Origin of the sequence: Clostridium sp. DFI.1.208, assembly GCF_024463855.1 — a bacterium.
Lineage (GTDB): Bacteria > Bacillota_I > Bacilli_A > Erysipelotrichales > Erysipelotrichaceae > Clostridium_AQ.
Window position 1 is genome coordinate 115,344 of the sequence record NZ_JANGCA010000002.1, and the last position, 52,970, is coordinate 168,313.

The 52,970-nt window shown below is 42.3% G+C and carries 47 protein-coding genes and 4 tRNA genes (1 of these 51 only partly in view); 34 read left to right on the forward strand and 17 right to left on the reverse strand.

The genetic code is table 11. The features are described 5' to 3' along the window. From NE665_RS01995 to NE665_RS02010, 4 genes are all read left to right on the forward strand, one after another. A protein-coding gene (locus tag NE665_RS01995) for an alpha/beta hydrolase (protein WP_178760247.1) crosses the window boundary here: on the forward strand, positions 1-237 show its 3' end. The gene continues 579 nt to the left of window position 1, outside the view; only the last 237 of its 816 coding nucleotides appear in the window; the start codon falls outside the window, past its left edge; the stop codon is at positions 235-237. Positions 238-539: 302 nt separating this feature from the next. Further along, positions 540-1,067 (forward strand): GNAT family protein, encoded by a 528-nt coding sequence (locus NE665_RS02000; protein WP_178760248.1) that lies wholly within the window; start codon positions 540-542, stop codon positions 1,065-1,067. 133 nt (positions 1,068-1,200) lie between these two features. Beyond that, positions 1,201-3,387, forward strand: coding sequence for a sensor domain-containing phosphodiesterase (locus tag NE665_RS02005; RefSeq protein WP_117443179.1), 2,187 nt, complete (start codon positions 1,201-1,203; stop codon positions 3,385-3,387). A 133-nt stretch (positions 3,388-3,520) separates the two neighbouring features. After that, complete coding sequence (locus tag NE665_RS02010) at positions 3,521-4,738, forward strand: MFS transporter (protein WP_117443178.1); 1,218 nt, start codon at positions 3,521-3,523, stop codon at positions 4,736-4,738. 540 nt (positions 4,739-5,278) lie between these two features. Here the strand turns inward: NE665_RS02010 and NE665_RS02015 are convergent. Both NE665_RS02015 and NE665_RS02020 read right to left on the reverse strand, forming a co-directional pair. Continuing rightward, entirely contained in the window at positions 5,279-6,466 is a 1,188-nt protein-coding gene (locus NE665_RS02015; RefSeq protein WP_178760250.1) for a hypothetical protein, read from the reverse strand. 115 nt (positions 6,467-6,581) lie between these two features. Then, positions 6,582-8,483 (reverse strand): PTS sugar transporter subunit IIA, encoded by a 1,902-nt coding sequence (locus tag NE665_RS02020; protein WP_178760251.1) that lies wholly within the window; start codon positions 8,481-8,483, stop codon positions 6,582-6,584. Positions 8,484-8,647: 164 nt separating this feature from the next. Between NE665_RS02020 and NE665_RS02025 the strand changes: the two genes are divergently transcribed. The 4 genes from NE665_RS02025 to NE665_RS02040 are packed head-to-tail and all read left to right on the forward strand — an operon-like array spanning position 8,648 to position 12,115. Continuing rightward, positions 8,648-8,965: a PTS sugar transporter subunit IIB gene (locus tag NE665_RS02025; protein WP_178760252.1), complete on the forward strand. Its 318-nt coding sequence runs from the start codon at positions 8,648-8,650 to the stop codon at positions 8,963-8,965. 51 nt (positions 8,966-9,016) lie between these two features. After that, positions 9,017-10,276 (forward strand): PTS transporter subunit EIIC, encoded by a 1,260-nt coding sequence (locus NE665_RS02030; protein ID WP_178760253.1) that lies wholly within the window; start codon positions 9,017-9,019, stop codon positions 10,274-10,276. Positions 10,277-10,298: 22 nt separating this feature from the next. Beyond that, on the forward strand, positions 10,299-10,634 hold the full coding sequence (locus NE665_RS02035) for a PTS lactose/cellobiose transporter subunit IIA (RefSeq protein WP_178760254.1): 336 nt from the start codon (positions 10,299-10,301) through the stop codon (positions 10,632-10,634). Continuing rightward, positions 10,631-12,115: a family 1 glycosylhydrolase gene (locus NE665_RS02040; RefSeq protein WP_178760255.1), complete on the forward strand. Its 1,485-nt coding sequence runs from the start codon at positions 10,631-10,633 to the stop codon at positions 12,113-12,115. The genes NE665_RS02035 and NE665_RS02040 overlap by 4 nt, the downstream gene beginning before the upstream one ends. Positions 12,116-12,243: 128 nt before the next feature. Here the strand turns inward: NE665_RS02040 and NE665_RS02045 are convergent, their stop codons facing one another. The 4 genes from NE665_RS02045 to NE665_RS02060 form a co-directional block, all read right to left on the reverse strand. After that, entirely contained in the window at positions 12,244-13,689 is a 1,446-nt protein-coding gene (locus NE665_RS02045) for a glycoside hydrolase family 1 protein (RefSeq protein WP_178760256.1), read from the reverse strand. 95 nt (positions 13,690-13,784) lie between these two features. Continuing rightward, entirely contained in the window at positions 13,785-14,111 is a 327-nt protein-coding gene (locus NE665_RS02050) for a PTS lactose/cellobiose transporter subunit IIA (protein ID WP_178760257.1), read from the reverse strand. Between the two features lie 27 nt (positions 14,112-14,138). Continuing rightward, positions 14,139-15,377 carry a PTS transporter subunit EIIC gene (locus NE665_RS02055; protein WP_178760258.1) on the reverse strand — a complete coding sequence of 413 codons (1,239 nt, stop codon included), beginning with the start codon at positions 15,375-15,377 and terminating at the stop codon, positions 14,139-14,141. A 113-nt stretch (positions 15,378-15,490) separates the two neighbouring features. Next, positions 15,491-15,802: a PTS sugar transporter subunit IIB gene (locus NE665_RS02060; RefSeq protein ID WP_178760259.1), complete on the reverse strand. Its 312-nt coding sequence runs from the start codon at positions 15,800-15,802 to the stop codon at positions 15,491-15,493. A gap of 207 nt (positions 15,803-16,009) precedes the next feature. On the opposite strand from NE665_RS02060, the gene NE665_RS02065 reads away from it, so the two are divergent. Both NE665_RS02065 and NE665_RS02070 read left to right on the forward strand, forming a co-directional pair. After that, positions 16,010-17,950 (forward strand): PTS sugar transporter subunit IIA, encoded by a 1,941-nt coding sequence (locus tag NE665_RS02065; RefSeq protein ID WP_178760260.1) that lies wholly within the window; start codon positions 16,010-16,012, stop codon positions 17,948-17,950. A 383-nt stretch (positions 17,951-18,333) separates the two neighbouring features. Beyond that, positions 18,334-19,041, forward strand: coding sequence for a DUF5131 family protein (locus tag NE665_RS02070; protein WP_178760261.1), 708 nt, complete (start codon positions 18,334-18,336; stop codon positions 19,039-19,041). Positions 19,042-19,166: 125 nt separating this feature from the next. Here NE665_RS02070 and NE665_RS02075 read toward each other — a convergent pair whose 3' ends face one another. Beyond that, positions 19,167-20,060 carry an AraC family transcriptional regulator gene (locus NE665_RS02075; protein WP_233104528.1) on the reverse strand — a complete coding sequence of 298 codons (894 nt, stop codon included), beginning with the start codon at positions 20,058-20,060 and terminating at the stop codon, positions 19,167-19,169. A 428-nt stretch (positions 20,061-20,488) separates the two neighbouring features. Between NE665_RS02075 and NE665_RS02080 the strand changes: the two genes are divergently transcribed. The 3 genes from NE665_RS02080 (at position 20,489) to NE665_RS02090 (ending at position 22,547) form a co-directional block, all read left to right on the forward strand. Further along, entirely contained in the window at positions 20,489-21,667 is a 1,179-nt protein-coding gene (locus tag NE665_RS02080) for a galactokinase (protein ID WP_178760212.1), read from the forward strand. 496 nt (positions 21,668-22,163) lie between these two features. Further along, positions 22,164-22,249 (forward strand) — tRNA-Leu (locus tag NE665_RS02085). Between the two features lie 212 nt (positions 22,250-22,461). Then, a tRNA-Leu gene (locus NE665_RS02090) sits at positions 22,462-22,547 on the forward strand. Between the two features lie 223 nt (positions 22,548-22,770). Here NE665_RS02090 and NE665_RS02095 read toward each other — a convergent pair. Beyond that, positions 22,771-24,684, reverse strand: a complete 1,914-nt coding sequence (locus tag NE665_RS02095; RefSeq protein ID WP_178760211.1) for a PTS sugar transporter subunit IIA — start codon at positions 24,682-24,684, stop codon at positions 22,771-22,773. Between the two features lie 451 nt (positions 24,685-25,135). Here NE665_RS02095 and NE665_RS02100 point away from each other — a divergent pair, with 451 nt between their 5' ends. From NE665_RS02100 to NE665_RS02135, 8 genes are all read left to right on the forward strand, one after another. Beyond that, positions 25,136-25,486, forward strand: coding sequence for a PTS lactose/cellobiose transporter subunit IIA (locus NE665_RS02100; protein ID WP_117443172.1), 351 nt, complete (start codon positions 25,136-25,138; stop codon positions 25,484-25,486). Between the two features lie 6 nt (positions 25,487-25,492). Beyond that, positions 25,493-25,819, forward strand: a complete 327-nt coding sequence (locus NE665_RS02105; RefSeq protein WP_117443171.1) for a PTS sugar transporter subunit IIB — start codon at positions 25,493-25,495, stop codon at positions 25,817-25,819. Between the two features lie 89 nt (positions 25,820-25,908). Next, positions 25,909-27,138, forward strand: coding sequence for a PTS transporter subunit EIIC (locus NE665_RS02110; protein WP_117443170.1), 1,230 nt, complete (start codon positions 25,909-25,911; stop codon positions 27,136-27,138). 74 nt (positions 27,139-27,212) lie between these two features. Next, positions 27,213-28,679: a family 1 glycosylhydrolase gene (locus NE665_RS02115; RefSeq protein ID WP_117443248.1), complete on the forward strand. Its 1,467-nt coding sequence runs from the start codon at positions 27,213-27,215 to the stop codon at positions 28,677-28,679. Positions 28,680-29,260: 581 nt separating this feature from the next. Continuing rightward, the gene (locus NE665_RS02120; protein WP_117443169.1) at positions 29,261-30,364 is read left to right on the forward strand and encodes a helix-turn-helix transcriptional regulator; all 1,104 of its coding nucleotides are present in this window, start codon (positions 29,261-29,263) and stop codon (positions 30,362-30,364) included. Next, the gene (locus tag NE665_RS02125; RefSeq protein ID WP_117443168.1) at positions 30,364-30,564 is read left to right on the forward strand and encodes a PLD nuclease N-terminal domain-containing protein; all 201 of its coding nucleotides are present in this window, start codon (positions 30,364-30,366) and stop codon (positions 30,562-30,564) included. The genes NE665_RS02120 and NE665_RS02125 overlap by 1 nt, the downstream gene beginning before the upstream one ends. A 2-nt stretch (positions 30,565-30,566) precedes the next feature. Next, the gene (locus NE665_RS02130; protein ID WP_117443167.1) at positions 30,567-31,478 is read left to right on the forward strand and encodes an ABC transporter ATP-binding protein; all 912 of its coding nucleotides are present in this window, start codon (positions 30,567-30,569) and stop codon (positions 31,476-31,478) included. Next, complete coding sequence (locus NE665_RS02135; protein WP_117443166.1) at positions 31,475-32,239, forward strand: ABC transporter permease subunit; 765 nt, start codon at positions 31,475-31,477, stop codon at positions 32,237-32,239. The genes NE665_RS02130 and NE665_RS02135 overlap by 4 nt, the downstream gene beginning before the upstream one ends. Before the next feature lie 670 nt (positions 32,240-32,909). Here NE665_RS02135 and NE665_RS02140 read toward each other — a convergent pair. Genes NE665_RS02140 through NE665_RS02155 form a run of 4 tightly spaced genes read right to left on the reverse strand, consistent with a single transcriptional unit; the run spans position 32,910 to position 36,295 of the window. Then, the gene (locus NE665_RS02140) at positions 32,910-34,388 is read right to left on the reverse strand and encodes a family 1 glycosylhydrolase (RefSeq protein WP_117443165.1); all 1,479 of its coding nucleotides are present in this window, start codon (positions 34,386-34,388) and stop codon (positions 32,910-32,912) included. After that, entirely contained in the window at positions 34,385-34,738 is a 354-nt protein-coding gene (locus NE665_RS02145; RefSeq protein WP_117443164.1) for a PTS lactose/cellobiose transporter subunit IIA, read from the reverse strand. Before NE665_RS02145 ends, NE665_RS02140 begins: the two co-directional genes overlap by 4 nt. 11 nt (positions 34,739-34,749) lie before the next feature. Then, positions 34,750-35,979, reverse strand: coding sequence for a PTS transporter subunit EIIC (locus NE665_RS02150; RefSeq protein WP_178760210.1), 1,230 nt, complete (start codon positions 35,977-35,979; stop codon positions 34,750-34,752). Continuing rightward, positions 35,963-36,295, reverse strand: coding sequence for a PTS sugar transporter subunit IIB (locus NE665_RS02155; RefSeq protein ID WP_117443162.1), 333 nt, complete (start codon positions 36,293-36,295; stop codon positions 35,963-35,965). Before NE665_RS02155 ends, NE665_RS02150 begins: the two co-directional genes overlap by 17 nt. Before the next feature lie 148 nt (positions 36,296-36,443). On the opposite strand from NE665_RS02155, the gene NE665_RS02160 reads away from it, so the two are divergent. Beyond that, the gene (locus tag NE665_RS02160; RefSeq protein WP_117443161.1) at positions 36,444-38,327 is read left to right on the forward strand and encodes a PRD domain-containing protein; all 1,884 of its coding nucleotides are present in this window, start codon (positions 36,444-36,446) and stop codon (positions 38,325-38,327) included. 742 nt (positions 38,328-39,069) lie between these two features. Then, positions 39,070-39,858: a class I SAM-dependent methyltransferase gene (locus NE665_RS02165; RefSeq protein WP_117443160.1), complete on the forward strand. Its 789-nt coding sequence runs from the start codon at positions 39,070-39,072 to the stop codon at positions 39,856-39,858. A gap of 161 nt (positions 39,859-40,019) precedes the next feature. On the opposite strand, the gene NE665_RS02170 is transcribed toward NE665_RS02165, so the two are convergent. Beyond that, a tRNA-Leu gene (locus NE665_RS02170) sits at positions 40,020-40,105 on the reverse strand. 383 nt (positions 40,106-40,488) lie between these two features. On the opposite strand from NE665_RS02170, the gene NE665_RS02175 reads away from it, so the two are divergent. The 3 genes from NE665_RS02175 (at position 40,489) to NE665_RS02185 (ending at position 42,210) form a co-directional block, all read left to right on the forward strand. Beyond that, the gene (locus NE665_RS02175; protein WP_117443159.1) at positions 40,489-40,845 is read left to right on the forward strand and encodes a hypothetical protein; all 357 of its coding nucleotides are present in this window, start codon (positions 40,489-40,491) and stop codon (positions 40,843-40,845) included. Between the two features lie 294 nt (positions 40,846-41,139). Further along, a complete protein-coding gene (locus NE665_RS02180; protein WP_117443158.1) occupies positions 41,140-41,901 on the forward strand; it encodes an MBL fold metallo-hydrolase in 762 nt (253 codons plus the stop codon). A gap of 120 nt (positions 41,902-42,021) precedes the next feature. Continuing rightward, positions 42,022-42,210 carry a hypothetical protein gene (locus tag NE665_RS02185; protein WP_117443157.1) on the forward strand — a complete coding sequence of 63 codons (189 nt, stop codon included), beginning with the start codon at positions 42,022-42,024 and terminating at the stop codon, positions 42,208-42,210. 202 nt (positions 42,211-42,412) lie between these two features. Here the strand turns inward: NE665_RS02185 and NE665_RS02190 are convergent, their stop codons facing one another. The 3 genes from NE665_RS02190 to NE665_RS02200 all read right to left on the reverse strand — a co-directional run bounded on the left by NE665_RS02190 (position 42,413) and on the right by NE665_RS02200 (position 45,990). Beyond that, complete coding sequence (locus NE665_RS02190) at positions 42,413-43,429, reverse strand: aspartate-semialdehyde dehydrogenase (protein ID WP_117443156.1); 1,017 nt, start codon at positions 43,427-43,429, stop codon at positions 42,413-42,415. Between the two features lie 64 nt (positions 43,430-43,493). Continuing rightward, entirely contained in the window at positions 43,494-44,804 is a 1,311-nt protein-coding gene (locus tag NE665_RS02195) for an aspartate kinase (protein ID WP_117443155.1), read from the reverse strand. Between the two features lie 4 nt (positions 44,805-44,808). Continuing rightward, positions 44,809-45,990 (reverse strand): homoserine dehydrogenase, encoded by a 1,182-nt coding sequence (locus NE665_RS02200; protein WP_117443154.1) that lies wholly within the window; start codon positions 45,988-45,990, stop codon positions 44,809-44,811. A 117-nt stretch (positions 45,991-46,107) separates the two neighbouring features. On the opposite strand from NE665_RS02200, the gene thrC reads away from it, so the two are divergent. From thrC to NE665_RS02240, 8 genes are all read left to right on the forward strand, one after another. Next, positions 46,108-47,601, forward strand: coding sequence for a threonine synthase (gene thrC, locus NE665_RS02205; protein WP_117443153.1), 1,494 nt, complete (start codon positions 46,108-46,110; stop codon positions 47,599-47,601). Beyond that, on the forward strand, positions 47,594-48,475 hold the full coding sequence (thrB, locus tag NE665_RS02210; RefSeq protein WP_117443152.1) for a homoserine kinase: 882 nt from the start codon (positions 47,594-47,596) through the stop codon (positions 48,473-48,475). The genes thrC and thrB overlap by 8 nt, the downstream gene beginning before the upstream one ends. After that, positions 48,475-48,909, forward strand: a complete 435-nt coding sequence (locus NE665_RS02215) for an ACT domain-containing protein (protein WP_002607733.1) — start codon at positions 48,475-48,477, stop codon at positions 48,907-48,909. Before thrB ends, NE665_RS02215 begins: the two co-directional genes overlap by 1 nt. Before the next feature lie 200 nt (positions 48,910-49,109). After that, positions 49,110-49,832 carry a TIGR01906 family membrane protein gene (locus tag NE665_RS02220; protein ID WP_117443151.1) on the forward strand — a complete coding sequence of 241 codons (723 nt, stop codon included), beginning with the start codon at positions 49,110-49,112 and terminating at the stop codon, positions 49,830-49,832. Further along, positions 49,825-50,394: a Maf family protein gene (locus tag NE665_RS02225; protein ID WP_117443150.1), complete on the forward strand. Its 570-nt coding sequence runs from the start codon at positions 49,825-49,827 to the stop codon at positions 50,392-50,394. Before NE665_RS02220 ends, NE665_RS02225 begins: the two co-directional genes overlap by 8 nt. A gap of 76 nt (positions 50,395-50,470) precedes the next feature. After that, positions 50,471-50,544: transfer RNA gene (locus tag NE665_RS02230), tRNA-Thr, on the forward strand. A gap of 563 nt (positions 50,545-51,107) precedes the next feature. After that, entirely contained in the window at positions 51,108-51,542 is a 435-nt protein-coding gene (locus NE665_RS02235) for a thioredoxin fold domain-containing protein (RefSeq protein WP_117445083.1), read from the forward strand. Continuing rightward, complete coding sequence (locus NE665_RS02240) at positions 51,512-52,321, forward strand: AAC(3) family N-acetyltransferase (RefSeq protein ID WP_117445082.1); 810 nt, start codon at positions 51,512-51,514, stop codon at positions 52,319-52,321. Before NE665_RS02235 ends, NE665_RS02240 begins: the two co-directional genes overlap by 31 nt. Here the strand turns inward: NE665_RS02240 and NE665_RS02245 are convergent. Beyond that, complete coding sequence (locus NE665_RS02245; RefSeq protein WP_117445081.1) at positions 52,309-52,761, reverse strand: GAF domain-containing protein; 453 nt, start codon at positions 52,759-52,761, stop codon at positions 52,309-52,311. The genes NE665_RS02240 and NE665_RS02245 overlap by 13 nt on opposite strands. Positions 52,762-52,970: the final 209 nt, after the last annotated feature.

The following is a 52,970-nucleotide window of genomic DNA, read 5'->3' on the forward strand; positions in this document are numbered from 1 at the left end:
AGAACGTTTTTGTGGCATACCTACACCGATCCAACGGTTTCCGTACAAAATTCTCTGCTGTTTGTATCCGCGCTCATCCGGCAGGGCATCCTGTGTGAGTTTCATATGTATGATAAAGGGGCACATGGCTTATCCACCGCCGATCGACTGAGTCAGCGATCAGACGGGGAAAAGCTGCAGCCGGAATGTGCGGGATGGATGACCCTTCTGGAAACATGGATGAACGCGATCCTGTAAAGAATTTTTTAAAAAAGTACCGTTTATGGAAAAAACGGTATACAATATACATAGGATTACAAAAGCGGTATGCAGAAACGCCGGGATACATGGAAGTCAAAAATGCCGGCATCCGGCTTTACAATGAGCATGCGCTGTATGCGAAGCACTGTCCTTAGAAGCCGCAAATGTGCTAAGCAACCAAGTCATAGCTGTTTACATTGGTATATCTTTATGCGATCTGCTGGTTGCTGCATATATAGAGGCTTTGTGTATGCGCTGTTGGATGCTTGCAAAAAGCGTGTACGGCATGGAGGATGAATATGCTGCTTAAATATCGGAATTTAACTATACGGGATGCTGTAGTGCAGGATGCTGAGCAGCTTGCACAATGGTGGAATGATGGCAGGGTGATGGCACATGCAGGATTTCCAAATGGTACCGGAGAAACGGCACAGGAGATAGCGGAATCGATAAAGACCTGTGACACATCCCACAGCTTACTGATGATAGAAATAGACGATATTGCGATTGGGGAAATGAGTGTGCGATGGGAAGATGATGCAACGGCTGCCATAGGTATTAAACTATGCGATGCTTCCCGGCAGAACAAGGGAATCGGTAAAATTCTGTTGAGTATGCTGATATCATCGCTGTTTCATGAAGAAGGCTGTCATCGGATTATCCTGCATGTGAATCTTTCAAATAAAAGAGCACAGCATGTGTATGAGCAGCTTGGCTTTACCAGCGTGCAGGTGCATGAAAACTCCTGGACAGATCAATTAGGAAGACTGCAGTCCTCCGTTGATTATGTGCTGTATCAAAAGGACTTCATCGGCTACTGGGATTGAAGAAGCATGGCAGTGTAAAAGCCTTTCGCAGGATATCCCCTATAGCTACAGGAAGATGGACGGTAATGGCTTACCATATACGAATTGCTGCAAATAAAGCAAAGGCGAGTAGAGAAAAAAGGATGCTGATACGATGAATACAGAACTATGGAAGGAAGATACGGAAAACCGGCTCGGTGCTATGCGCATCGGCGTGTGTAAATATCTTCTCAATGAAGAATTTTCAACATTATGGGCAAATGATACGTTTTATGCGATGTGTGGATACAGTGAAGAGGAATATCACAGCGTCTTTCATGACAGTGCCACCCTATATTTTCAACAGGCCCCAAAGGAATTTGAAAAGCTGAAGGAAATCGTTGCGCATGCATATCGAAACAGAAGTCAGCAGTATGAATGCTTCTGTCGTCTGCCGGTAAAGGGAGGAAGCAGCCTGCGGATTCATATGACCGGAACCTTTGCGGAAGAGCAGATTGACGGCATACCGGTTGTTTATGCGGTTTATACCGATGTTGAGGATATGATGAAGATTCGTCAGAATCTGGAACAGGAGCATGAGCGTCTGAATCTGGCGTTACAGATGGAAATGAAAACCGTAGCCTGCATTCGTCTGATGTATATATCCAATGATATGCAGAGTTACATGGATCAGCTGCTGAAGGAAATCGGCGAATTCATGCATGCAGAGCGGGCTTATGTATTTGAGCTGCAGAACGGCTGTATGAACAATACCTATGAATGGTGCAGCGATGGTGTGGAATCCTCCATGGAATACTGTCAGAATATGGACCTTGATCTGCTCGCAATCTGGAAGGATTTCATTGAACAGGGGAAAAATGTTTCCATACCGGATGTGGAACGTATACAGAAAAGCTTTCCACAGACCTATGAGGTGCTGCACGTACAGAATATACACAGCATTGCGCTTTCCCCAATCGTTCAGAATAACAAAAGCATCGGATTTATTGGTGTTGACAACCCTGCGCCGGACTATATGCGTAATTTCTCTATGCTGGAAACCATTAGCTATTTTATGAGTGTGGCGATGGAGAAAAAGGATTTGAACGACCGCCTGCTGCATAACAGCTATTATGATGATTTAACCGGTGTATATAATCGGAATCGCTATCTTCAGGATTTGAATCAGCTCAACGGAAAGCAGATTCCCCTTGGGATTGTGTATATGGATATCAATGGTCTAAAGGATATCAATGATCATCTGGGTCACACCTATGGGGATAAGGTGCTGACAGAAGGAGCGTCCATACTGAAAAAGGTGTTTGATACCGGTGCAATCTATCGGATTGGCGGAGATGAATTCGTTGTGTTTGTTCAGGGAATGCAGGAACAGCAATTTCTGGAGCAGGTGGGAATTCTGAAGCAGGCAATTGTCGGCAGTGCGAATTGTAAGGGGGCAATCGGACATATATGGACGTCAACCTGTCAGGATCTCTCTGCAAAAATTACAGATGCAGATGAATACATGTATCAGGATAAAATGCAGTTCTATCGGAAAAATCCGAATTCCAACCGGTATCGCTGCTGTAACGACACCGTATTGCAGCTTGCGGACCGCGCTGTTTTGATGAAGGCATTGCAGGAGCAGCGCTTTGAGGTGTATTTGCAGCCAAAGGTAAATTTCAAAAAGGAGCTGATCGGAGGAGAGGCACTGATTCGTTATCATGATGAAGCTGGTACCTTGATTATGCCGAATGAATTTATTCCATCTCTGGAGGAAGCACGCACGATCCGCTATGTGGACTTCTTTGCTTTTGAACAGGTATGCAGACTGCTCAGCCGCTGGCAGGCGGAAGGCAGAAGGCTTACGCCGCTGAGTGTGAACTTTTCACGCTATACCTTGCGTATGGCAGACTTTCTGGGTGAATTGGAACGCATCTGGAAGAACTACAAGGTACCAAAGCAGTATCTGGAGATTGAAATCATAGAAAATGACGAGAGTCTGGACAATGAGTTTCTGATAATGATAATGGAACGTATCAAGCGGCAGGGATATTCTATATCCATCGATGATTTCGGTGCACGCTATTCCAATATGGCATTATTTATCAATGCACAGCTGGATACGCTGAAGCTGGACCGCAGTATGATGCAGGACTTGCAGAACAACCGCCGTTCCCAGATGCTGATATCCTCTCTGGTTCAAATCTGTCACAACCTGCGGATGCAGTTAATCGTGGAGGGTGTTGAAACAAAGGAGCAGTTTGACATCCTGAAGCAGCTGGACTGCGACGGGCTGCAGGGCTATCTGATTGACCGCCCGATTCCCATCTCTGCCTTTGAACAGAAATATATTAAATAAAAATAAGGGAAGCAGATGCATTCCTCTGGGAAAGACGGCATCTGCTTTTTATGAGCTTACGTAGTTTCTCAGTTGATTTTCCATGATATTCATAGTAAGATTTGACATGTTGTAGAAAGTGGGAACGATATATATGAACAATTTATCCATGAAATCATTTCTGTCAAAATATCATTTGCAGCTGTTTTTCTTCGCAGTTGCTCTGGAGAGTCTGGCTGCTAATTTTGCTCATCCGATTACGCCGACACTCATTCAAAATCTTCAGCTGCCGGATTATTCCTTTGGTATGCTGTATGCCGGGATGGCATTTACCAATTTTCTTTTTTCTCCCTTCTGGGCAAAGCAGGTTACCCGTATGGGAAGCCGCAAAGTTCTGGGTATCTGCTGTGTGGGCTATGGCATCGGTCAGCTGCTGTTCGCCATCATGAAAACACTGCCCACCATTATGCTTGCCCGTTTGCTATCGGGATTCTTTGTCGGTGGTATTATGGTCAGCTTTTTGACCTACATCATTCATACAAGCACCGTGGAAAGCAGGGGACGTTATCTGGCTTTATCCGCTACCTTCACAACCGTATTTGCGGCTTTCGGCTATTTGATTGGCGGATTTGTCGGCGTTGTTTCCATTCCTTTGACATTTGCTTTACAAAGCGGTGTTCTCATACTGTGCGGTGTACTGTTTGCGATATGTCTGCGTGAGGATAAGGCAGCGCAAAGCACATCCTTCCATATATGGAAGGAAGCGAATCCGTTTCAGGCGTTCCTTGATGCCCGCCGCTTTATGACACTGACATTCGCTATATTGTTTTTTGCGGTATTTTTGACCTCAACAGCAACCACAGCCTATGATCAGAATTTCAATTATTTTATCAAGGATCAGTTTCATTTCAATTCCTCGTATAATGGTATGCTGAAGGCGGTTGTCGGCTTTATATCACTGTTTGCCAATACTACAATTTGCGTGTGGATCATGAAGCGAACCAATGTGAAGAAATCTGTTATCTATGTGCTGGGAGGAGCCGGTGTCACGCTGCTTGCCATTACGATGCTGGAAGACATTCTGCCGTTTATCCTCATCAATATCATCTTTTTTGCGTTGAATGCCATTTATATACCCTTGCTGCAGGATTTATGTGCCTCGGCGTCCAGTGCAGAGCACAGCAGTATGGTCATGGGCTTTTATAATGCGATGAAAAGTCTTGGTATGATTGCAGGGGCATTGTTTGCCGGGTTTATGTATGCATCGGGGCCAAGATTATCCTTTCTGTATGCAGGTATTTTCTTTCTGATATCCATGCTGGCTGCTCTGTGGTATTACAGACGCTCCGTAAGTAAGCGTGAGAAGGGATAAAAAAACAGAAGAATCAGATAACGTGAAAGAAAAAGGCCAGTGTGGTCTTTTTTTGAAATATATGCGGGGGGCAAAAACAAAAGGAAGGTCCTGCATATCATAAGCCTTGGCTGCTCTCATTTACCAGCTATAGAGAAGGCCTGTGTGACAAGAGATAGTGTTTAAAGAGGATGAGGGGAAACAAGGCTATCGCTCATGCCGTATATATGGCAGCTTTGGATCAGAGATTTGCGTATGTCATGATGTGTATAGAATTTCAAATCAATTATATCGACTGATAGCGCAAGTGAATGGAGAAAATGAAAGGAGAATTCTGAATGTAGATACACAGGTGTTGCTTAGGAATGCGTATTATTAAATGCCAGCTTGTTGAAGGCCGTATAAAAGCAAGGATAGCACAGGCCAGAGCGCATGGTATTGCGGTGATTCGTCAATAATGTGGCATGAATGCGCTGATAACGGGAACATGGGGCTTTGAATTTTTCATAGAGGATAAGATGCTGAAATAGTGCTTGAATGCAGAAAAACAGAATGGTGAGGTCATTCTGTTTTTGTATTCATGGCTTGTCTTTCATATTCCTTTAGCTGTGTACACATGGTCGTAAGGATTTGCTGTGCATGCGCCAGCTGTAATGTGTCTCCTGTGACATGGCAGGCTAATGTACAGGTATCTTTCCAGGTAGAAGCAGCGATCTGAAAGGAGGGGTAACTACGTGGTCTGCCCAGAAGATACAGCTGTGTAATCGTGCAGTCATCAAAATAAATCGCTGCTGCATCAATTTTCCCCAGATTTGTATATGCGGTTTCCGGTGAATGAAAGCCTGCCTTCGCAGCAGCCTTGGTGACGGTAAGGGGCAGATGCTTCATGAGTGGATGAAGCAGCCGTATGGTATGCAGGTCGAGGCAGCGTGTCCTTTCCTCCTGCATCTGTTGGTGGATGTCCGCAAGCAGTTCCCTCCAGTCGCGATGATCCAGCCCATACAGGGTAACCTGAAAATCTCCAACGAAATTCGCGATTGTCCAGGCAGGTTTAAGCTGTAGAAACGAACGCAGATTCACCGGACAGGGAATCGTCATGGCATTCGCTGCTGTTATGCGGTGCAGTGTCTGGGCATAGGCACAAAGCAGAACATCATTTACTGTATATGACGGTGTGGAAATCCGCTTCAACAGCTCTAATGAAATGGATTCCTGCAGTGCACAGGTGTGCAGGGGATGTGGGGTGGAGGGAAGGGTGACGGGAATTGGTTTTCTTCTTTTGGCTTTCGTCTTTTTCTGTTTTATGACAGGCAGAGCTTCCGGTGCACGACAGTTTTGAAAGGAAACAGTCTCTTTTCGATAACAGGCGCAAAGCAGTCGAAGGATTTGCGTGGCTCCATCCCCGTCACACAGAATATGGCTGAATCCGATGCATAGAAGGTCCTGTTGTTCTTTATGTAGTATCTGTATGCAGAGCTGAGCATTCTGCTCGATGTCCCAGCTTGAAAAGTCAAAGCTGTTCACCTCCTGTATAATCGAAAACGCATCGTCCTTCGGTGTCCTCCAGCAGTTTTGCTTTTTATCGTAGCGTAACGCAAGCTCAGGAATCAGTGCTATACATTGGTTTACAGCATCCTGCAGTTTTTTCATGCAGATATGGGGCTGTAGTGTCAGCTTCAAAAACAAAACGGGCTGCTCGGGAAGCGTCAGTGCCTCCAAAAGGTCCAGCATGCCGGCAGAATATTTCATGACATCACTTCCTTTCCATTTTTCTTCATCATAACATCGTGATACGAAATGTCAAGGGAGGTAAAGCCTGCAGGTTAGGAAGAAAGGCTGAGCCGGATTGCGTATAGATTGTGCTTTATATCAGCTCGCTACTGTTGCATATGGTATTGCGGAAGTCGTGAAAACTATGACAGGCTATGATAGCCTTTCTATATTTTTCATCATTTAAAAGATGAATTAGTGACTCATAAACATCCTTGAAAATCAGGCGGTCTGCCTTATTTATGCCAATCAGAAAAACGATGTGAATATTTTGTGTACTCCATGCAATACCTTTTCTGGAGACGTATACGGAAATACAGGATCGTTCTGCATTCATCTTTATGGAATGGGGAATTGCAAAATTCTGAAAGCATGTTGGGCATGCATTTTCACGCTCGTGCAAAGCCTGTATGAATTCATCTTCGATAAATCCCTCTTCCTTCAACTCATCAAGTAGAAAGGAAAGAACGGCTTCTTTTGTTGAAGGAGCTTGTGAAGTATGGTAAAATCGCTCAAAGAAAAAATGATCAAAATATCTTTTAAGAAGGTTATATCGATGCCGTCGTTTGACGTCATCAATTTTAGATGCTATCGCCTTTTGATCGGGGATGCCGATAAAAGGTATCTGGATCACGACACAATCAGCATGCTTGTCATGAAGCGGGACGGTTGTAAAGATAATATCGAGCTGCTGATTCTTCAGCATGCTTTCGTCTGTGCAGGGGGCAAGAAGCAGAATGTCGTCATGAAACTTACGTTGCAGCTGATGATAGATTTTTGTCTGATAATCCATATAGGAGGGGCATACAAGTACGCATTTCAATTTTGGTATTGCAGCCTTTTGGCGTTCCATTTCTGCACCGATATGCAATGCGATATAAGTGATTTCTTCTTCACACAGCATTTCATTCATAGCGAAATGCTGTTGAATCTGTATTGCTGTATAAATGGCTATATCGTATATAAAGGGACAATTTTTTTTAATATCCTCGCATAACGGATTTTTGACAGAAATGTTTTTTTGAAGACGTACAGACAGCTTCTTTAAATGCAGAGCAAAGGGAAGGGTAAAACTGTCTGTGCAAAGCTGAATCGAATACTGCGCTTCCACTTTTCTACATATTTTTTTACTAAGCAGCATAAACGGGGCAGCTATGAAATTCTGCTGGTTTTCGTCTTTTATAAGAGAGGATGCAGAAATGAGAATTTCAATTTCTGCTCTTTCATGAGCATTGAGTAGAATATGAAATTCGCCCTCCAGATACCTGCATATGCGCTCTATGAGGGAACCGTCTGTTCTATTTTCAATTACTGGATGAAACTCGCAATGCAGATGATTTCCATCGATTATACGGTTGATATTGATCAGGATATGGAGCATTAGATTCATTAAGGAAAAGTCATCGATATAATAATTGTAGGAATCAAAAATGGTAAGGATGTGATGCATGATTTCCTCTGCCTCAAAGAAAGGAAAGTAATTGCGAAGCAATGACATACTCAGCATACTGTTGCCGGTTTCCTGAAAAATACAGTTTGAAATAAGATGGCGCTTATCTTTTTCACTGGCGTCTATTGTTACCGTATCCCCTTTTGTAAGAAATCTGATGTGAAAGTTTGCATAGGCTTTATTCATTTTCACAAGTGTCGTTTTCAGTGTAGATTCTCCTATAAACAGGGTTTCACAAAAATCCTCTATACGGATACACTCCTGATCAAGCAGAAGCTTTTTCAGAATAAAGGCTGATCGCTGGGAATAGGTTTGCGGTACTTCATTAGACACTGCCCCTATCCATTCCTTATATGCAGGATTTATCTGATAGCCTTTTGGCGTAGAGAGAATGAAGCTTTTCTTATAGGTGCCGTTGATTTCCTTTACATAGGATTTGACAGAGCGCTTTGAAATTTGCAACCTTTGCGCAAGCTGCGTGGAGGTGGTGAAAAGGCCTGCATTTCTTTGTAGGTATTCTAAAAGATCCTTATGTTTTTTCAACATGATTACTCACCTCTTTAACAACCCCCTCCCTTATCAAGATTCTAGCATCATTTGTTTTCTTTTACATATCTCATATTTCACCGCAGCGGTGCAAGACTTTGTTTGCTGAAAGAAACCGGCCATGATTAAATGTAGGTGTCAAATGATAAGAGGGAGGTGAAAAAATGAATCGTATTCGTATATTGCTATGCTGTGGTGCTGGGATGTCCAGCGGTTTGTTGGCACAGCGTACAAAGATCGCTGCACGGAAACAGAATATCGAAGCAGCTGTGCAGTCGGCAGCACGCAGTGGTTTGCTGGATATGGTGCATAAATATGATGTTATTTTACTAGCACCGCATTATCAGGGAGAGCTTGATAAAATAACAAGGATGTGTGAACCATACCATGTACCTGTCAGAGTGATACCTAAGGAGTATTTCGGCTCTCTGGATGGGGAAGGAACATTGGCATTTGCAATGGATGCTTTGCAAGAACAATAGCACAGTACCGCATTGGCTCCGGGGAAAAAAGCCAAAAAAGAGGTGAATACAATGAAGAATGAAATATCCAAAATGGATAAATTTTCAAACTGGCTCAATGAAAAGCTCACACCGATCGCTGAAAAGCTTTTAGCGAATCCATGGCTCTCTGCCCTGTCCAATGCATTTAATAAAGTATTGCCCTTTATATTTGCTACATCAATTGTATCCTGTTACAACATTATCAGAAATTTTCTTATCCCATCCTTACCGAATCTGGAATTTGTGGCAACCTTCAGTTTTTCCTTGATTAGCTTATTTCTTGCGTTTATCGTTCCATATCTGATTATGGAAAATAAGGAGCATGAGCGATTTAAGCTGGTCACCGGTTTGCTTTCCATCGCTGTTTTTTTGATGATGCTGAAGCCGGAATTTAAGGATTCTGTCATGCTGATCAGCTTTGATGAATTCGGTGCCGGGGGAATTATGTACAGCATGATTATCGGCGTTGCTGTTGCCTTCCTTTTTCATTTATGGGCAAGCCTTCACTGGCTGGAGGATAGTGAAAATCTACCTTCCTTTATTGCAGACTGGGTAAATGGGCTGATCCCAATATTCACGATTCTCGTTATCGCATATATGATTGCATACGGCTGTGATGTGAACCTGTCAGCCTCCATCACATGGATGCTTCGCCCTTTGTTTGGTTTTGGTCAGACCTATCTTGGGTTTATCGTTATCGTAGAGCTTCCGGCTGTTCTATATACCTTTGGTATTGCGACCCGTACAACCTCTGCCATTCGTAAGCCGATCATGCTTGCCGGTATCGCCGCAAATGCAGCACTTGTAGCAAAGGGAATGGCTCCGGACAATATTGTGACCTCCGAGGTTATATTCTCCTCCGGCTTATTATGTCTTGGGGGAACCGGCTGTACATTGCCTCTGGTTATCTTTATGTGCCGTTCAAAGTCGAAAAAGCTGCGCACCATGGGCAAAATTACACTGGGTCCCAGTATTTTCAATATCAATGAACCGCTTATATATGGGGTGCCTATCGTATTTAATCCCATACTGATGCTGCCAATATGGATCAATTCCTTTACCGGACCGACAATTCTCTGGTTTGCGATGAAAACGGGATTGCTGAATATACCGGCATCTGTCATTGATGTGGGACAGCTGCCCGTCCCTGTTTCCAGCTTCCTTACCTTTGCAGATTGGCGTGTATTGCTTTGGGCATTGCTGATTTTCATCGTGTATGCAATTACATGGTGGCCATTCTTCAAGGCATATGAAAGGAAATGTATGTTGCAGGAGGAAACAGAGGTATGAACATAAAGAGGGGGTCCCAAAGATGGATGAAACAGTTGTAAATATCGCAATGGAAATTATATTAAAGTCAGGAGATGCGCGTTCCTTTGTAGAGTCTGCTTTTTTAGAAGCAGGAAAACAGGAGTATGAGCAGGCGAGAATATATTTGCAGCAGGCAGAGCGGAAATTAAATGAGGCACATGTCGCACAGACAGATATTATTCAGCGTGCGGTACGTGGGGAAAATATTGAATTGAATCTGATACTGATTCATGCACAGGACACACTCATGACGATCAACTCTGAATGTATTATGGCAGATCAGATCATATCGTTATTGCAAACAGCTGTATATAAACAAAAGGAGAGCAAGCAATGAAAAATATACTTTTAAAGCCTTATCAGAACACCTTTCCCAAGGATTTTTTATGGGGTGGTGCCATTGCCGCGCATCAGGCTGAGGGGGCATTCAAGGAAGGCGGCAAAGGTCTGGATAGTGAGGATGTGCGCTATTTTGATGCGAATTGGACGATGGAGGAAAGAATCGAGAATCGTTTAAAGAGAATGACTACGGATATTTTTGAAAACGGGCGCACCTGTGAGGATGTGGAGCATTATCCATTTCGCTGGGCGATTGATTTCTATCATACATATAAAGAGGATATCCAGCTTTTTGAGGAGCTGGGACTACGGATTTTCCGCTGCTCAATAACCTGGTCAAGAATTTATCCGAATGGGGATGATGAGGAACCGAATGAAGAAGGCATTCAGTATTATAGAGATATGCTGAAGGAATGCCATAAACGGGGGATGAAGGTTTTTTTAACAATTCTGCATTATGCTGTACCTGTACATGTCATACGTTCCTATGGGGGCTGGAAAAATCGAAAGACCATAGGCTTGTTTGAACGCTATTGTCGTACCTTGTATGAAAGACTGGGGGATTTGGTGGATTACTGGCTTCCCTTCAATGAAATCAACGCATCTAAATTCTCTCCCTATAACGGTGCAGCTCTGATAAAGGAAGAGGAGGAAGACTATGATCAGATGATCTATCAATGTGCACATCATCAATTACTGGCACAGGCTAGAGCCGTGACAATCGGTCATGAAATCCTGCCGCATGCAAAAATCGGAGGCATGCTGTCCCGTTGGAGCACGTATCCAGCGACTTGTCATCCGGATGATGTGATGCAGATGCTGCTGGATGATAATTATGAGCAATTCTTTTATACGGATGTAATGGCAAGAGGGGAATATCCGTCCTACATGACCAGATTCTTTCATGAAAAGGGGTATGAAATAGAGATGCTGCCGCAGGATGCTGATATATTAAAGGCTGGTACTGTTGATTTCTTATCCTTTTCCTATTATTATTCTATGATTTCAACGACAAATCCGAATCATCCCAACTCTGGAACCGATACGGTTGTAGGAAAGAAGAGCAAATTTCTGAAGAGTAGTCCATGGGGATGGCAGACAGACCCTGTTGGGTTGCGAATCAGTCTGAACCAGCTATATGATCGTTATCAGCTGCCGCTTTTCATCGCAGAAAACGGACTGGGGGAATTCGATACGCTTGAAAAGGATTTCCGCATACATGATCCATACCGGATTTCGTATATGAAGGAGCATATCGTGCAAATCAAAGAGGCTATACAGGATGGAGTGGATGTGTTTGGCTATACACCTTGGGGCATAATTGATATCGTATCCAGCGGTACGATTGAAATGAACAAACGCTATGGTGTAATTTACGTTGATCGTGATGAACGCGGACGGGGAAGTAACAGACGCTATAAGAAGGATAGCTTTACCTGGTACCAGAACGTGATTCGTACAAATGGCAGTGACCTGTAGAAGGCTGGCGTAACTGTAGCATAAGGCTTATAGAAAATAGAGAAACTCTTATATGCATGAGCATGATGAAGAGCTTCTCTTTTTTGTGATGAGGACGCTATTATGTTCTGTAATGCTATATCACTGTTTTACAGCTCTTTACCGTTTGTTTCAATGACACGCTGATACCAATAGAAGGAATCCTTTTTCAATCGCTTCCCGCTTCCTTTTCCATAATCATCCAGATCGACATAGATATAGCCATAGCGTTTGCTCATTTCCGCACTGGATGATGATACGATATCAATCGGTGCCCAGCTCAGATACGCGAGGATCGTCACACCATCCTTTCTGCATTCCTGTACCTGCGTGATATGCTGGCGGAGGTATTCGATGCGGTACGCATCATGTATACTTCCATCCTCCTCAACTACATCCAAAGCCCCTAAGCCGTTTTCCGCTATCATTAAAGGCTTTTCATAACGATCCCAATATTGGGAAAGGCAGTTATAAAGACCCAGCGGATCAGCACGCCATTCCCATGGTGTCGGCTTCAGATATGGATTCTGTTCCCCATCAAAGGGCTCCATGGTATTCCTATCAGAATCGACGATTTTGGAATAATAATAAGAGACTGCTAAAAAATCCATCGTATAGGTTTTTAGCAGCTTTAAATCCTGTTTCTGCATATGCAGATGGATATTATTATCTTGGAAATAACGAAGGGCATATCCAGGATACTCACCTCTGAGCTGTACGTCTGTAAAATAATACTGCATGCGATTTTTTTTCATTGTCAGAATCACATCCTGCGGCTTACAGGTAGCCGGATAAAACGTACCATCTGCCACCATGGTACCCATGCGTGCATCTGGGTCGATTTCTCTTGCCAGCTGTATCACTCGCGCACCTGCAACAAATTGATGATGCACTGCCTGATACATCAGCTCCTCCATATACTCGCTTTGCTCCTCGTAAATGCCCAGGGAACCGAATTGGACAGCAGGCACCAGATTTACCTGATTACAAACGATCCAGTATTTCACCTTTCCCTTGTAACGACGCAGAAGAACGCCTGCATAATTTACAAAGAAATCGATGACTTTGCGATTCGCAAAACCTCCATATTCCGTCACCAGATGGATTGGGAAGTCATAATGGCTCATCGTTATGATCGGCTCCATGCCATTTTTTATAATTTCATCAATCAGCTGATCGTAAAATTGCAGTCCCTTTTCATTTGGCTGCTCCTCATCACCGTGAGGAAAGATGCGGCTCCAGGAAATACTTGTCCGAAACGCCTGTAAACCAAGCTCCTTCAACAGGGCAAGATCCTGCTTAAACGTATGATAGAAATCGATTCCATAACGCTTTGGATAATACCTGATGGTATCCTGCATGGCCGCTTGGATACCGGACAGGGTATCGCCGCCTTCCTTTTTTATATCGGCACGCTTTAATTTTGGATCATAAGCCCGTAAATCAGAGGTGGACAGGCCTCTTCCATCCACATCATAGGCTCCCTCAATCTGGCATGCGGCAACCGCCCCGCCCCATAAAAACTTATCGTAAAATTCATGTTGACTTGACTTCATTTTTTTCCTCCTGTTCTATTCTTTAAAAAGAGGGGCACATTTTTCTGTTCCCCTTTCCTATTGTGATGCAGTTTCCTATGCACGCTGCAAAGTATTTACTTATTATCCTTTATGATTTTTAAAACATCGATCAGCTGTTTGGTTATATGCAGCTCCGACTTAATCGTCATCAGGGTATCCTGTGCATGGGCAAATAACAAACTGGGCTCATAGCCATAGCCGCCGGCTTCCCTTTGAATGATGTCCGTTTGTGACTTATGTGCCAGTGTGATAGCTTCCTCAGCATTTTGTAAATATGCAGCAGCCTCCTGAAAATTGAATTTCTTTGCTTCCTCCAAGGCTTCCTCAGCTTCATTCCGTGCATTTCCGGCATGCAGGATAATCTGCATGGCTGCTGTGAGCAATTCGTTTTGTTCGTTCATAAAAAGTCCTCCATATCATATGTATTGTTATTCAACAGCTGCTGTTTCTTCTTGGATTTTCTGCTTCTCATATACCTTGAAAAACGGATACCAGATAATTCCATAAATCAGGAATAAAATGACCCACCATAAGACAGCCCGCATATCCTGCGTAGCAAGAACAGAGGAGATTGGTGCAGGTACCTGTCCGATTTCCATCATCTGTGCAGGGATGTTGAGTAAGCCCAGGCTCATAATTACCCAAACATAGACTGGACCGATAATGGCGTTGATCCATGCAGGAATCATGAGCAGAGGATTGAAGACAACCTTTGCGCCATACATTAACGGTTCATTGATGTTAAAGATGGAGGGCACGAGGAATACTCTTCCCAGCATTTTCAGCTGCTTTGATTTCGAGAAGCACATGAGTACATTAAGTGCCAGTGTTGCACAAACACCGCCCATTGTGATAAAGCTGATAGACCAGAAGGTCGTATGGCTGACAATATGTGTTGCAGCCTGCCCTGCAGCAATCTGTTCCAGGTTAGCCTGCACACCAGCCATAAGGATTGGGGTTGTGATCGCATTGAAGGTCCAGCTTGAAATACCAAGGGTGTAGAAGAATGCCAGAGTAAAGCACATGAGCACCAGACCGGGCAGCGTCTGACCGATTTGTATCAAAGGTGTAAAAATTGAAATAATGGCAGCATACACATTGACGTCCATTAGTTTGACCATGACCATGATGCTTCCTAAAGAAATAAGGTTTGGTACAACCGTATTGATCCAGGAGGAAACAAAATCCGGAATACTGCTGTCCTTCAGAAAGTGCAGCTTTGCCCATAGGTGAAAGATGATAGAGGTAAACAGACCTGTAATCATGGCAACAGCAATGCCGCTTGCGCTTAAATGATTCATTAAGGCAGAAATACTGTCGGCATCCTCACCAATCGGAATTGCGACCATCAGGAACACGCCGATGGATGCAATCCCTGCATTGATCATATAGCTTGGATGTCCCAGCTTTTCCATACACTGATTTGCGATTGTAAAGGCAACTATCAATGAAATGATACCAAAGCTGAAGTCACTGATTACCCCCAGATCCGGCAGTGATGGGAAAAAGGATACAAGCACATTATATAGAAATATAACGGAGCCTGTTAAAATGAACGGAATGACCTTTTGCATAGTGGAGCCCAATGCAGAAATCCAGGGCTTGCTTAATATCTTGTTCGATTTTGGCACAAAGGAATTTGCTAGCCAATTCATGAATGTATTCATAACTTTCCTCCTGTTTTTCATTGCTATTTCCTCAGAAACGATGTATGCTATTCCTGAAGAAATCAAATACATAGCGATTTCTCATGAAGCTAAGAATGCCCTCTTAGCTTCTTTTAATTTTTTAAAGTCTGTGCAAAAGCAATCAGGCGCTCACCGTCGAGCGAGCCATAAATGTCTTCCGGAATCAGTGCGACAGCAACACCATGCGGCTTCGCAAGCTCTTGAAACTTATCGATTTCTTTTGCATAATGCGGACCGATCAGCAGCACATCGATGGTGGAGAGCAGCTCGTTTGCCTCAGAAGCACTGCGCGCCTCGATTGTTACATTCAGCTTTTTCTTTTTCGCTGTTTTTCTGGCACTGCTGGCCAAGAAGCCGCTTGACATACCGGCACCGCAGCAAAGCAGAATTTTCAACGTTTCCATTTTTTTCACCTCCGTTTTTCTTGACACCTACATTATGCGGAATTTTAAACAATTCATCAACCTGTCTTTTTCCTTTACGGGGAAATGAGGAAATGTATGAATTTTCCCATAAGGGGGAAATAAAAGATTTCCCCTAACAGGAAGAAGCGAAGTTGTAATTTCTGTGAGAATTGCTATAATAAAATAAATGAGCAGGAGGTCTTACATATGAATAAGAAACAATTGGAAATGATTCGTTTTTTATCTGTTCATAACCGACCGATGAGCGGAAAGGAGCTTGCAAATGCGTTAGAGGTAACTCCTCGCTCGATTAAAAATTATGTCCATGAAATCAATGGATTATATGGAAAAAGTATTATCGCATCCTCACGCAACGGCTATGAGCTGCACACCAATGTGGTATCCTCCCTGCTGGCTTCTCTTGACAATCAAAAGATTCCGCAGACGCAGGAGGAACGCTCCTTCTATATCATTAAACAGCTGGTGCTGCATCATCATTCCGGATTGGATTTGTTTGATCTTTGCGATACGCTCTGTGTGAGCTATTCCACAATCAAAACCGTAATCTATAAAATGAATAAAATTTTCTCTGCATACCATGTTGCATTTCCCTGCGAAAATGACTGTGTCTATATTCAGGGGAATGAACAGGATAAACGCAGACTGATTAGCTATGTAATCAACGAAGAGGCGAAGAACAGCTATATCAATCTGGATTTACTGCGCAAAAATTTTGGCAGTATAGATATCGATGCGCTGCAGACGATCATATACCAGACATTTAAAAAATATATGTATTATTTGAATGATTTTGCAGCATTGAATCTGCTGTTGCATCTATTGATCATGATTGATCGAGAACTGAATGGAAATGAGCTGGATTCAGGACAGACGGATTTCACCTTTAATTCACCGCAGGAGGAGGCTTTTTTAAGCAGCTTAAGGCAGCAGATCGAGCAAAGCTTCGGCATCGAATTTAATGACTATGAATACTTTGAGCTGTATATGCTGTTTCGTGCAAATGCTAATTTCTCATTGGATGTATCCGGCTCTGCATTGAAAAATGCTGTAGGTGAGGATGTGCTTTCCTTAACAAGAGATTATGTTCGTAAAATTGATAATCTGTATATGATTGATCTTTCCGCCAACACCTTTATCACGCCGTTTGCACTGCATCTTAAAAATTTAATTTTCCGTGCAAAAACGGGGCGTTCAACAAAGAATCCAATGACACAGGCGATTAAGAACAATAGCCCTATTGTGTTTGACATAGCTATTTATATTGCACTGGATTTGATGGACCGATATGATTTTATGATAAATGAGGATGAAACTGCATTTCTGGCGATTCATATCGGTGCCGAGATTGAAAGGCAAACTGCTAATACGTATAAGATCCCTGCGATTTTGATATGTCCGGATTATCATGATATGGCATCAAGTATTTTAAATACTATGATGATGAATTTCGGCAATCAGCTGAATCTGATCGGCTCTGTGACAGATGAAGTGCAATTCAAGGAGAAACTGCGGGAACAGAGCATTGCCATCGTGTTCTCGACAATACCATTAACACAGCACGCAAATTATTCTAACCTGAAGGTGGTGCAAGTTTCTCCAATCAATCTGTCATCGCAGTTTGATAAGATTCAGTCTGTGATTTCAAAAGAGCTGGAGGAGGAAAAGAATCAGAAATTGTGTGTTGATTTTCATACCTTTTTTGAACAAGATCTGTTTATGTATGAACAGACCAACGTGTCAAAGGAGGATATTCTGGAAGTGCTTTGCACTGCACTTACAAAAAAGAAGTATGTAAATTCTGATTTTTATGATAATGTATACCGAAGAGAAAAAGCTGCACCAACCGCGTTTGGCTGCATTGCGATTCCACATGCAGTGGAAATGGATGCCATGAAGACAAGCATTGCTGTAGCAATTTCAAAAAACGGAGTTCCTTGGGGAACCAATACAGTATATATCATCTTTTTGCTGGCGATAAACAAAGCGGATAAACGTGAATTCAGAAGTATTTATGAATCCTTGATATCCCTGTTTAGTGAACCGGCTATGCTGCCTCTCATACGAAACTGTACCTGCTTTCAGGATTTTGAAGATATGATTTACAGCAGTATTCAACTCGAAAAATAAAGTGTGAAAGAAAATCAAAAATATAGTAATTCAGGATTATTGAAATAACTTTCATGGAATATTTGTGCCCGCACGCGAAGCGTGGGGAATGGAGGGACGGATGATAAAAATCAGCACCAGTTTTTCTAGGCCTTTTACGTCGGCAGTGCATGCAAATATAAACAACAGCAGGATGCAAAAAGATTCTAAGAGGAATGTATTTGTATCCTGTTTTGCATATATTTCTTTTATGTTGATTGCATGATATGCAACACATGATGGATGCATGGTAAGGATAGGAAAAACCTGCAGAAAATAATATGTAAAAGAGAGGACAAACAGCGACAGGTATGCTATCCTTGAACGATATCGTGATTATATTATAAACACAGGAGGAACAACGCATGGTCATGTGGAATCCGTGGCGGGGATGTCACCGGTGCAGTGAAGGCTGTAAATACTGTTATATTCATAAGGGAGATGCGCGAAAAGGCATCGATACAAATTTGATACATAAAACAAAGCGCTTTACAGCGCCGATTGAACGTAATAAGCATGGCGAATACCGCATGAAGGGCGGACAGCTTGTTTATCTTTGCTTCTCCTCTGACTTTCTGCTGGAGGAGGCGGATGACTGGCGCGGGGAATGCTGGGCGATGATACGTGAGCGGCAGGATCTGCATTTTCTGTTTCTGACAAAGCGGATTGAGCGGTTTATGGATTGTATTCCCGAAGATTGGGAGGCTGGCTATGAAAATGTAACAGTCGGCTGTACAGTGGAAAATCAGGACGCGGTAGATTGTAAGCTGAAGATATTTCAACAGCTGCCTATCCGCCATCGCAATATTATATGCCGGCCATTACTGGAAGCGGTGAATCTTCAACCATATCTGTCCGGATGTGAGCTGGTAGTCGTCGGTGGTGAATCTGATCCCAAGGCAAGGGTATTGAATTATGATTGGGTGCTCTCTATCCGGGAGCAGTGCATACAGGCCGGTGTACACTTTTCCTTTCGCCAGTGCGGAACGCATTTCATAAAGGATGGGAAACAGTATCATCTGCATGTGCGAGTTTTGATGTCGCAGGCACGCAAGGCAAATCTGGATTTATAGCTATATACAAAAGAACCCGTAATATACAGGGGGTAAATGAAGGAAAGGAGAGTGGAGCAGGTAAAGCAAAACAGCAATGTTAATTTCGTACAGCAGACTGCTGTACGGCTTTGTGTATGCACGCTTCAGCTTTGTGCTTTTATGTTACTCCTGTATTGCAGAGGGGAACATCCCTTCTGTTTTTTAAATACCCGTGAGAAATAATTGGAATCGTTAAATCCGCACAGCTGCGATATTTCTGATATCGTGTAGGAGCCGCTCATGAGATAGCCAATACTTTTTTCAATACGGAATTCCAGAATGAACGAAAACAGGGTTTGATGCATATAGCTCTTAAAAATTCTGCAGCATTCGTTTTTACAGACATGAATCTGATCTGCAATTTCATGCAGGGTAAGCTCTCTGTCATAATTATCTTCCACAAACAGCAAAATCGTGCGGACTCTGTCATAATTCAGCAGTTCGCAGGATGAGAGCCTGTGCTCAGAACGCATATGGAGATGCAGTGTTTTTAAAATGGTGTATAGCTCCAACAGGATAGTAAGCTCATAGGCATCTACTTTTTCTTCATAATTCCGGGCGATACGCTGAATAGCAGCAGTGATGGTGGCGTGCCATGGTGCACTGCCGTTAAAACAAAAGGAGGAGAGGGAGAGGTCATTCACAAGCGGCTTCACATATTTGCTGTGAATGAGACTGCCTTCAAATCCGGACAGCAGTCTGGAATCAAAGGTTATAGAAATATAGGTACAATCCTGATCCTGATACATAGTTCCTGTATGCAAGGCATTGGCATTGGCGAATATTGCATCGCCCTTTTTGACATGGTATTCCTGATGATTGATTCTGTACAGCATCTCTCCGCTGGTAATCAGTGTTATTTCGATTTCCGGATGCCAGTGCCAGTGAAAGGATCCAGAGTCGTATGCTGTTATTTTTTCATAGCTCACCAGCAAAGGAAAGGGATGACTTCCATGTGCCTTGATTTCTTTATTGGTATCATCTGTTATGATCTGCATAGCCCACCTCCTGCATGTGCAAGTATCTTGTATTATCATACTATAAATTCCTGTTTTGTGCTGATTTTTTACGTGAAATGCATCCCTGTGCAATATTGTGCTTATTTCAATCAAGATAATGAAGGCGTATATGTGAAGCATGGCGTATCATAAAAACAGATGACAATCATGCGCATGCTTTACCTGAATACAGCGGGATATTTACAAGAATAGTGCTGACAGGATGCAAGAAAGTCTGCATAAAAGCTCCCCTATAGATGGAGATAAAAAACGGCAGGCCTCAATGAGCAGCACACCGGCCTGTTAATGGTAAAGACTTGCAGGAGGATATCTTTACGTGAAGCATGGCGCGATAAGGCGTATGTATTTGATTGAGAACAGCATAGCCGACATGTCAGGAATGCAAAGTGGAAAAGGAGGATGTTATTATGGAGAAACGATTGATGAAGGAATTTGAAGCGGTTTTCAAAGCACAGGGAGAAGCAGTGTTTTTTTCACCCGGTCGTGTGAATCTGATTGGAGAGCATACTGATTATAACGGCGGTATGGTGTTCCCTTGTGCGATTACCCTTGGTACCTATGCCGTGGTTTCGCGGCGTGCAGATGCCCATATGTTGCTGTATTCAAATAATTTCAGAGAAAAAGGCATCATCGATGTGGATTTAAACAAGCTGCAATACGACAAACAGGATGACTGGGCGAATTATGTAAAGGGTGTCTTATACTTCACACAGCAGGAGGGCTACAAGCTTCCTTGCGGCTTGAATATACTGATTGAAGGCAACATACCGAATGGGGCAGGGCTTTCTTCCAGTGCATCGCTGGAGGTGCTGATTGGAACGATTCTGAAGGAGCTTTTTCAGCTACCTCTCTCTATGCTGGATATTATCAAGCTGTCACAGAAAGCTGAAAATCAGTTTGTCGGCATGAATTGTGGTATTATGGATCAGTTTATCATCGGTATGGGGAAAAAGGGTTATGCGATCGCTTTGGATACCGCAACGTTAAAGCATAGCTATGTACCTGTTCAGCTAAAACAGGCAAGTATCGTTATCATGAATACCAGAAAGCAGCGAGGGCTGACGGACTCCAAATATAATGAACGCCGGGCAGAATGTGAGCATGCCCTTTCCCAGATACAGAAGATTATGAAAATCAACAGTCTGTGTGACTTAAAGGAAGAGGAATTTGAGAAGATTCAGCATAGCATAACCAATCCGGTGGAAAGGAAGCGTGTCCGCCATGCTGTACTGGAAAATATACGTGTAAAAAAAGCTATTACAGCATTGGAAAACAATGATATCATTGAATTCGGTGCCCTGATGAATGCCTCCCATATCTCTCTGCGAGAGGATTATGAGGTCACCGGAGTCGAGCTGGATACGCTCGTGGAAAGTGCTTGGCAGCAGAGCGGAACTATTGGTGCTCGTATGACAGGGGCCGGTTTTGGCGGCTGTGCCATTGCAATCGTTGAGGATGAGACAATAGAGGATTTCAAACAGGCTGTTTATAAAGAATACACGAAGAGGATTGGCTATGAGCCGGAATTTTATATCGCATCCATCGGACATGGTGCAGGGAAACTCGTGGGGGGATGCATACAGTGATTGGCGTCTGATGAATATGGAGTACAAACCAGGTGTCAAGAATAGGGAATGAAAGTATGCTGTTTTGCTGCAGATCTGTGTACAGCGCAGAGAATGAAAATGCTTATGACAGCCTATATGCTGGGATAGGTAAATAAAGCAGAGCGGCGAGCTGGAGTGATTTCTATTGGTTGTTTACTGAAGTAAATGGTTAAGCTTAGATAGGAGAAGGGTATCCAATTCTTGAGGGAGGCGTTTGCCATGGATACTCTTCTGCGTAATAAACGGTTCAAAGAGTAGATTGCAAGATCATGTCAGCACGGTCAGTAGGAAATCTTTTATTGTGTATCCGGCAGCTAAAGGTACATCTGTTATGAATATGGCTTTGTTTAGCTACAGCAGGAAAAACACAATAGTACCGTATAGGGAAGAAATGAATCGGAAATTCATAGGAAAAACTGTTTTTGAGGTAGACAAAATTAAGATTTTAGTGTATTATTGTAAAGCACTCAATCATGCAGGAGTGGTGGAACGGCAGACACGCTGTCTTCAGGCGGCAGTGCGAGCAATCGCGTGAGAGTTCAAATCTCTTCTCCTGCACCATTTTATTGAGTCAGACGCTCTATATCAGCGTCTTTTTTTGTTTTCTAAGAGTCTGTCAATGTCTTTTTATATACTGCCATGCGCACACTCTCTTTCTTTGAATATTTGAAGATGATACAGAGATCAAAGAGAGGTAAAAAATTGATTTTTTTCCATTTAGGGGTAGACAAATCAATTATTTCAGTGTATTATAATTGAGCATCATGAATCACGCAGGAGTGGTGGAACGGCAGACACGCTGTCTTCAGGCGGCAGTGCGAGCAATCGCGTGAGAGTTCAAATCTCTTCTCCTGCACCATGATAAGCACAAAAGCGCTCTATATCAGCGCTTTTTTTGTTTATATCAGATACCTGATGAATGAAAGTATTACACTTATCAGGCATACATCAACCGTAAGGCTCATTGTACCTCTGTCCCGTGGGTACCACAACCTCACGAATATTTATATAGAAATTGAAAGCGAATATCTGCACGTATTTTGATAGAAAGACACTGTGTATATCGAAATCAACACACTAGCTCATTCAACCATACTGACAAACGTCTCGATGAATTCATCATAGGAATTGCAGGCAGTCAGTTTTTTTACATTCTCTCGTTCAATCAGAACGGAACTGATAGTTTCATATACTGACTGAAATAATTTTCTGTCATGCTTATGAAAGCACATCAGAATAACGATAGAAACCTGATTGTTGTTCCAAAAAATAGGCTTTTTGGAAATCAGTATATTGATAATCGTCTTTTTGGATCGCATATAAGTGCTATGTGGAATAGCAAAATGATCAAACGCGGTGGAGGACATATGCTCTCGTTCCATAATTTCATCATACAGCCGGTCATCTGCAAATCCATGCTTCTGCAATCTTGAGCACATGGATCGAATACAGGCAGAGGCAGAAGAAAATCCTTCTATCTTCTCAAACATAAAGGGAAGAAACAACTGCCGGAGCTGCTGTTCAAAATCAACACGATATTTTTCAGCCTTTATTTCTGCTATCATTTGTTGAATTTTCTGTTGATCCTGTTTATTTAAAAATAGGCCAATCTGTACACTGCGTGTTTCAAATCGATCTGAAAGCGGAAGTATAGAAATTACCAAATCAATGCTTTTCTGTGCAAATACAGCCTGTTCACTTGTTGCTACATCGATGATTGTCAAATCATTGGAAAAGACATCATGAATCTGCTTAATAAGATTTTGAACCATTTCATAATACTGTGGACAATATAACAGAGCTGTAATTTTATTAGAAACAGATTTCATTTCACTGAACATACAGCCTAAATGAATAGCAATATAGGAAATCTCATCCTCGTTTATGATGATGCCGGTTTTTTTCTTAATTGCCGTTGATACATGAACCGCTACATCAAAGAAAAACGGACATGTTGTTTTAATGGTATTCGTCAAAGGATTCTTATTCAAATTGTGATTATTGGAACGTATGAACAGGCTTTGCAGGTGTAAAGAAAAGCAATTCAGCAGCTTCTCATTACATAGATCAATTCCATAGGACTCCTTAATCTCGTGTAGCAGCTCTGCAGCCAGAGATAGGTACTCCGGCTGAATATAATTACTGATATTGGATCCCTTTAAATCCGTGTAATCAATCGGTGTTGTTCTGGACATGACGAGTAATGCAAGCTCCTGTATTTCGAGCTCAATGTAATGTATCTGAAAATAACGTTCAAACTGCTTAACAGCTTCAAGTGTTATGGTATATGCGTGCGATTGGATACAGCCCGGTGTCAGAATGCTTTGCGAGCTGAAATTTTTATGACGGATTCTGTCTATGGAAATCGCAGTGTGCAGTACCAGATTGGTCAGAGAAAAATCATTGATAAAGTATCCGTTTTTCTGAAAGCTTTCTGTAAATATAGAATGGATATATGTAATATCAATATCAGGGAATTTATTCTGAATCATGGCATAATCGACAAAGTTGGAGGAGGATTCTCCATAGAGCACATCACTGATCAGCTTGCGTTTATCACTTTCCGAACCGCTCAGTGCTATAGAATCGCGTTTGTTTATGATTTGGAGATGATAGCTGCTGATTTTGCCTTTCAGCTTTGCGATTTCCTTTTTTAATGTGGAATAGCTGATATACAGCTCTTCACATAGCTCATACATATCTAAGTAGGTATCGGTTTCCAGAGATAGCAGCGCATTCAATATATACAGAATACGGTCCTGTGAAGACTGCGGAGCAGAGCTTTCAGACTGCTGCAAAAGCTCTAGAACACTGAGGTCGTTCAGAGAATATCCACGTATAGAGGAGGTAATGACAGCATTGTACGTCTGATTGAATTCCTTTACATAATTTTTAACGGTTCGTGATGAAACTGAAAAGTGTGCAGCTAAGAAATCACTGGTACAGGGCTGATGCTCTGCAATGAATTTTAAAAATGAGACACTGTCAATTTTCATAGGAATTCGGCTCCCTTCTGTAAGCCCCCTCCTGCAGCTTGCTTGCATCGCTGTAAAGCACTATGCAGGTATCTCTTTCTTCCCTTTGACTATATGGATTATTCATGTCCATCCTTCTTATGATTGCGCAAGACATCGCTTTTATTCGATTAAGATTCATAAAACAGCTTTCTGCTGCTATGCAGGGCCTTTTCTATATGATATTCCCAGCAATTCATCGAAAGCCACGGCTTATTGTGGAGTTGATTATGATTTTCATACTCCTGCTTCAGTTATAGTATAAAGGATTGTACTGTAGAAATAAACTGCTTTTTTTCACCATGAAAGGGGAAAATACAGGAACCTTTCTTTTGCACGTTTCAAAGTGAAAAAGAAGAGAGGAAAGATACTGGATTTCAAATATAATGGAATCAGGCAATCGATTGTGAAACCAGAAAGGAGTTGCAGGGAAATGGATGATGAAATTGTCGAATGTTCGATGGATATGATTTTAAACGCAGGAAATGCGCGTAATGAGTGCTTTCAGGCTCTGGAAAAAATGAAGAATTTTAGCTTTTGTGAGGCAGCTGAGCTTCTTGAGCAGGCAAAGCAGAATATCCTGAAATCCCATCAGGCACATACCGGTTATATGCAGAGGTCTATACAACAGGAGCAAAATGAATACTGTGTGCTGTTTGCTCATGCACAGGATACGCTGATGACGATTAACACGGAAATCAACCTCACAGGCTACATGATGGAAATATTCATGCAATATGATGAAAGAATCAAACAGCTGGAAGCTGTGATAAAGAAGGGGTGAGTGTCTATGTATAAGATATTGCTGGCATGCGGTGCCGGATGCTCCAGCGGACTGGTAGCGCAAAGGATGCGCAAATATGCGAAGAGAAATAACATCGAAGCACAGATTCGTGCGGTTGGTGATGCGGAAATCATCAACTGTGTGGAGGATTATGACATTTTGATGCTGGGACCTCATCTGCAGTATGAGCTTCCGAAAATCACTGCCTCGATTCAGGCAAAGGGACTGACAACAATTATTCGGCTGATCACAAAGGAGCAATATGCTGCTTTGGATGGAGAAAGCGTATTAAAAGATGTTGTCCGTGTGCTTGACGAAGCTACAGAGATATAAAAATTGAGATAGAAAATCGTATGAAATAGAAAGGAGAGAGTATATCCACGCCAATAAGGGAAATGTCATGGATATACAGGTAAATAACAATGTCAAAATACAGTTATTTTAATGATAAGGCAGTACCTGCTATACAGAAGGTTGCATCAAACTCCTATGTTGTAGGTGTTCAGAAAGCAGTTTTAAAGGTAGTGCCTATGATTTTGGTATCCAGTATTATCACGCTTTACAATATTGTGAAAACATATGTTTCATGGCTTCCGGCTCTGGATCCAATCAGCAATTATTCTTTTGGACTTATTGGAATTATGACAGCATTTCTGATTCCATATTATCTGCTGGAAGAGAAGCATGACAGTCGGAAAATTGTTGGAGGTATGACAGGATTGGCTGTGTTCATGCTGGCCATGAATCCGAAAATACTCGAGGGGGGCAATCTCTACAATTTCTCAAACTTCGGTGCAGCTGGTATGTTTGTTGCAATACTATGCGGATTGTTTATTGTGATGATTTTCCGTTTGTCAAATCGATTGAATCTGGCAAGCGAGGACTCACCACTTCCGGATTTTTGTAAGGAATGGTTTAACAGTATTATTCCAATCTTTGTGATTTTACTTATATCAACGATAGTCGTGTATAATTTTGAATTTGATCTATTCAATTTCATAGTCTTGTTATGCAATCCGATTTTAGGTATTGTTGATACCTACTGGGGCGGCCTGCTAATCGTGTGTTTGCAAACGGTTGTGTATACCTTTGGTATTAGCTGCTGGGTATTCAATGGGGCAATATGGCCAATTACGACAGCTGCACTCGCCGCCAATGCAGCTGCATTTGCAGCAGGCACTTCATTACCTTATGTATATAGCTATGGTTTTGACTATGCATACATCATCTTTGGAGGTATGGGAGTAACACTTCCACTGGCAGTATATTTCCTTCGATCAAAATCGAAGCGGCTGAAGCTTCTTGGAAAGGTATATATCGGGCCTACGCTATTAAACATAAATGAACCGATTATGTATGGAAATGTCGTTTGGAATCCGATTCTTATGATTCCTTCCTGGCTGTGTACCATTGCCAATTATTCGATTGCATATCTGTTGGTCAGGATTGGTCTTATCATGCCACCGATTTCCTCCTTCGGCCTGTGGTTTCTACCATATCCATTGCCGTCTTTGCTAATTGGAGGAATTTCAGCCGCAATTGTTTGCTGTCTGTTGATTGCATTGGATTTCGTCATCTGGCGTCCCTTCTTCAAAGCCTATGAAAAAAGCATACTGAAGGAAGAAGCGGAGGCAGCTGCGGCAGAAGCATAAACATTGAAGTGTTATAGACAGAAAGAAAGGAAACTCATCGCAATATCATGAAAGGCGATGATACAGGTAATATAATGGAAACAATGAAGAATACATTCCCAAAGAATTTTTTATGGGGTGCAGCGAGCGCATCCAATCAGATTGAGGGCGCGTATCAGGAAGGTGGAAAGGGACTTTCAACAAACGATTTTGTAAGATATGTCGAACCGTCAAACCGTGCAAAGGGGGATACGACCTTTACTATTACGTACCAACAGCTACTAGAGGAAATGGAGGATGAAAGCAGATTTAATTTCCCAAAACGCCGCGGCAATGATTTTTATCATCGATATAAAGAAGATATTAAGCTGATGGCTGAAATGGGATTCCGTGTCTTCCGCTTATCTATTGCATGGGAGCGTATTTATCCGACAGGATTTGAGGATTCACCAAATGAAGAAGGTCTTGCGTTTTATGACCGTGTGTTTGATGAGTGTCACAAGTATAACATAGAACCGCTTGTAACGCTTTCTCACTATGACTTCCCTCTTGAGGTCAGTATACGGTTGAATGGATTTGAATCAAGAGAAACTGTAGATTTATTTGAGAAATACGCAAGAACAGTTTTTGAAAGATATCACAAAAAGGTAAAATACTGGCTGACATTTAATGAAATTAATATGGTGCTGCATAGTCCGTTTGCTTGTTGCGGTGCGATGATGGATCATAGTGAATTAAGTGAAATGCAGTTGAAATACCAGTGTAGCTTTCATCAGCTTTTGGCGAGTGCTCGCTGTGTTCTTGCAGCACACGAAATTGATGAAACATTACAGGTAGGGAATATGCAGAGTAAACAGGTGTATTATCCGAAAACCTGCAGTCCGCAGGATAATTTGCAACAGCTTTTTGATACCGGTATGGATTTGCTGTTCCCGGATGTGCAGTGTAAGGGAGAGTATCCATACTATATGAAGCGTTTTTTCGAGCAGAATAACGTTGTTCTTCCTATACTGGAAGGAGATGAGGAGGTATTAAAAAAAGGCACTGTTGATTTCATGAGCTTTAGCTATTACAGCAGTATAGTTTCAGGATATACCGGGGATTCCTTAAAGCTTCATACCTCCAATCTAATGGGAGCAGAGAAAAACAAATATGTGGAATACAGTGCATGGGATTGGGCAATTGATCCAATTGGTATGCGTATCGCATTAAACCATATGTATGATCGCTATCATCTGCCAATTTTTATCTCTGAATGTGGCTTTGGAGCTTATGATCAAGTGGAAGATGATGGTATGGTTCATGATGATTATCGTATTGATTTCTTGCGGAAGCAATTAAAACAGGTAAAGGAAGCTATTCATGACGGGGTAGAGGTTTTTGGATTTACAGCGTGGTGTCCGATTGATTTGGTTTCGCAGACAACGTCAGAGTTTTCCAAACGGTATGGCTTTGTATATGTAGATTTGGATGATTATGGAAACGGTACATTTGAGCGTACGCCAAAGAAGAGCTTTTACTGGTATCAGAAGTGTATAAAATCCAACGGGGAAGAGCTTTAAGCAATATGAGCGCATAGAAGCTTTCGCAATTGTTTGAATTGCAGATTCAGAAAAGCTAAAGTAGGCTATGCTGTTCAGGGTACAACGTAAGGATACGCTTGTACCCTTTTTCTTCGTAGGTATCAGGAAGCAATTTGCAGCATTCAGAATAACCTGCAGGAGAAGTTATATAGACTGTTTGCTTATGAGCCCTTTTTTCTCCTTTAGATACAACTCCTTTTTTTGTATGATGAATTATACAGTGACTCATATGTAGTTTTCAGTAGCCTATATCGTACAGTAGTTCAATACAGGTAAGGTTTGCTTGATTTTCAGAGTCTTCAGCTTTATGATGCTGTTTTTTTTGCGTTCTGCGTGCTTCTGTCTTCATAATCTGGTGTACATATTTGTAATGCAGAAATTCCTTTTATCTGGTAAGGATTAAATTTCATATAAATGAATAGGATAAATGAAAAGGATACCAGAAGTCGTCCTCTGTACAATGTTTCCTGCTGGGAAATATTTCTTCCTGAAGTTGCGTTTCATGCCATTGTAACTCTGTACAGAAACGATATAATAGAGGCAGAAAGAAGGAATGAAATATGACGACGATTCGACTTGGAAAAAAACTTATCGCATTACGAAGAGAAGCCAATATGACGCAGGAAGAGCTGGCGGCCTATATGGGAGTATCGAAATCCAGCGTTTCCAAGTGGGAAACCGAAACAACACTGCCGGATATCCTGCTGCTTCCACAACTGGCTACCCTGTTTAACGTGAGTGTGGATGAGCTGATCGGATATGAGCCGCAGCTAAGTATGGAGGCTATAAACAAGCTTTACCTACAGCTGAGCGGTGAATGGAGCAAGGATAGTGCAAAAGCGTATGCGCATAGTGAGGAGCTGATACGCAAATATTATTCCTGCTTTCCCTTCCTGCTGCAGATGGCAGGGCTTTATCTCAATCACTACATGCTGCATGAAAAACCAGAGCAGGTCATGAAGCGCAGTGAGGAGCTGTGTGATCGTGTGATTGCGGAAAGTGAGGAAAACAATCTGGTAAAGGATGCAATCTCTTTGAAAATAACCTATTTAATTGCCAGCCATCAGCCGCAAAAGGCATTGCAGCTTCTGGGCGAAGAGGCAAAGCCAATCGTACAGGACAGCGAGATGATCGCGGCATGCTATCAAATGCTGGGAAAGCCAAAGCAGTCCAGCCGTATCTTTCAGATTTGCATCTATCAGCATCTGCTGTTCGTCATACAGGATATGGCAAACTATATGATGATGAATATGGAGGATGAGCAGCTGTGTGATGAGACCATGCACCGTATGCTAGAAATGCTGAAGCTGTTTCATATCGATGCACTGCATACAATCACCTCCACAATGGTCTATATGTCCTGTGCTATGGTTTATGCACAGCGCAGAGATACGGAATCCGCCCTGCATATGCTGGAACGGCTCATTGACGTGATCATTCGCTACGATCTTGCCCATATGAAAATTCATAGGGATCTGTATTTTACAGAGGTGGAAGCCTGGATGGAGTCTTTACAGCTGCGCACACAGGCTCCCAGAGATGGCGGGGTTATTCTGGACTCACTGATTCAGGAGCTGCAGCCGCCAGTATTTGATTTTCTGAAGGAAGAACCGCGTTATCAGGCCTGCTTGCAGAAGCTAAAGGCTGAAAAGGAGAGAGTATAATGGATACACTTATGGAATATCTGCCGGCTTTACTGCCGCTGATTCTGCTGGAGCTTGGTCTAGCTATATTTGCATTGATTCACCTGATTCGTCATCCACACGTAAGGATAGGAAATAAATGGATCTGGATACCGGTTATTTTGTTTATTCAGTTTCTGGGACCGATTCTCTATTTTGTAATCGGCAGAGAGGAGCAGTAGCAATGGATGTTCTGACACTACGCAATCTGCATAAAGCCTTCGGTAAGCAGAAGGTTTTGCAGGGCATCGATTTAACGGTACCGCAGCACAGTATCTTTGGATTTATAGGAAAAAACGGTGCTGGAAAAACGACGACAATGAAAACGATTCTCGGATTGGAAAAGGCGGATGCCGGGGAGCTGTATGTTATGCAGGAACCCGTTGTTTTTGGAAATACCAGAACGAACCGCTATATCGGTTATGTCAGCGATGTTCCTGAATTTTACGGCTTTATGACAGCGCGGGAGTATTTACAGCTGTGTGCTGAGATATCCGGCCTTCATTCACAGAAGGCGAAGTCCCGTATTGATGAGCTTTTGCAGCTGGTAGGTCTCTTTGAGACAGGAAAAAAACGATGTGCCACGTTTTCCAGAGGAATGAAGCAGCGTCTTGCGATAGCTCAGGGTCTGCTGAATGAGCCAAGGCTGCTCATAGCGGATGAGCCGACATCAGCACTGGATCCACAGGGGCGAAAGGAAATCCTGACGATACTGCAGAAGGCAAAAGAAAAAACGACGGTATTGTTTTCCACACATATACTGAGTGATGTGGAAAGTATCTGTGATTCTATAGCCATCCTGCATCAGGGAAGAATTGCCGTAAGTGGGAGCCTGCATGAGCTGTTGCAGACAAAGGGAACCGCATCCCTTTATGTGGAAACCGTGCACAAGGAGGAATGCAAGATTCTGCAGGAAACGTTAAGACAGCAGAACATTTCCACACAACCCGTGCAACCCTATGCATTACAGCTTCCGGATCGTATGGAAACACAGGAGCAGCTTTTAAATATTGTGGAACAGAAAAGGATACGGCTGCAGAAGCTGGAACGCATGCGTCCAACTCTGGAACAGTTCTTTCTGGAGGTGACAAAATGAAGGGATTCACAGCATTTATGAAAAAGGAGCTGCTGGAGGCAGTACGTTCCTATAAGCTTATCATTCTGATGGTAGTATTTGCAGCGCTTGGATTTATGAACCCTATCAATGCACGGTATTTGCCGGAGCTGGTAGCTGGATTTCTGCCGGAAGGCATGCATATGGAGCTTCCACAGCCTGTTGTTCTTGATTCCTGGCTGCAATTTTTCAAAAATACAGCGCAGATTGGATTGATCGCAATCATTATTATGTGCTCTTCCTCTATGGCCAATGAAATTGGAAAGGGGGTTCTGATACCATTATTGGCGAAAGGACTGCCCCGCAACAGTGTTCTGATCGCGAAATTCATTTCCATGTCACTCTTATGGACATTATCTCTGGGATGCTCATTTCTGATTACCCTCCTATACAATTTCGTGTTCTGGGAAAGCTCTGTTGTTCCAAATCTCATGCCAATCGTTATCGGTGTATGGCTGTTTGGGCTCATGATGATTGCTTCTATGATTCTGGGTGGTATATATAAGGGAACGGCTTCCGGAAGTCTGCTGTGTGCCGGCTGCCTGTTTCTGCTCTGCGTTCTGATTACGATGTTTGCAGCAGTGGCAGATTACTCACCTTTCATGTTCTTGTCACAGTACCAGCATTATCTTACCGATGGAATCACGGTGCAGGACTTTTTGAAGCCAGCAGGCTGTGCAGCCACTGTAACTTTACTGCAGCTGGGAGTAGCTATCGTTGTATTTCATCGAAAGAGCCTGTAACTTTATTGCTTGTAAGGGGAATTAGCATTAAAATCTTAGCGCAATGCTATTGATAGGAATGCTTTTACTTTAACATCACAGCATTATATCTGAAATAGTCTCATAGTAAGCGTACGTCAAAAGGGATATCCATATGAAAAAATCATGCGGTATTCCTTTTTACTGTGTTGATTGAAGCTTCATTCTTTCATGAGAAATCCTTTCTAAAGCATGTTGAAATCTTCAGCTATTAAGAATGGCTAAATACGCTGCAAACAGCTAAGGATATGATACTTCCATCTAGATGGACGATATCAGCACTAGTTTCACTTCTGTTACCTTTTTTTAAACAAGCTCTGCATTTTGTTGTGCCTTGTACATATCTTCATACGGATGGAGCGATTTTTCCCTCAATGATGATGGATTTACAGGAATTCCTTTATTCGATAAAGCTTGCTCGATCTTTAGACTGTATCTTTATCAGGCATATGTATATAGCAATTACACAACTGCAAGCTGTCAAACCATTGGTTTTATTAAGTGATAAAGTAGAAAAATTTCATATTAGCAAGCATGTTTATATTACATATATACGATATAGCCGGTGTCATATACATAAGCGCAAAAAGAATACCTCTTTATATTAGAGATATTCTTATAGATAACATTACCTATTGTTGTACAAATTACATTATATGCATTCACCATTAGAAGCTATGACCTTTTTATACCAGAAGAAGGAATCCTTTTTCTTTCTTTCCAGTGTTCCGCTTCCATCATCGTGTTTATCCACATAAATAAAGCCGTAGCGTTTCTCCATTTCTCCAGTTCCACCACTAACAATATCAAATGCACTCCACACAGTATAACCGATAAGATTGACTCCATCTATGTTAATCGCTTCTTTGAATGCCTGTATGTGTGCTTTCAGATAATCAATTCTGTATGTATCATGTATGGAGCCATCCTCTTCAATGGAATCAACTGCACCAAAACCGTTTTCTACAATCATAATCGGGAGCTGATAGCGGTCATAAATCAAATTTAGGCAATACCTCAGTCCATCCGGATCTATTGCCCATCCCCAATCGCTGTAGGTGACATAAGGGTTTTTTACACCTACCTGAAAATCTGCAGTTCCATCACCTTTTTTTTGAGCACTGATATTGTTCGTGTAATAATAAGAGAATGTGTACATATCCACAGTTCCTTGTCTTAGTATCGCTTTATCCTCTTCTGAGATATACAGTGTTATACCTGCATCCTTCCATATCCTTTTTGCAAAGTCCGGATAATAGCCGCGAATCATAACATCAGAGCAATAAAAATTTTCCTGTATCTTTTCCATCGCTGCCAGAATATCTTTCGGATGACAGGTATCTGGATATATGCTGGGTCCGCATGCAAGCATGCACCCCATTATGAAATGCGGATATTTATCATGAGCGAGCTTCACCGCTTTTGCAGAAGCAACAAGTTTATGATGAATTTGCTGGAACAGCTGTTTTTTATATAGCTGTACCTCTTCTGTAGATACAGCCAATCCAAAGGAATCGGCAAGCAGCATCATTTCGTTGATTTGATTGAAGGTTAGCCAGTATTTCACATCATCTTTAAAATGTGAAAACAGCGTTTCGCAATATTTCATATAAAACCGGATGCATTCTCTATTGGACCACCCTCCATATTTGGCATACAAATAAGCAGGATCATCATCATGTGTAATTGTAACAATTGGTTCTATATCGTATTTATGACATTCCTGAAAAATTTTCTTGTAGAACTGGATTCCTTCCTCTTTAGGCTGATCTTCATCGCCATGAGGATATAGTCTTGTCCAGTTGATAGATAAACGAAATGCACGGCAGCCCATTTCAGCGAGCATTTCGATATCCTGTGCATAATGATGATAAAAATCAACTGCTTCCATTGCCGGATATTTCTCATCCTGAAAGATGTATGGCTGGCAGCCTTGCGGACAGTTTCCCAGCATCATTCCCTTTACTTTATTTCCTTTTGCATCAATATAGGTATTGTAACGGATTTTTTCTTTGCTTCCTGCAACAGCTATATCGCAAATTGCAATTCCTTTACCGTTTTCCTGCCATCCGCCCTCACATTGGAAAGCTGAAGTAGCTCCTCCCCATAAAAAATCTTTTGGCAAGCTCATCTCAGACACGCCTCCTTTACTGCACAAATCTTTTTATATAAGTTTACGAGATGCTCGGCAGTGATCAATTCTGTGTTCTTTGTCATATAAATATCCTGCGCATGATGAAATAATAATAGCGTTATTTCTTCTTCCTGTTCAATACTTGTCTGAATAATGTGTGACTGAGCAAGGTGAGCCTGATTTAAAAATTCCTTAGCCTCTTTCAGCAAGCCTTCGATTCCTGTGAAATTATCCTGATTTGCCTTTTTTAATGCTTCATGTATTCGTTTGTCTGCTTCTCCGCAATGCGATATCATTTGCATAGATGCATGTATCATTTCTGTTTTTCTGTCATTATAAGTTTCCATAGCATTCCTCTTTATTGGTTTTCTTCCTGTAGACACCGGTGGTCATACATGCGGAAAAATGGATACCAGACAGCTATGGTGATTGCGAACAGAATCAGCCAGAGAACTACATCCATAAAATTTCCATTTAGCGTAAAAGCACCGATTCCGGCAGGAAGTGTTCGTGATAAGACTGCATTCTGACTAACTGGATTGGTAAATATATTCAGACCAATGAGCAGAAAATATGTGCAGTCAACTAAGAATTGAGCTAGAAACATTGGAATCATCAGAATCACGTTCATAGCTACCGGAAAGCCGTAAATCACTGGTTCATTGATGTTAAACAGCGATGGAATCAGAGTTACCCGTCCAATTGCTTTTAATTTTTTTGATTTAGCAATCGTTGAGGCAAGAATTGGCAGAGCTAATGTACAGCCGGTACCTCCTATGGCATTGAAGCAGAACATTTCCAAGGTATACATAGCAGGAGGTGTTTGTCCTGCTGCAACTGCCATTAAATTCATATCGTAAGCATTGTACCAGATGGAATACATGATAGGGGCGATACACCATGGAGAAATTCCAAAGGAATACAGCAGCACATAGCAGAAGGATAATACAATTCCGCCAAACGGACCGCTTCCCAGCATATACAGTGGGGCAAACAGCTGACTCATGAGCTCAAACAGATCGATTCCGGCTACATTGGTGATTAGAATTGCAGGGACAATTGCAATAAAACCTACAAGTAGATTGATACCCCAATCATACAGAAAGTCCGGTAAAGATGTTTTATTTTCGGTTATTCCAGTTTTAATTACAATAGAATAAATGTTAACGATCCAAACCATGATTAAAATTGCATTGATCAGGCCGGATGCACCAAAGCGCGCATAATCGAATACAGCTCCATCCTCGCCCATGACAGGGTTCACTAAGACGATATACACTACCAATGCCAATACACCTGCCATCAGCTTTTTGCTATGATACTCCTTCTTCTCCATAACCTTATACACCATGACAGCAGCGGCAAACAAGCCAAACAAGCCCATAGTGTATGTATTTAAAATTGAGAGATCGGGAACAGCAGGTAAGTAGATATGCATCATACCGAATAGTGCACCAACACTACCCGTCAGTAATAGCGGCATAACAAGCATGAATGTTCCTTGTACACCCTGAATCCATGGATTCTTTTCAATCTTTTTTGAAAAGGGTACCAGTTTCCTCTCTATGATACTAAATATTTTTTGCATGATTTTTCTCCTCCATTTTCTTCCATAATTTTTTGCAGACTGCTTCACCATCCAACATCGCATAATCAGTAGAATCAATCTGCATAAAGATTACGTCATTTTCCTGTACAGCCCTACAAAAAGCTGGATCATCGAGCGCATGTGAGAAATGTGGGCTTACCAGCAGTGCATCCACCTGCTGGATCATCGCCATCACCTCTCCCTCACCGCGTGCTATCACATCCATATCCATGTGATTCTTCTTTGCGTATTTTCGCATTGCTGACGCTACAAAGCCAGATGAACAGCCACCACCGCAGAATAATAGAACCTTCATATTTTCATACCTCCTTTATGCTACAACTTTATCACAGCTTCTCTGCAAAAAGATAACCGACATTTTTCCAAGTTTAGGAAAAATGTAGAACGATACAGTTTTGTGTTTCGGTGTATGATAATATATAGAATAGAGAGGAGACTGTACAATGGCGAAGAGCAAAAAAGAGCAACTATTCACAATACTGAAGGAATCCAATAAACCACTGCCGTCTTCCTTTTTATCAGCAAAGTTAAATGTAACGGAACGCTCCATTCGCAATTATGTAAAGGAACTCAATCATATATTGCAAGCAACTATTATAGTATCCAGTCAACAGGGTTATTATCTAAAAAACAACGCCGTTCGACTTTCTGATATCACTCAACCACAGCATCTGGAATATTCACAAGGTCAAAGATGCCGTATGATATTAAAAGAATTATTATTTCATAATCATTTCCATTATGTGAAATTCGCTGAAAAGCTATATGTCAGTGATGTTACTATACAAAATGATATAAAAAAGGTGGTTCGTCCTTTCTTAGCAAAATATCCCTTAGTATTGAAAAAGCAGGGGAGTGAGTATACATTGTGCGGGAACGAACGTGAGAAACGAAATCTTATGAGCAATTTAATCAAAGAGGAACTGAAGGATTTCTCATATTTTTATTTTGATGAGCTAAATCGTAAATATGATTATCTTGATCTGAAACAGGCGATTGAGATTATTCTGACGAAGCACCAGTTGCATGTAAACAGCTATACATTACAGAACATAACCACGCATTTGATAGTTAGTATCAGCCGTCTTGAAAATAACTGCTTTATCAGTGAGGAAGCGAAATGCATCCCGGCGCGCTCAGAAAGTATTCAGGCAGTCACAAAAGAAATCGCAGAATTTCTGAATGACAGATACCAAATTGAATTTCCTCCAGTGGAAATGGACTACATTTCCTTTGTACTGCAATCCAAAACCTATCATGCTGTCAATACATGCGGTAAAATATTTGATATACATGAGTATATTGAAAGTAGATACATTCATATATGTAATGAAATCGTGAACAAGCTAAAGGCTTATTATCACATAGAATTTGATCGTAACAGTTTGATACGATTTACTTTTCATATTAAGGCATTAGCGAATCGCTCTTCATTAAATCAGTACATCAGCAATCCGCATACGAAAATTACACGGGCAACCAATCCATTTCTATTTGAAATCGGTGTTTTTATCTCAGATATTTTAAAAGAGCATGATATCCTGCTAAATGATGATGAAATCGCCTTTCTGGCCTTTCATATTGGAGCTTTTTATGATGCGTCGCCTGAAAAAAGAAAGCCGCTTCACATACTCGTGATGCTTCCGAAATATATAAATAGCATTGAGCGGTTTCAGGAGAAAACACAAGAATTGACCACACTGGCTGACTTTATCTATATGGACGTCCATCCGCTTCCACAGGCTGGATATGATTTGATTATAAGCTGTGACCATATTGATACCGATATTCCTATATTTTACATTTCTCCATTGATTACAGATTTTGAATTGGCATCGTTAAAGGATATGATCCATGATATATTCAAAAGGAAAAACAATGCTATTTTCACAAAAAATGATGTTCCGATAGGATTGTTTAAAAAGAATTATTACGCCTTTAAAGATTATAAAGCGCTTATAAAAAATCTTGTGGATGAGCTTTCGCAGCTGCATTATGTGGATGAAGCTTTTTTCAAGGATGTTATAGAAAGAGAAAAGCTTTCCAGTACAGCTTTTGTTGAGGGAATTGCATTGCCACACTCTCTGCAAATGAATGCCAGACAAAATTGCTTCTCTATAGTAATCAATGAGACACCAATCGATTGGAATGGTAGTGATGTTTATATTATTATTCTGATTGCATTTAGCAAGGAGAATCGACTTATGTTTAGAGATTTTGTTGATTCACTTATCAATAAGCTGTATGAGAGCCGTGATAATATTATATCTATGCAGAGAATAAATTCCTATGAAGAGTTTATACGATGGATTGAAAATGAAGAATGAATTCCTTCCTTCTAGAATAAAGGAGGGTGCTGTACCATTCTTCATCGACAAAAAAATTCCGTCTAAAGTATATTGTATACGAGAAATTGCTGTTTGTCTTGCATCTAAAATACCTATATACTCTCAAAAAGCAGTATAAAAAAAGCTGATTATATGCTGCCTTTACACAGCATCAATCAAATACAATATAGAATTTGATGCTGACTGTAATTATCATGTAATAAAAAACACCTATAGTAAGGAGTCTGTATTCTTATACCGTCCTCACTATAGGTTTCATACTTAACAGCGGCTGCTTTTCCTTGATATAGGATTCTTTTTCTTCTGGAAAGGGGAAAGAATAGAATCATTGATGAAATCCAAGATCCGGATGGATCCAATGATAAGGGGAGGAGACGATTTGGTAAAACGATCATTCAGGATGAGGAATGAACATGGAATAAAATGGTCATTGCAGCTTTAGAAAACAGATTTCTCTGTTTTCTACCTTATCCTATGTGTTTGAAATAACACCGTATTGGCAAAACACCAGTTTCTAACAGAAACTTCAGAAAAATATGCGGCATGCACTTAAATGAAAAAAGAAAACAATCCTATTCCTATCGGTGACAGCGTTTTGCGAAATTGCAGTCGTGATCCACCTGATTCATGGTATAATTTAAGAAATCAGTTATTGTGCATAACTGGGAAAGGAGGCAAAATAAGATGAAAATAATGATAGGAAAGAGAGTACAAAGAACATATGAATTATATAGAGAAGAACAAAGAAGCTTGGGAGGAAGCGTTCGACAATAGAATCAATGGCTGGGGAGATACAGTCGTTGAAAACCTCCAAGCATCATCCGCCTACTACATTCAGCCGGCGTTACAGGTTGAGCTTGACCAGCTGCATCTGGCAGGAAAGCATGTTGCTCAGTTTTGCTGCAGCAATGGTAGGGAGCTACTATCTATCAGCAGGCATTATGGGGCTGTCGGAACCGGCTTTGATATTGCAGAGAATTTGATTGCGCAGGGGCAGGCACATGCCGAGCAGCTGCAAGTACCATGTACCTTTGTCGCAGAGAATATCTTAGATATAGGAAGTGAGTACCATCAAAAATTTGATGTTATACTGTTCACGATCGGAGCGATTACCTGGTTTCAGGATGTTAAGGCGCTTTTTCAGGTGGTTTCCGCTTGCTTAAAGCCGAAGGGCTGTATGCTGATTCATGATTTCCATCCATTTATGAATATGCTCCCTCTGCCAGGTGAGGATTGTTACAGCGATGCTGCCGTTAGGCTGCTGGAGCATAAATATTTCACGGCAGAACCATGGATTGAAAACAATGGTATGGGCTATATTTCCGGAGACTATGCGTCCAAAACGTTCACAAGCTTTTCCCATTCTGTTTCAGAGCTTGTAAATAGCATTATACAAAGCGGTATGAACATAAAACTGCTGAATGAATACGATTATGATATCGGCCTGTCGGATGTATATGATACATTCGGCTTACCGCTATCCCTGCTACTGCTTGCCGAGAAAAAATAATAGGAAAAAATCAGGTCGCTGATCTTAAATATGGATCAGTGCCTGATTTTCATTAGTAAATGGTGTGGGGAGTGGCCGTATCGCGTACTCTAGGTGCACAATAATACGTCGCTTGAGGAAAGTAAATAAAAAAACCGATATCACCGGTTTATTTATCAAATTGGTGCAGACGATGAGATTTGAACTCACACGAGCATACGCTCACTACCCCCTCAAAGTAGCGTGTCTGCCATTCCACCACGTCTGCATATCCTAAATGCTTATTTATCATACTATATTTTTCATGAATAATCCAGATATTTTTCAAAAAAATCAGTAAAAATCAAGAGAATTGTATTGGCGTTACGTTTCATCCATGGATATCCTGCCGCATTGGAATGAAAACATGCGATTCTAATATAAAAGTAGGAATCACCATCACTATCGTCTTCCTCATCATGATAATAGCTGTTTCCGCATTCATCATCGTCTTTATACTTTTATTGTTTGATGATAGTAGCTGTTCCATAGGAATTGGTTCATGATAAATGGGAACGCTTACCTGAAAAATTCTTCAAAAATTCACATAGCACACATATTATTCACACATTTATAGTAGATAATAGGGACACGTAAAGAAAGGTTGAAATCATGAAAACGAAAAAAGAAATGAAAATCTCTAAGGCAAGTATCGTCTTTTATGTGGCAGCTGTTATTTTTCTGGCAATCGCCGCTTTTGAAATCTATCAGACATATCTGACGGTGGAAAACTACAAAACAACATATACATTGCAGCTGACAGATATTCTGAATCTGTATTTTACCGGCTGTGTACCTTACTTTGGCTTCGCTTTCCTGGCCTATGGAATCGGTGAAGTCCTGAAGAAAATTAGTGATCTTACGAGTACACTTCGTCTGTGCATGGAGGATGTAATCGAAGAAGCTGTGGAAGAAGACGCAGAAGAATTTGTGACAGAGCCAGTAGCAAGTGAAATGAAAAATGCCTGAAAGCAAGCTATACGATACCCTGTAAACAGATACCGTATGGATATCAATCCCTCGTTTTCAGGGCTTTTTTTTCATTTGCATGACAAAAGGGTAGTCAAAGAATATTCAACATGGACGGATACTGTGTTTTAAAAAATAAAAGCATGGGCTAAATGTATATGTTTGAATAAGAATTGATCATATTTATAGGAAGTGTCTTTTAAAAGCCGCGATCTGTTTGACAGCAGCTCTCAAAATTTAGCTATGCTGCTGCTTACCTTCAGTGCTATACTTTAAGGGAATGGAGGTATCCTTATGGAAGACTGGTTTCAAATTCAAATGCTGGACGCTGCTACCTATGTGATTTCAGAGCCCAGGCACTATGAAGAGACTAACTGCTATTTGCTGCTGGGAGAACAACGTGCATTGCTGATTGACAGTGGTCTGGGCATTGCGGATATTCGCAGAATCACAGATCAGCTGACTGCTTTGCCGATCACCGTGATTGCCACGCATGTGCATTGGGATCATATCGGCTGTCATGGCAGCTACTTCGATGTGCTCGTTCATGAGCAGGAAAAGCTCTGGCTGAATGGAGAATTTCCGCTTCCATTGGCCGTTGTAAAGCAGCAGCTGATAAAAGAGCCCTGCTCTTTTCCGGAGAAATTTCATTTGGATACCTATACCGTATGGCAGGGAAATGCAGGCATCGTGAGGGATGGCGATATTCTGGATTTGGGAGAACGTCATATCAAGGTCCTTCATACACCGGGTCATTCTCCGGGCCATATGTGCTTTCTCGATGTAGAACGGGAATGGCTGTACAGCGGTGATCTTATTTATAAAGGAATGCTGTACTGTAATTATCCATCGACTGATCCGCAGGCATATTTGCATTCGCTGCAAAGTCTGCGTGAGCTATGCGTTCGACGTCTGTTGCCAGCACATCATACCATAGAGGTGGATACTTCATTGATTTGGAAAACAGCACTGGCATGGGAGGAGCTGCAGGGAAAAGGTCTGCTTATGCATGGCAGCGGGGAATTTCGATATGAAAGCTTCTCCATACGTCTATAGGAGAAAACAGAGCATGAAAATATTGATGCTGCAGGGATTATAATATTGCACACCACAGCTTTTTTTTGCAAGCCGCCACCAATCTGGAAGAACATGAATTGCGGTTGATGTAGTATCCGTATGAGGTTACCGCAAGGGGCGGCTCAGTATGGATTTGGCTTCTGGATTGCAGCACAGCTTCCCAAAGCTATCGATGGCATCATGGCACACAGCATGGGGGACGTTGTCTGCATATGGAAAAAAGCCTTCGCTTATGCAGAAGATAAAAATGCATATGAGAAAAAGAGGTTCTTTCTTACTTTAGAGTAGCTGTATAAAAAATTTTCATTTCTATTGAAGAATACAATAGATTTTGAAATCTAAATTTTTATTTACCCAAAATCGAATAGGAACCAAAAAAGACTATCTTGAACATAAAAATCTCAAATCCTGCATTGGAAACAGAATTTGAGATTTTTTTATTATACAGTCTTGCATAGCATACGCAGCCAGCTGAATTCACTGCACCCTGCTATTTTTCTTTTTCCTGAATGACAAGCTCGGCAATCTGAACCGCATTGGTAGCGGCCCCCTTGCGAACCTGATCTCCGCAGCACCAGAAGCTTAATGCATTCGGATGTCCGCTCATATCCTCACGGATACGTCCGACAAATACCAAATCCTGATCTGTGGTATCCAGCGGCATTGGATATACCTGTTTCTGAGGGTCATCCACCAGTCTGACGCCCGGTGCAGCCTTCAGCAGCTCTCTTGCTTTCTCCACACTGATTTCTTTCTCGAACTCTACCATAATAGATTCAGAATGGGAACGGATCACCGGAACGCGCACACAGGTGCAGTTCACACAAAGCTCAGGATTGCTCATAATCTTGCGTCCTTCATTCTGCATCTTCATTTCTTCACTGGAATAACCGGCCTCGTTGAAGCCGCCAATCTGCGGAATGAGATTATAGGCAATCTGATACTGGAAGGTAGTAACTGCTACCTCCTTACCATGACCCAGAGCACCCACCTGCTGATTCAGTTCACGGATTCCATTGACGCCTGCACCGCTGACAGCCTGATATGTGGAAACGACCATACGCTTTGCATTTGCATATGCGTGCAGCGGCTGCAGCGCAACCAGTGCAATAATCGTTGCACAGTTTGGATTGGCAATAATGCCGTGATGCTCACGTACTGCCTGTGGATTCACCTCCGGAATAATCAGCGGCACCTGCTCATCCAGACGGAAGGCAGAGCTGTTATCCACAACAACCGCTCCCTTTTCTGCGGCGATGGGCAGATATTTTTCAGCAATATCATTTTCTGCAGCGCCTAAAACGATATCCATGCCGTCAAAGCTGTGTTCTGTTGTTTCTTCAACGGTATACTCCTTACCAGCGATGGTTAATTTCTTCCCTGCACTTCTGGCGCTTGCTAAAAGATGCAGCTCCTTGATAGGAAATCTGCGCTCCATTAAAATTTTGATCATTTCCTGACCCACGGCACCGGTGGCACCGAGTATTGCGACCTTGTATGTTTTCATATCACTCTCTCCTCATATTCTATCTATATGTTTGTATGCATGGTTTGTGCAGCATCCGCTGTGCCTAAACAACAAAGTTGTTGTAAATAGTTTCCACTGTCTTCTCGTAATCCTTGTTTTCCACACCGACGATGATATTCATTTCATCCGTTCCCTGTGCAATCATGCGGATATTGATATTATTCTTTCCAAGCACGGCAAACAGCTTGCCGCTGATACCCGGACGATACATCATCTGACGGCCAACCGTAGCAATCAGGGAGATATTATCAATGATTTTGATTTCATCGGCATTGCAGGCCTTCTTCATATCACCCACCATATCGTAAATGATATCCTTCACATCCTCAGAATTGACAACGATGCTGAAGGAATCAATTCCGCTTGGAATATGCTCAATGCTGATTCGGTAATTCTCACAGATTTCCAGTGCACGGCGGATAATACCAACCTCATCCGACATATGATTTTTATAAATGGCGATAACTGTGAAGTTTTTCTTCCCTGCGATACCGGTGATCATCTGCTCACTTGGATGATCGTCTTTTTCCACAATGATCGTACCGCCCTCCTCCGGGTGGTTGGTATTCAGAATATTGATTGGGATGTTTTTTTCCTTTACCGGGAAAATTGCCTCCTCATGCAGAACACTCGCCCCCATATAGGAGAGCTCACGCAGCTCTGAGTAGGTGATGGTATTGATTCGCTTTGGATGATGAACGATTCTCGGGTCTGCCATCAGAATACCGGAAACATCCGTCCAATTTTCATACATATCCGCATTCAGAATGTCTGCCAGAATGGAGCCGGTGATATCACTTCCACCACGTGACATCGTCCGCACGGTACCATCCGGAAGTGCACCATAGAAGCCCGGAATAACAAAGCGATCCAGCTTCTTCATCGTGTTATCCATTCGATATTTTGTCGCATCAAAATCGATTTTTCCATCATAGCGGAAGGTGATGATATCCTTTGCATCCACAAACGGAAAGCCCAGATACTCCGCCATCAGCTTTGCGGTCAGATATTCCCCTCGGGAAACCAGATAATCGGTAGACATCGTCTTATTCAGCTGCCCTTTTAACTGGGCAAGATCCTCTTCAATCGGATAGCTCAAACCCAGATCATTCTTGATGGAAATGAAGCGTTCCTCTATCAGGTGAAACAGGGATAAATGGTCGACGCTGTATTTTAAATGGGCTTCGATCAGATACAGCAGATCGGTTACCTTGTTGTCCTTCTTGTGTTCACGACCCGATGCACTGACAACGACAAAGCGCCGGGCCGGATCGCGTTCAATGATATGCTTGACCTTGCGGAACTGCTGTGCATTTGCAACAGAAGAACCGCCAAACTTCGTTATTTTTATCATACTGCTAGTCATCCTCCCTTTCATAGATGCTGGCCATAAAGGCATGGGCATCTGTCTTTAGCATCCGCTCCATCACCTGATGCATTTCATATACCTCAGCCTTCTGGATATGCAGATATTCCTGTCCCTCAAAGATTGTCACCTCATAGCTGAAATCCTGCAGCTCATTGCGTGCCGCCTCATCTGCACGAAGGATATAATCACGCAGACATAGCGTTTCATCATAGGTCATTGTATTGGTGAAGGAAGGATCCATATGATATACCCCCTCATTGAGATCGATCAGATCCTGTACAATGGCATTTGCTGTTGGCAGCTTGCCAGCCCCCTGACCGAAGAATTTTAAATCTCCGATAGTTTTTCCATGCAGCGTGATCAAATTGTAATTGTCCTGTGTGTTGCTTTCCAAAGAACCGGCTTCAAACAGCACCGGCTCCACAACACAGCCGTAGCGATTGGCGTTGCGCCGCGTTTTGGCAATCAGGCGTACCGCATAGCCCAAAGAGGAGAAATAGGATACATCCTGCTTTGTGATATTGCGGATGCCGAACACTGGGAAGGTATCCGGGACATGATAATCATAAGCAAGGCTGGCAGAAATACGCAGCTTGTTGCAAATATCATAGCCGTCGATATCAGCACTTGGATCTGCCTCTGCATAGCCCAGCTCCTGCGCTTCCTTCAGAATGTCCGCAAAGGATGCATGATAGCGCTGCATGTGATCCAGAATATAATTGCTGGTACCATTGAAAATACCGTGAATGCGGTCAACCTCGTCAATTCGCATCGCCTTTGCCAATCCTTCAATCCAGGGAATTCCGCCTCCTGTGCTTGCTTCATAGTAAATGCGGACATTGTGCTCTCTTGCTGCATCTGTGAATTCCTTTAGATAAGCGGCGATTACCGCCTTGTTGGCTGTCACGACATGCTTTCCGCTTTTTAATGCCTGCAAAATATAGGTGTGGGCAGGCTCAAGACCACCCATGGTTTCCACGACGACATCTACAGAAGCATCCTCCAGAATCGTCTGAATATCATCACACATATAAGGAAGCGTTTTGGCTTTCCCCTTGCGAATCAGTATATAAGATACGTGTAACTGTTTGGTGCTTTTTGTTACCGCGTGATCAATAATTTCCTTTACTCCCGAGCCAACAGTTCCATAACCGAGTATTGCTATATTCATATAGTTCCTCCTCTATAAATTTTTGTGTCTTTGTTTCAAAAACACTTGTTTTTTTATTGCGAACATTGTATCATAGTAAAAAAAGAATTGCAAGACGAAAAAGAAGGAGATTAGAACATGGAGAAAATATATACAAGTACGAGAAATAAAGCGCTGGCGCGTACACCAAAGGAAGCGATATTAAAGGGAATTGCTGAGGATGGCGGTCTGTTCGTCTATGATGCCCTGGATACTCTGCACCTGCCGCTGCAGGATATGATGCAGATGAGCTATGAGCAGATGGCGGAAACAATTTTGCAGCTGCTGTTGCCGGATTTCACAAAGGAAGAGGTAGCGGATTGCGTTTTTAAAGCCTATAAAGGTAAGTTCAGGGATGAACACATCACTCCGCTGCACAAGGCAAAGGATACCAATATCCTGGAGCTGTTTCATGGTCCTACCTGTGCTTTTAAGGATGTGGGTCTGCGCATGCTTCCACAGCTGATGAGCAAATCCCTGCAGCAGCACCCCGATGCGCATGTTATGATTTTAACCGCAACCAGCGGCGATACCGGAAAGGCTGCTCTTGAGGGCTTTTTGGATGTACCGCGCACCGGAATCACAGTCTTCTATCCGGATGATGGAGTATCCAATATCCAGCGTTTGCAGATGGTGACCACCAAAGGATGCAATACCTGTGTCTGTGCAATCAAAGGAAACTTCGATGATGCCCAGTCCAATGTGAAAAGGATATTTCAGGATGCTCAGCTTTCTGCACGACTGAAGGAAAAGGGGATAAGCTTATCCAGTGCCAACTCCATCAATATCGGAAGGCTGATTCCGCAGGTTGTATATTATGTGTATGCATATAAAGAAATGGTTCGGACAAAGGAAATCGCATTCGGTGAAAAAGTGAATTTCTGTGTACCGACAGGAAATTATGGAAATGTGCTTGCCGGCTACTATGCAAAGCTGATGGGCTTGCCTGTCAATAAATTTATCGTGGCATCCAACTCCAATAATGTACTCTTTGACTTTTTAAAGGATGGCGTCTATGATCGCAACCGTCCGTTCTATAAAACGATTTCCCCAAGTATGGATATTCTGATTTCCAGCAATCTGGAGCGTCTGCTTTACTACAAGAGTGGCAAGGATGCTGCTTATATTGCTCAGCTTATGAGTGAGCTGGAAGAAACAGGACGCTATCAGGTGCGCGAGGATATTTTCACCTCTATCCGTGATGATTTTGCGGGTGGGTATTGCGATGATGCGGCCTGTGCACAGAGCATGCGTGAATTTTACGAGCAGAGCGGCTATGTCATGGACCCGCATACAGCAATCGCCTACAAGGTGATGAAGGACTATGAAAAAGAGGATGCGATGCATAAATGCGTACTGCTTTCCACTGCCAGTCCGTATAAATTTGCTCCTGCTGTTTATGAGGCTTTGTTCAAAGAAACAGATCTGGATGAATTTGCCTGCATGGAAAAGCTGCAACAGAAAAGCGGTGCCGCAATGCCAAAGCCGTTGGCAGAGCTTGCGAAAATGGAGGTTTTGCACAATCACCTGATTGATAAGAATGCTATGTCTACCTTTGTGGAAACCATTGGGGAGGAGATGTTTCATGATTAAGGTACGCGTACCTGCAACAAGTGCGAATCTGGGGGTCGGTTATGATTGTCTGGGACTGGCGCTTGACGATTTTGCGACGGTAACCTTTGAGGTGATAGCGGAGGGTCTGGAGATTGCAGGCTGTGAGGAAGCGTATTGCAATGAAGAGAATCTGTTTTATCAGGCATTTTTAAAGGGTCTTCAGTATATGGGGGAACGTGTGCCGGGAATTCGCATCACGGTCGAAACGGATATTCCCTATGCCCGGGGGCTTGGCAGCAGCGCTACCTGTATTGTTGCAGGGCTGGCAGGGGCAAATGCCCTGTTTCATAACCGCATGAACCGCTATGAGCTTTTCGATCTGGCAACACAGATGGAGGGACATCCGGATAACATTGCCCCGGCTATCTTTGGTGGTCTGTGTGTATCCTTTACGGAAGACGGAAAGCCGAATATGATCCGCTATGGCGTAAAGCGTGATTTACTGTTTGTAACGATGATTCCCGATTATGAGGTAAGCACCAAAGCAGCGCGGGAGGTTTTGCCAAATACTATGTGCTATCAGGATGCCGTCTATCAGATGGGACGCTGCGCAGCACTGGCAAAGGCGATGGAAATCGGCAATGCCATGATCATGAAAAAAGCCTGCAGCGATAAGATGCAGGAGCCGTATCGCAAAAAGCTGATTGCGGAATACGGGGATGTCCGTGTCCTGTGTGAGGAAACGGATATGATCACCATGTATATATCCGGAAGCGGGTCGACAATGATTGCGCTGACACAGGAGGAAGGTGCAGCCCGTATTCTTGAAGAAAAGATAAAAAACAAGTATCCGTTCTGGGATGTTCGCATTCTGCGTGCAACCTATGACGGTGTGCAAAGTGAGGTGTGCTGATGGAGAAATACTATATTGTAGACAGTACGATCCTGCCGGATGTGCTGGATAAGGTTATCGAAGCACGCTCCCTGCTGCAAAACGGTGAGGTAAAGCAGGTGAGTGAGGCAGTAAAACGTGTTGGCATCAGTCGCGGAACGTATTATAAATATAAGGATTATGTCTTTTTGCCTGCGCAGGGAATGAGTGAGCGCAAGGCTGTAATCTCCCTTATGCTGCATCATGATAAAGGAATTTTGTCAGAGGTGCTGAACACGATGTCGAGCGTCAATGCCAATATTCTTACGATCAATCAGAATATTCCGATTCATGAATGGGCATCTGTGGTACTCTCCTTTGATTTATGCGAAATGGCCGTATCCATCGATGAGCTTCTGGAGCGTCTGCGCAGCTGCCGCGGTGTAAGCAATCTGCGTCTGATTGCGGTAGAATAACGGGGGAAGGCATTTCAAGTTGATAATATCATTGCACTGAATTATAAGAAAGCGGGGATTCTCGCTTTTTCTGCTTCTATCATGTGGATAAAGGTGTTTTGCATAAAGGTCGTTGTTTTAAAATATAAAAAGGTGATTTTCTTTTTTTCTGAAATATGATACGATATAAAAAGTCATTTAATATATATAAGGAGTATCCTATGAAACAGCTGTTAGAAAAACTAACGACATTGGCGGCATATACTGCTGCTGTCTGCACAATCGTAATTCTGCTGGTTACGAGTATAAACATAAATTGCTTCAATAAGGATTTTTATAAAACTGAATATGCATCCCTGGAAACAGCACAGTCTTTGGGGATGACGGAGAAGGACCTCAATAAGGCGACAGACGCCCTGCTCGATTATCTGCAGGACCGCCGTGATAATATTGATGTTACCGTAGCGGTTAAGGGGACGGAAACCAAGGCCTTCAACGCGAGAGAATCCTCCCATATGGTGGATGTGCGCAACCTGTATCGCTTTGCCATGGTTTTAAGAAATGTTGCGATTATTCTGCTGGTGCTTTCTCTGGTTTACATGACAGTTCGTCTGAAAAGCGGAACGTTGACAATTTTCAGTATCAATTATATGAAAACGGCGATTTTGGCAGCGGTGTTCTTCGCCATGCTGGCAGGCTGGGCATATGTTGACTTCGATGCATTCTGGACAACCTTTCACAAGCTGGCATTTCGCAATGATTTATGGCTGCTGAATCCGGCAACTGACCTGATGATCAATCTGTTTCCATCACAATTCTTTTCCTCCATGGTATTCCGCATCGTGGGAATGTTTGCGACCGGATTTATCGGACTGTTTGTGTTCTGCTATCTCTTCCTGAGACATCAGCTTCACAAGCTTCACGGAGAACTGCATCATGACTAGGCGTTTGATTCTGGCAAGCGCATCTCCCAGAAGGCGCGAACTGTTACAGGATTTATCGTATCCCTTTGATATCGTAACTGCGAATTGCGAGGAATATGTTGATCACTCGCTGCCGATTGCTTCTGCGATTGAACAGATTGCCTGCCGCAAAGCCCTTACCGTATGGGAACAGCACCCCGAGGCAGTTGTTCTTGGTGCGGATACCATGGTGTGCTACGAAAATCAGGCAATGGGAAAGCCGGAGAACCGCAAGGATGCTTACCGTATGTTGAAGCAGCTAAGCGGTAAAACGCATACGGTTGTCAGTGGAGTAGCTATTGTTTGGAAAGGAAAAGCCGAGCTTTTTCATGAAGAAACAAGCGTCACCTTCTATGAGCTTGATGAAGAGCTGCTGAATCGATACCTTGACAGCAGTGAGCCATACGATAAGGCGGGGGCCTATGGTATACAGGGGATGGGGAAGCTGTTTGTGCGAGAATTGCATGGAGATTATTTCAATGTTATGGGACTGCCGATTGCTGCAGTTTACCGTCATCTGAAAGCGTATCTGGAAAAAAACTAAAAAATTTTGTTTTATGGTTGAAAAAATCGGCAATGCCTATTATAATATAATAGCTTTCCAATCATAAAGCATAACTGCCGGTATAGTATAGTGGTAATACAGAGCAATGGTAATGCTCAGCGCTCAGTTCAATTCTGGGTACCGGCACCAGGAAAATAACGAAGCCTTTGCGAAAAGGCTTTTTTAATATTTTGCAAGCCTGCACCTTCCTTACTTTGCTGTTGGATTCATACGGTCGGGGCTTTATTTACAATCTAAGGTGAAATCATTATGTATCGCAAGCAGGAGGGTCAAGCTTTATCACTATGTTGAAATACCGTAAAGCTGCTTTGCCTCCATATGGAAACACTCTGTTTCGTATTAACAAAGGTAAATTTGGTCCTTACTTCATTACCCCTGATATCGTAAGAGCATTTGATGAAAACAGTGAAGGATGACCATGTGTGGAAAAGGCAGCATATAAGGCTGAGTGTGCCAGCTACATGGAGCATACTACTGCTCAAAAGCAGATGCTTCCCTTTAAGTCATTATCTCCCGGGCAAATGATTTCTTTCATCCCCCATTGTATGATATACTTCAGATAGTCATTCTGCGCATTCATTTCCCCACCAAAAACGAACGCAGAGTGACTTTTTCTATGTATTGCTGAAAAACATAGCAGAGAATGCATATTCTGTGGTAAAATAATACAAGAAAGCGAGGTGTAGCTGTTCATGAAGAAAATACTGCTTTGTCTGTTTTGTACGATGTTTCTATTACAGGGCTGCAGTAAGAATCATGAGGGAGAACCCATTGAACTCACTGCTCAGGAAGTTTTAGTAAGACTGCAGGATTCCAAAAAGAATTCCTTCATGCTGTACATCACCTCGGATAATTGCTATTCCTGTGACGAATATGAAAAAGTGATACAGGAAATCGAAGAAGAAACACCGTTTGAAATCTATTATCTCAAGATGGATACCAATGAAGAAGATACAGATGTCAAACAGGTGATTGAGGAGCTGCAAATAACGACAGGGAAAATACAAAGCCTGCCGTCAACCTTTTACTTTTATCAGGGAAGTCTGCTGCCTGAAAATAGAAAAGAAGGATATCTGGAAAAGAAGGACTTGTTAAAATGGCTGAACGATCTGCATTTACTACATTAAATCAGGATACTGCAACGGTTTCTTCAAAGGAAGAAATTGTACAGCAGCTTACGTCACTAGGGATACAGAAGGGAATGGTTCTTCTGATTCAGGCAGACCCGCAGCGACTGGGCTATCTGATTGGCGGTGAACAGGCGCTGATTGAAGCACTGATGGATACTGTCGGGTATGAAGGTACTCTTGTTCTTCCGACCTTTACCCCTCAGCTTCTCGATCCAGCCTGCCAGAAAAAAACAGTGGAACGTGTCTACTGGGATGATGTGCGCGCTTCTGCATTCCCATTTGACCGAAAGCTGAGTGCACCTCAGGATGCGCTTGCATTGCAGTTTCTTCGCAACGAGGGAGTAGTACGCTCCTATCATCCGCTGTACAGCTTCGCGGCATGGGGGAAATATGCAAAGCTGATCTGTGATCGTCATCCTTTGCATTTTGGACTCAGTAAAGATTCACCACTTGGTAAAATTGTAGAATTTAACGGCTATACTGTACTGCTTGGAAATGAATATGAGAGCTGCTGCATGTTTCATCTGGCCCGCTATTCAGGAGATCAGCTCCCTATTCGTCTGGTCAGTGCTCCCATAGAAAATAATAAACAGACCATATGGAAGGATATGCTGGATCTTGATTATCAAACAAAAAACTTCTCCTCAATCGGAGAAGTGATGGAGGAGCGAAGCGTAGTGAAAACCTCTTATATCGGAAATGGGCGCTGCCGCATGTTCTCCGCCCGAGAAGCAATTACGCTGGCTACGGCCTACTTCCATATTCATAGAGACTGAAGTAGGATTCCTACAGCCTGCTCCAGATATTGCTGATCTACAGAATCAAATCTGGCAAAAACAGGGGAATCGACATCCAAAACACCCAGCAGGGTGTTTTCTTTTATAATTGGAATTACAATTTCTGAATTGCTTGCACCATCACAGGCAATATGAGTAGGGAATGTGTGTACATTATCGACCAGCAGTGTACAGCGGTTCCTTGCACTGGTACCACATACCCCTTTGCCCAGCGGAATATGCACACAGGCAACCTTGCCCTGAAACGGGCCGAGTATAAGCTCGTCGTTTTTTAGCAGATAAAACCCTGCCCAGTTCAAATCCGGGAGCTCATGAAATAACAATGCTGCCATATTTGCCATGTTTGCAATCATATCATGCTCATCCTCCAGCAAACCTTTCAGCTGCTGCACAATCAGCTCATACTTTTTTTCTTTCATAATCCGACCTCTCTTCTATATGTATAGCTATCGTATCATGAATTTGAGAAAAGAAAAAGGAGTTATCGATTAAGATAACTCGCAGACTGTTGACAAAGTGACTGTCGACAGTCTTTTTAAAATCTGATAGAATATCTGTGGCAGAAACGTACTTCATAAACCCAAAAATAGTCGACGTTTCTGCCATTTATTATGCCAAAAATGATATA

Coding starts and splice junctions, on each gene's coding strand:
- NE665_RS02080 (WP_178760212.1), top strand. CDS start 20,489: ATGGAGAAACGATTGATGAAGGAATTTGAAGCGGTTTTCAAAGCACAG.
- NE665_RS02125 (WP_117443168.1), top strand. CDS start 30,364: ATGGATACACTTATGGAATATCTGCCGGCTTTACTGCCGCTGATTCTG.
- NE665_RS02045 (WP_178760256.1), bottom strand. CDS start 13,689: ATGAAGTCAAGTCAACATGAATTTTACGATAAGTTTTTATGGGGCGGG.
- NE665_RS02065 (WP_178760260.1), top strand. CDS start 16,010: ATGAATAAGAAACAATTGGAAATGATTCGTTTTTTATCTGTTCATAAC.
- NE665_RS02010 (WP_117443178.1), top strand. CDS start 3,521: ATGAACAATTTATCCATGAAATCATTTCTGTCAAAATATCATTTGCAG.
- NE665_RS02150 (WP_178760210.1), bottom strand. CDS start 35,979: ATGCAAAAAATATTTAGTATCATAGAGAGGAAACTGGTACCCTTTTCA.
- NE665_RS02030 (WP_178760253.1), top strand. CDS start 9,017: ATGAAGAATGAAATATCCAAAATGGATAAATTTTCAAACTGGCTCAAT.
- NE665_RS02105 (WP_117443171.1), top strand. CDS start 25,493: ATGTATAAGATATTGCTGGCATGCGGTGCCGGATGCTCCAGCGGACTG.
- NE665_RS02235 (WP_117445083.1), top strand. CDS start 51,108: ATGAAGAAAATACTGCTTTGTCTGTTTTGTACGATGTTTCTATTACAG.
- NE665_RS02055 (WP_178760258.1), bottom strand. CDS start 15,377: ATGAATACATTCATGAATTGGCTAGCAAATTCCTTTGTGCCAAAATCG.
- NE665_RS02175 (WP_117443159.1), top strand. CDS start 40,489: ATGAAAACGAAAAAAGAAATGAAAATCTCTAAGGCAAGTATCGTCTTT.
- NE665_RS02240 (WP_117445082.1), top strand. CDS start 51,512: ATGGCTGAACGATCTGCATTTACTACATTAAATCAGGATACTGCAACG.
- NE665_RS02070 (WP_178760261.1), top strand. CDS start 18,334: ATGGTCATGTGGAATCCGTGGCGGGGATGTCACCGGTGCAGTGAAGGC.
- NE665_RS02040 (WP_178760255.1), top strand. CDS start 10,631: ATGAAAAATATACTTTTAAAGCCTTATCAGAACACCTTTCCCAAGGAT.
- NE665_RS02225 (WP_117443150.1), top strand. CDS start 49,825: ATGACTAGGCGTTTGATTCTGGCAAGCGCATCTCCCAGAAGGCGCGAA.
- NE665_RS02115 (WP_117443248.1), top strand. CDS start 27,213: ATGGAAACAATGAAGAATACATTCCCAAAGAATTTTTTATGGGGTGCA.
- NE665_RS02060 (WP_178760259.1), bottom strand. CDS start 15,802: ATGGAAACGTTGAAAATTCTGCTTTGCTGCGGTGCCGGTATGTCAAGC.
- NE665_RS02155 (WP_117443162.1), bottom strand. CDS start 36,295: ATGAAGGTTCTATTATTCTGCGGTGGTGGCTGTTCATCTGGCTTTGTA.
- thrC (WP_117443153.1), top strand. CDS start 46,108: ATGGAGAAAATATATACAAGTACGAGAAATAAAGCGCTGGCGCGTACA.
- NE665_RS02135 (WP_117443166.1), top strand. CDS start 31,475: ATGAAGGGATTCACAGCATTTATGAAAAAGGAGCTGCTGGAGGCAGTA.
- NE665_RS02215 (WP_002607733.1), top strand. CDS start 48,475: ATGGAGAAATACTATATTGTAGACAGTACGATCCTGCCGGATGTGCTG.
- NE665_RS02120 (WP_117443169.1), top strand. CDS start 29,261: ATGACGACGATTCGACTTGGAAAAAAACTTATCGCATTACGAAGAGAA.
- NE665_RS02050 (WP_178760257.1), bottom strand. CDS start 14,111: ATGAACGAACAAAACGAATTGCTCACAGCAGCCATGCAGATTATCCTG.
- NE665_RS02075 (WP_233104528.1), bottom strand. CDS start 20,060: ATGCAGATCATAACAGATGATACCAATAAAGAAATCAAGGCACATGGA.
- NE665_RS02025 (WP_178760252.1), top strand. CDS start 8,648: ATGAATCGTATTCGTATATTGCTATGCTGTGGTGCTGGGATGTCCAGC.
- thrB (WP_117443152.1), top strand. CDS start 47,594: ATGATTAAGGTACGCGTACCTGCAACAAGTGCGAATCTGGGGGTCGGT.
- NE665_RS02190 (WP_117443156.1), bottom strand. CDS start 43,429: ATGAAAACATACAAGGTCGCAATACTCGGTGCCACCGGTGCCGTGGGT.
- NE665_RS02035 (WP_178760254.1), top strand. CDS start 10,299: ATGGATGAAACAGTTGTAAATATCGCAATGGAAATTATATTAAAGTCA.
- NE665_RS02165 (WP_117443160.1), top strand. CDS start 39,070: ATGAATTATATAGAGAAGAACAAAGAAGCTTGGGAGGAAGCGTTCGAC.
- NE665_RS02130 (WP_117443167.1), top strand. CDS start 30,567: ATGGATGTTCTGACACTACGCAATCTGCATAAAGCCTTCGGTAAGCAG.
- NE665_RS02180 (WP_117443158.1), top strand. CDS start 41,140: ATGGAAGACTGGTTTCAAATTCAAATGCTGGACGCTGCTACCTATGTG.
- NE665_RS02185 (WP_117443157.1), top strand. CDS start 42,022: ATGAGGTTACCGCAAGGGGCGGCTCAGTATGGATTTGGCTTCTGGATT.
- NE665_RS02140 (WP_117443165.1), bottom strand. CDS start 34,388: ATGAGCTTGCCAAAAGATTTTTTATGGGGAGGAGCTACTTCAGCTTTC.
- NE665_RS02020 (WP_178760251.1), bottom strand. CDS start 8,483: ATGTTGAAAAAACATAAGGATCTTTTAGAATACCTACAAAGAAATGCA.
- NE665_RS02110 (WP_117443170.1), top strand. CDS start 25,909: ATGTCAAAATACAGTTATTTTAATGATAAGGCAGTACCTGCTATACAG.
- NE665_RS02095 (WP_178760211.1), bottom strand. CDS start 24,684: ATGAAAATTGACAGTGTCTCATTTTTAAAATTCATTGCAGAGCATCAG.
- NE665_RS02160 (WP_117443161.1), top strand. CDS start 36,444: ATGGCGAAGAGCAAAAAAGAGCAACTATTCACAATACTGAAGGAATCC.
- NE665_RS02245 (WP_117445081.1), bottom strand. CDS start 52,761: ATGAAAGAAAAAAAGTATGAGCTGATTGTGCAGCAGCTGAAAGGTTTG.
- NE665_RS02195 (WP_117443155.1), bottom strand. CDS start 44,804: ATGATAAAAATAACGAAGTTTGGCGGTTCTTCTGTTGCAAATGCACAG.
- NE665_RS02100 (WP_117443172.1), top strand. CDS start 25,136: ATGGATGATGAAATTGTCGAATGTTCGATGGATATGATTTTAAACGCA.
- NE665_RS02145 (WP_117443164.1), bottom strand. CDS start 34,738: ATGGAAACTTATAATGACAGAAAAACAGAAATGATACATGCATCTATG.
- NE665_RS02005 (WP_117443179.1), top strand. CDS start 1,201: ATGAATACAGAACTATGGAAGGAAGATACGGAAAACCGGCTCGGTGCT.
- NE665_RS02200 (WP_117443154.1), bottom strand. CDS start 45,990: ATGAATATAGCAATACTCGGTTATGGAACTGTTGGCTCGGGAGTAAAG.
- NE665_RS02000 (WP_178760248.1), top strand. CDS start 540: ATGCTGCTTAAATATCGGAATTTAACTATACGGGATGCTGTAGTGCAG.
- NE665_RS02015 (WP_178760250.1), bottom strand. CDS start 6,466: ATGAAATATTCTGCCGGCATGCTGGACCTTTTGGAGGCACTGACGCTT.
- NE665_RS02220 (WP_117443151.1), top strand. CDS start 49,110: ATGAAACAGCTGTTAGAAAAACTAACGACATTGGCGGCATATACTGCT.